The sequence below is a fragment of the Alicyclobacillus suci genome (assembly GCF_017329615.1).
Classification (GTDB): domain Bacteria; phylum Bacillota; class Bacilli; order Alicyclobacillales; family Alicyclobacillaceae; genus Alicyclobacillus; species Alicyclobacillus suci.
Genome location: NZ_JAFMTW010000028.1, coordinates 1 through 43,312 on the forward strand (window position 1 = coordinate 1; position 43,312 = coordinate 43,312).

Genomic DNA, 43,312 nt, shown 5'->3' on the forward strand with positions numbered 1-43,312 from the left:
AGCAAAGGGATACCGCAACGTCGAGAACTATATCTCTATGATTTACCTCTTACTGGGGAAGTTGTCTTTTGACTTACCCACCTAAAACAGCGAGGAGGCTGAATTCGTGGATACGGTTCAAGTAGATGAAGTGTCGGACGTGTTTCGCAAGTCAGGTATACATCGACCTGTAGATGATTATCATCGGCTTTTTAACATGATACATCATGCCAATTTGATCGCGACTGCGAGGCTAAGTGGGAGACTTATCGGGATTGCCAGAGGATTTACAGATTACGCATGGTGTTGCTACTTATCTGATTTGGCAGTGGACAAGGAATTTCAAAAAATGGGTGTTGGAACGAATTTAATCAGAAACATACAAACCCGGTTGGGCGAAGGTGTTAAATTGATATTGGTTGCCGCTCCCACAGCTGTGGAATATTATCCTCGGATTGGCTTTGAAAAAGTAGAGCAGGCGTTTCACGTTCCTAGAAAATATTAATTTCTATATTGCTTGAATTGGACCGACGCTTGGGATGAGACTCGCGGTCACGGTATCTGACGGCGCTGTGGAAATCTTCTAACACAAGACCAGTTGTCACACCCGCCGTCCACAATCCCACGAAAAACCTAGCGGGTAGTTTGTGCGTAATTCACCGACTGTCTCTTTACGTGTCTTATTGAAACGGAACCGACCGGTGTTCGAAAATAGGGCATAAATCTGTCTAATGGGGTATGACATCAGGACGTGTAACGTGTAGGCCGTGTGTCAATCACGCATATGGTAGGCATGATTTTGTGACAAATAGATACGTGGGCATCGGTGCAAGGCGGGAGTTTGCTGGATAGCCCACCTGGTACGGTAGCATCGCGATTCGATTGGCCATCTGGCAATTTGTACATTAAATTGTTGACGATATTGTAGATAATAAGTATGATAATCGTATCTTGCTGAAGTTGTGTGTTGTCAGATTATATTGTAAGCGCAATCATTTTGTGAGGGGGGATATGTGAGTGAATCAGCAGGAAGAAGACAAACCTTCATTTTTCCGCTATGAAAACGGTGTCGTATTGATGATGTTCTTTACGTTTGGGTTCGTTTTTATGGAACGGCTCAGTGTTTCCTACCTGTTCCCGTTTTTTGGCCCCGAATTAAAGATGAGCAATGCAGATCTTGGATTGCTGACATCAATATTGGCGATATGCTGGTCGCTGTCTGGTTTTGTGTTCGGGTCGCTATCTGATTTAATCGGGTCACGGAAGAAAGTGTTGTTACCGATAACGCTGGCCTTCTCTATTTTCTCTTTCATCACGGGCATTGCGAGAAGCGTTGGCTCGATGTTGCTGATTCGCGGCTTGATGGGCGTGTCGGAAGGTCCTGTACTTCCGATTGCTCAGGCCTCTGTCGTTGCGGACTCACAGCCGAAACGTCGCGGATTCAACATGGGCTTTGTGCAGAGTTCGCTGGGACTGATAGGCTCCGCGGTGGGACCACTGCTTTTGACGTACGTGGCCACAAAATACTCGTGGCATGCAGGTTTTTATCTGGCGGGTGTACCCGGGCTGGTCATGTTTTTTGTGCTTCTGTTCTGGATGCAAGACCCCAATCGGAGGATGTCGAAAGAACAATTGGCCGCGCACGAACATCGGCTTCGTCGGGAGGATTATCCGGTTGTCTTTCGGACCAGAAATGTCTGGGTAACTATGTTGATAGCTGTGTTTATGATGACTTGGCTGTTTGCGTTTACGACCTTTGCGCCGACTTTTTTAGTTGAGTACGACAAGTTCTCCGGTACCCAGATGGGCGTTATCACGGCATTCATGGGTCTTGGCACCTTTTTCTGGGGATTTGTTGGCCCTGCGATTTCCGACAAATGGGGACGCAAGCCCACACTCATTTTGTTTTCCTGTATTGCAGTCTTATCTCCGGTCTGTTTTGCCATCGTCCATGGGTCCGTCGTCACGATGTGTATCATCGGATTTTTGACTTGCGCGGGGCAGGCTTGCTTTCCTTTGTTTATGGTTGTTGTTCCGAGTGAATCTCTGTCTCCGAAATATGTAGGTACTGCAGTTGGATTGGTGCAATTGGTTGGTGAATTTATTGGGGGGACGGCAGTGCCAACTATCGGTGGAATGGCAGCTGACCACTATGGGTTGACTGCGCCGTTGTGGATTGCTGCGGGCGGATCATTGCTCAGTGCGTTCATCGCATTTGCGATTAAGGAAACTGCGCCTGCAAAAGTTGCAAAGCGATTGCAGGTTAGCGGCGTGAATACACCGCAGTTTTAGTTGCGAATGGTGTACTGATGATGGGGTCGCTAGTTATGATTTCTACGATGCAAGGGGATGATGATGTGGCAAAGGAATTGGTGTTTGATGTCGCACATTTGGGACACGTGGAACTGCTGACGCCAAAGCCTGAAGAGAGTTTACATTTCTTCACGGAAGTTTTAGGGATGGAAGAGGTGAAACGTGAAGGAGACTCGGTTTTTCTGCGGTGTTGGGGAGAATGGCAACCATATTCCATGAAACTGACAGCATCCGCACAGGCGGGTGTTGGCCATACCGCATTGCGTGCGATGAGTCCAGAGGCGCTGGAGCGGCGTGCAGCAGCGATTGCGGATCGTGGTTTGGCAGTTGGCTGGACGGATGGTGACTTCGGTCATGGCAAGACGTTTCAGTTTCATGGGCCTGATGGGCACTTGTTTGAACTGTATTATGAACAGGAGAAGTATCAAGCACCAGAACACCTAAAACCCACTCTGAAAAATCAACCTCAGAAGTTCACCGGAAAAGGGGTATCCGTGAAACATTTGGATCACATCAATTTTCTCTCCTCCAACACCGTGGCTGATGGCACGTTTATGGAAGAGCAACTAGGGTTGCGCTTGACAGAGCAAATCGTTTTGGACAATGGTTATCGTCCGGGTGTCTGGTATCGAGCGACGAATAAGTCGTATGATATCGTTTACACGCATGATGCAACCGGATCACGCGGTCGACTTCACCATCTTGCCTTCGGCGTGGATACCAACGAAGGGATCTGGCGGGCGGCGGATCTCTTTGTTGATCACAACGTGTTTATCGAGTTTGCTCCAAGTAAACACGCCATTAATCAAACCTATTTTGTCTATGTTTACGAACCGGGTGGAAATCGTATCGAGATTTGCTCAGGTGGATATTTGGTAGTTGATCCCGATTGGGAACCCATCTCCTGGTCGGAAAAGGAACGCGCTCGCGGACAGTTCTGGGGGAATAAAACCGTGGAGAGCTTCCACACCTATGGGACCCCTGTGGTCTGATGTTGTGAATGTTCCCAATCGTTCGATGGACGTTCATGAACGTCCATCGTTCAGGGAGATTAAAGCGAAGGAGAGATAGTTGTGGCAAAGCGTGAGGTTCTGCATGTAAGGGGATCGAATCATCAGAATCCGATTCCGACTGCAATTAAGATTGGAAATATGGTTTATACGTCGGCGATTATCGGCTCGGACCCGGAAACTGGGGAGATGCCGGAAACGGTGGAGGAAGAGGTCGCAAATCTCTTTCGTTATATGCGAGAGATTATGGAACTCGCCGGGGGTTCAGTCGATGACATCGCGCATTTAACGGTTCTGGTCACGGACAGAGCGTATAAAAAAATTGTCAATGTAGAGTGGCTGAAGATGTTTCCGGATGAGAATAATCGCCCTACGCGACATACGACCGTTGATGATTTAAGGGAAGGTTTGAGAGTTCAGATTGAAATGACCGCTGTGTTGTAATGAGAAAACCACGGTGCAACCATTCGCACCGTGGTTTTGTTGCGTCTAAATGCGGTTGTGCGGTACTGGAATTGTTTGGCGTGTGCGTTTTTTTCTTGATAATATGTAACCTTATTAGATTGGCGGTGTCTATATTTGGTGTAGGGGGTGAAACAGTTTGGGTAATGACCAGGAGACATTGCTGTGAAATTAAAGGATGATGTTCTGGATTGGGCATGGAACGGAAAAGGAGCGCGTGTTGAAATGAAAGCAGGCTATGCGATAATCCGTACAATGTTGGTAGCCCGAGATTGTGGTAGAGCTTACCGCTCTGACGCGCATCTGCCGGGTAGCGCGGTAGGAAATCGAACATGCATAATCGACGCGAGCAGGGCATACAAATTTCCCTGTGACGTGGGACAGTATTGAATATGTTCCACGAATTTCACGTCGATAAATTGTTTAATGAATGAACTAAAAATGGACCAACAAGATTCTCATTTCTACTCAGAAATTGAATCATCTGTGCTATCTCATGGTGAAGCTACGTATACTAGTATAAGGAGGTGCAGATTGCTTTGTTGCGCTTTTTGAAAGCGCAATCATTTTGTCTGACAATGGTTGATTGATGGGGTTTGGTGCTGCGCAATCAAGATTCGGATATGGGGGGAACGTCATGAATGGATTCAAAATGAAAGTTGCTTCTGTCGCTGTACTCGGGTTAGCGACCACCCTTACCCTGTCGGGATGCGGTACGAGTGGAAAGAGTTCAGGTGCAAACAACGCTTCAGAGTCGGGACAAGAGAATATCACCTTCTCTTGGTGGACTAGTCCACAAAGGACCGCAGAAACAAAGAAAGCGATTGCGTTGTTCGAGAAGAAATATCCTAATATTCATGTAACTATGGAGTACACTGGCTGGAGTGGGTATTGGTCTAAATTGGCCACGGAGAGCGCGGGTGGCAGTGAACCGGACGTGATGCAAATGGATGCTTCGCGATTGGCGGAGTATATCACGAAAGGGCAACTGGCCGATTTGTCGTCCAATCAGACAATTGATACATCATCCATTCCCAAAAACATTCTCCAACTCGGCGATATGAACGGGAAGCTCTACGCGATTCCAGCCGGCGTCAATGCGACGACCTGGATTTATAATCCGGCTATCCTCAAGCAGGCGGGGATTCAATTTGATCCTTCTAAAAATTACACATGGGATGACTTCGCTAAGATATGTGAAGAAATCCATCAGAAACTGCCGAACGTGTATGGTGTGGACGATGAGATCGACCAAGGGGCAGTTCTCGCTTATTACGCACAGACTCGCGGTGAGCACATGTACACGCCGGACGGAAAATTGGCCATTTCTAAACAAACGTTGACCGATTGGTTTACCTACTGGCTCGACTTGCAAAATAAAGGCGGTTGTCCACCTGCGCAGGTCAATGCGTCGTATGATCACAGTAATACGCAGGAAAGCCCCTTTATTAAGGGGGAGACGGCATTTCAATACATGTTTATCGGGGAGGAGTTGGAGTACCAGCAGGACCTAGGAAAACCGATTGAACATGCGTTGTTTCCGGACTGGGCAGATAGTGACAAACCGTATACCGTTCATCCAGCCATGTATTGGGCGATATCTTCTCATACAAAGTACCCAGACGCTGCAGCAAAATTGGTGAACTTTTTGGAAAATGACCCGCAAGTCTCCAAGATCTTTTTGAACGAACGTGGTGTAACTGTCAATCAGGACAACTTAAAAGCGGATGCGAAAGTCGGAGACGCGATGTTAAAGGAACAGGACAGCGTCATGTCGCAAGTGGAGAAGGTCGCGAGTCCCAGTTATTTAGATCCGCCGGCCGCAGGTCAAATTGGCGATTTGTTGACACAAATTGCGCAGCAGGTGACATTTAAAAAACTCACCCCAAGTCAGGCAGCAGACCAGTTCTATACTCAGGCTACGAACATGTTGGCCCAAGGCTGATTCACAGTATGATGATGGGCTATGCTGGGGCATCGTCAGTTTCTTTGCCCATCGCGGGAGGAAGCAAATATGGGGTTACCAACAGATGCTGTTGTTGCGTCCCGCCATTCGAAACGGCGTGCATCGTGGTCATCTCGTAGCGGCCTTGCTGCTTACGGTTTTTTGACGCCGTGGATGTTAGGCATGCTTTTGATGACACTAGGCGCAATGCTGTTTACGATTTATCTGGCGTTCACAAACTACGATTTGCTCAGTCAACCACGGTGGATTGGGGCACTCAACTTTCATCAGATATTGCAGGATCCAAACTTTTGGACGTCGATTCGAGTCACCTTTATTTATGTGGTCATCTCGGTGCCTGCGCGGTTGATTGCATCTTTGTTGGTCGCCACGTTGTTAAATAAAGAGGTTCGCGGAATCGGAATCTACCGCGCGCTTATTTATCTCCCATCGTTAATTGGCGGGAGTATCGGAATTTCAATTGGGTGGAAGAAACTGTTTGATGTGGCAGGACCTATCAATTCCGTTTTGAAAGCTGTCGGCTTGCATGGGCCGGTATGGCTAGGCAATCCAAGAACCGCGATTCTCGTCATCGTGTTATTGAGTGTGTGGCAATTTGGTTCTGAAATGGTGATCTTCCTGGCTGGCTTTAAACAGATTCCTGGTTATTTGTACGAGTCGGCAACGATTGACGGAGCGTCGGCCGTCCGGCAGTATTTTCACATCACGTTGCCCATGTTATCTCCGATTATCTTTTTTAACTTAGTGATGGGAACCATTTCGTCCTTTATGACCTTCACGCAGGTGTATGTTCTCACCGATGGTGGCCCCATGAACTCGACCTTATTCTATGTACTCTATCTCTACGAACAAGCTTTTCAGTATTATCACATGGGGTACGCAGCTGCATTGTCCATTATCTTGCTCATCATGATTGCCGTCTGTACAGGGTTTCTATTTTTAACAGCTAAATTTTGGGTGAAATATGACGTGTAGGATGGTGCTTTTATGGTCAAATCCAGGCCGGTTACACGGAGCGTAATCCGCCATGTCGTCTTGATTGTACTGACGTTTCTCATGATTTACCCGATTTTATGGATGTTTTTCTCATCTTTGAAACCGGACAGCGAGATCTTTTCAACGACGCAGTTGTTGCCCTCGACCTGGACATTTCAACACTACTTGGACGGTTTTAGCGGTGCTGCTGGGATGAACTTTGGACCTATGTTTTTACATTCGTTCGAAATCGCCGCAGTGGTCGTCATCGGCTCATTATTTAGTGCTTCGTTGAGTGGGTTCGCCTTTGCGAGGCTCAACTTTGCACCCAGAAAGTTTCTCTTTGGGTTCATGCTTGGCACGATGATGTTGCCCGCGCAAGTGGTGATGATTCCGCAGTACATCATGTTTCACAGAGTGGGGTTAGTGAACACGTTCGTTCCCCTGATGCTGCCGAGTTTTCTCGGAACCACGCCGTTTTTTATTTACTTGATGGTTCAGTTTATACGCGGTATCCCGAAAGATCTCGACGAGGCCGCCGTGATGGATGGATGCAGTACTTTTCGCTTATTTCGGTCGATTATTTTGCCGTTAACCAAACCTGCGTTAATCACCATCTCGATTTTCTCGTTTTATTGGACCTGGGACGATTTCTTTGGACAGTTGATATATCTGAATAACCCGCAATTGAACACGGTATCCATTGGGCTGAGTATGTTCCTTGCCAACATGGGGCAGACGCAATGGGGCGATTTGTTCGCGATGTCGATTGTCTCGGTGATTCCAGTGCTTGTCATATTTATTATCTGCCAGCGGTACTTGGTGGAAGGTATCGCGACGCAAGGATTGAAGGGTTGACCACGTGGGAAAGGGGTTTTGTTGGTGAAAAAGGTAGCTGTCATTGGAGCGGGCGCTATTTCAACCAGACACATCGAGGGGTATCTTGCATTTCCGGAGGCGTGTAAAATTGCTACTATTGTTGACATATACCTAGATAAAGCCGAGGAACGCGTTCGCGGGTATCAACTGGACGCTGTTGCATCGAATGATTACAAGTCAATCTTGGCTGATTCGTCTATTGACGTCGTATCGATTTGTACGCCCCCGTCGACGCATGCGCAACTTGCCATAGACTGCTTGATGGCTGGGAAGCACGTACTGGTCGAAAAACCGATGGCCGCATCTTTAGAAGAATGTGACGCGATGATTTTGGCTGCAGAGAAAAGCGGGAAGGTACTGTCGGTGGTGGCGCAAAACCGATTTCAGACATCCTGGATGCGGCTGAAAAAGCTTTTGCAGAAAAAAGTTGCCGGTGAGGTTTTGCATGCGCAGGTAGATTCGTTCTGGTGGCGTGGTCATCGTTATTATGATCTCTGGTGGCGCGGAACCTGGGAAAAAGAAGGTGGTGGCTGCACATTAAATCACGCGGTGCACCATATTGACGCACTGCAATGGATGATGGGGTTGCCCACTGAAGTGTCTGCGGTCATGTCGAATGTCGCACACGACAATGCAGAGGTGGAGGATATCTCGATGGCGCTCCTCCGCTTTGAGTCCGGCGCCGTTGGTCAGATTACCAGTTCGGTCGTACATCACGGACAGCAGCAGCAGTTGGCGTTTCAATGTGAGAAAGCCAAATTAGCGACGCCGTGGGATGTGTACGCGTCCGCCTCTAAAGAAAACGGTTTCCCGGAACGGGATACGCAGATGGAAGCCAAGATTCAGTTGGAATACGACAACTTGCCGGAGACGGTGTACGAGGGGCATGCTGGTCAGATTGAGAATGTGTTGTCCGCTATCGAGGGGAAGGAAGCATTATTGGTGGATGGCGAAGAAGGGCGTAAGACCCTCGAGTTGATTGTCGCTATTTATAAATCTGCCTCCACCGGGCAGACCGTGAGGCTGCCGATTGCAAATACTGATGCGTTCTACAGAAAGGAAGGTCTCATTGCTTCGGTACCACGTTTTTATCAGAAGACCAACTCCGTTGAGCGATTTGAGGATAATGAAATTACCACGCGAGGGAACGACCAGGCGTGAGCGTGCGAAGACATGGGACGAAGGCGGTAGATGGATTGGCTGATTAACTGATGAGGAGGTCGTGACACCATGCAGAAGGCGGACGGGATGAACTATGCACCCCAAGGCAAGCCGCAGCCGGTATGTCAACGGGGTGAGTTTGTCGTCGCGGCGGTTGGATTAGATCATGGACATATTTATGGCATGTGTAACGGGTTGGTCGAGGCTGGGGCGGTGATTCAATGGGTATACGATCCCGACCCCACCAAAGTCGCCCAATTCGTAAGGCAATACCCTGAGGCACGCGTTGCGACTTCGGAAGCGCAGGTGCTCGAAGATCCGGCTGTTCATCTGGTGGCAAGCGCCAAGATTCCAGCTCAGCGCGCCGATTTAGGCATTCGCGTCATGCGTCATGATAAGGATTATTTCGTCGATAAGGCCCCTTTGACGACACTGGAGCAACTGCAGCGCGTGAAAGAGACAATTGCGCGGACGGATCGAAAATACAATGTATACTATAGCGAACGCCTGCATGTGGAAAGCGCCGTGTTTGCCGGCGAGCTGATTGCCGATGGGGCCATCGGCCGCGTCGTGCAAGTATTGGGGACTGGGCCACATCGCATGAACGCGCCGAGTCGGCCCGCATGGTTTTTTGACAGGGAGCAATATGGCGGGATTCTTTGTGACATTGGAAGTCATCAAATTGAGCAATTTTTGTATTTTACGGGTGCCAAGGACGCAAGCGTGGTGGCGAGTAAAATCGCGAACTACGCGCACAAGGCGTATCCCCGGTTTGAAGATTTTGGGGATGCCACACTCGTGGCGGACAACGGTGCGACGAATTACTTTCGAGTTGATTGGTTTACGCCCGATGGCCTTCGAACTTGGGGGGATGGGCGTACCTTTATTCTTGGTACACAAGGGTATATCGAATTGCGTAAATACATTGACGTCGGGCGGGATGAGCAGGGTGATCAGGTATATCTCGTGAACCAAGAAGGCGAATACCATATCCCTGTGCACGGGAGAGTAGGGTACCCCTTCTTTGGTGCACTGATTTTAGATTGCCTGAATCGAACCGAGCAGGCAATGACTCAGGCGCATGCCCTCAAGGCCGCCGAGCTGAGCGTTCAGGCTCAAGCGCAGGCCGAAGTCATCGAACAGTAGTTTTGTTTTTCTATCACGTATCGCGATGGTGGCATGTCATGTGCCCAGCTAGTGAGGGTAACTATTTTTGGGAATTAAAGATATGCAATATGGCGGGCAAGTCCGATGGGGCTTGCCTTTGTCCGCGACGCCATTGGCAACTGGATTGGCCCATATGATTTGTCCTCATCTGCCTGAAAGTCCACGTCCTTTGGGCGTTCGGCGCAGAGGGGGCCGTGATGTTTGATATCCATTGCGCATGGCCAGGGTGTGTGCGGGACGCGATAATCCATGTTTCTGACCGCGTGGACGTTTCTTTTGCCTGAAGTTTTGGACCAGTTTCAGCATCGATTGAACTTTTTCGTCTTGCATCATTTCGAATGCCATAAAGCCCATTTTGACCAATTTGTCGACGTTCATCGCGATTCCTCCAAGGTAACTTCTGCATTGTCATGGTATGTCTAAACGTCTTCGGACGGCAGGGCTTTTACTCGATGATTGAGTTCCGGACGTTGCAGGTGGAAGCAGAGGCAACAGCTGACGGGGTTCGTTTGGGCGGAGTGAGAGGGGGTCCGGATTTTGCCATGGTGAATCGACCCGAAGTTAGGGTGAGACCCGGATGCGTGATGGCGCGATGAGACGTTGAACACTGCATGCTGAGCTCGAGGCACGTGAGATTTCTTAACGCAGGTTATTGGCGATTTTGTGTAAAATCCGTCGCAATAGTTTCATTTCCTCGGCGGAAATTCCCTGGCAGACGAGTTGGTTGAATTTTTCCATAATCGGCATGACCTCACAGCGAAGTGCTTTCCCCATCGGTGTCAAATACACTCGCAGCGCCCGTCTGTCCTCGCTAATCACCCTGTAGATAAACCCTTTTCGCTCAAGGTTGCAAATCATGCGGGTGATGTTGGTTTTATCTTTCTGAAGTTTTTCGGCGATTTCGTTTTGGTGCAAACCGTCCTTGTCCCAGAGAAGCATCATGATTAAGTTTTGCTCAGGGGCAAGGCGAAAAGGCAGCAATTTTTCCTTCACAAAGCCCGTCAGCGTTAAATCCGTGTGATGGATCAGGATACTGATGTAGTCGTCAAAGTTAATTTGCAAAAGACATCCCCTCATGGATTGGGATAACAATCTATCTGGCTACATGATAGTAAGTACTCAGGTGGGAAAATTCCGCTCTGGCGCTAGCCATTAGCGCCTTATGTCCGCATCGTGTTGGTGTACAGTATAACCCATTCACCCTGCAAATTGGAACCGGTCTACATGAACTGATGTATCGCGTCCGTCGTGTCGGGGAAATCTGTAAGCAGGAGGTTGATGTGGCGCATTAACGAAAACACTTCGTCATTGTGATCACCGTCAACGTGCCTACAGAACAGACGACTTCGGTCGTCTGTTCTTCTTTGTTTCGAGCGCACTGTGTGATGTTGATCCCGGTGACTCACTCATTTGGAATATTGCGGTAAACCACCAAAAGCAGTGAAATCTCCAGCGCGGCGTTTGACCATCGCGAGGAAATAGCAGATGGCTACGATTTAAGCCTGGATCGGGCTTTCAATTGGCCTATGTTGTGGCGGAATTGAGATTGAATCCTCCTCGATAATCTGTGACTACTTCATTTGTGACGCCGAGGCCATAAGCTTCGACCGTTGCCCGAATCGCGCGCAGTGGCCCCGCTCCGATGTCATCCGGATGTGATTCAGTAACTGGGGGAAATTACACAGGGAATGGGGTGCATTGGAGGGAGTTTTGATGGCGCGACAAGATGTGGGGCGGTCTCAAACGAAGCGTTGGTGGCATTACGTCGCAAAGACTGCGGATGTGTGGAAAACGACACTGGGTTCGGTCGTGGTGTGGGAGGTGGCTCGTCTGACGGGATCGCGCCATCCATACCTCGCCCCACTCACATTCATCCTTTGTTTGCAGGCGACGGTTGGGCAGTCGGTGCGTTATGCACTTTATCGATCCGCCGGCACCGTCATTGGCGTGTTTCTGATTGGCGCGTTTGCGAAGTGGATTCCCATTACGGCTTGGGCTTTAGGCATCGCCTTGCTGTTGACCACCGTATTGATGAAATGTTTTCGAGCGAACGCGATGCTGACGCATCAGGTCGCGCTTAGCGTTTTGTTTGTGATGTACTTTGAACAGCATTCTTCCGGCTATGCTTGGGATAGGGCGAAAGACACGTTGATTGGCGCGATTGTCGGCGTGGCGTTCGTCGTGCTGCTATTTCCACCGAGCCCGCTAAATCAAATTAGACAGGCCATGGACGCGTTGGGGCAACATTTCGTTGACGCCCTCCACCACGTTGCGGAGTATCCGGTGGATGAGCTTCGGGAAGGCGAGTTGAACCAAGTCGTGATGGCCTTACTGGATGGGATGCAGTCCGTTGCCGAATCGCTTCACACCGCGAAACAGGATGCGCCTTGGTTACTATACACGAAAAAGGTACATATTCAGCGTCTCGACGAGACGTTTTCGTTATTTCGCGAGGTCTGCGTGCATTTTGTGGTTTTTTCCGAAAGGTTTGCGGGTCCGATGTCTCCAGAACAGCGTGAGCGGTGGCGTGGGCAGCTTCGACGACTGGCGAAGCAGTTGTCCATCACACTGGGCGACAAAGCGCATGTACCTTCTTTTAACTTTGCGTCGAACTTGCCTCAACCCGATGCTCTGCATCAGGCGCTTGAGCGGCTGGTGCGGGCGTTTAGGTGCGCAAACGATGCGTGACAGGTGTTCACGTGGACGGGGAATTGGGTTTGCTATTGTCAGGTAAGTTCGCGTTCATCGTACTCATGGCCATGCGGATGGCGGATGCGATTTCTTCGTAACTCGTGCAACGGCAGATGTTTGACTCGAGCCATTCTTGGATAGTGGGTTCATCGATTGACGTATCGTGCAAAAGCATCGCGTGAGCGTTCATAATGAATCCTGGCGTGCAGTATCCACATTGAAAGGCGTAGCACTTGGCAAATGCGCGTTGAATAGGACTATGCTTAAGGCCTTCGATGGTCATGATGGTGTGGCCGGTCGCTTCTATCGCAAGCATGATGCACGATTTGTAGGGCAATTGATTGACAATCACGGTACAGGCGCCGCAGTCGCCATTTTCACAGCCTGGTTTCGCGCCGGTTAGACCGCACTGCAGGCGCAGGACGTCGAGCAGCGTGTCCGCATGGCGAATGACGAGTGTTCTGTCTTCGCCGTTGATGTGAAGCGTAACTTCGTGTTTTGTCACGTTATGCACTCCCTAATTGGTGCAAGGTTTCCTCCAATACGGTTCGTAGGACAAAACGTCGGTACTCGCGGGATGCCTCATAGTCATTGAGAATGAGCTCAGGAGGAATGATTTGAATAGCTTCTTCGATTCGCTGATGAACCGGTAAGTGCTTTTGATTTAACCAGTCTTCCATGGTGCGCGAGCGAAACGGAAACGAGCAGACACCGCTCAAGGCGATGTGGATGTTGTCCTGTAGACGGATGGCGGCGGCACTGACAATCGGGTAACCTACTTTGCCCATCTTTCGGCGCTTGACGTGAAAGAAGGGCGCACATCGATAGATTTTATCCGTCGCTATCTGCACGATGAACTCGCCTGGTTTTAATTGCATCGTTCGACGGAAAATACGGTGGATTGACTCTTCTTTGGCGCCGTTGGGGCCGGCGATGCGCACCATGCTGTCGCATACGAGCAGTGGAAGCACGGCTTCACGGTAGATGATATCTCCGCAGAGATTGCCGCCAAGCGTAATCTTGTTGCGCGCAGTTCGGTCGGCAATTTCGTTGACGGCAACTTGTAACAACGGGAAAGCGCGCGACATCATCGGGTGACTAGTGATTTGTGATAGGGTCAGGGCAGCGCCGAGAAATAGTTTTTCTTCTACGATACTGCACACTTGTGCTGCTGGAATGGGTTTGATGTCGATGACGGCATCCATTGTCAACTGATGAAGTCGGGCCAGCGTGATAATCTCCGTGCCACCGCTGTAATAGCGCGTGGACATATCACTTGTTGAGAACTGATGGTACTGGCGGATTGCCTCTGCCACGCTTTGGGCCGCTACATATTGAAAATCAATCGGAATCATGGACCATCACCTTTGTTCGTTTGCAGGCGCCAGAGCAACTCCGGGGTCATGGGCATCTGGTTCACTTCCATGCCGGTTGCATTGGACAATGCATTGGCGAGTGCGGCGGGCATGCCAATTAATCCGTGTTCGCCGATACCGCGAAGTCCCCATGGGGCCTCCAAGTCTGGCGTCTCCAAAAAGGCGACGTCATATGTTGGGTGGTCTCCGTAGCGATGAATAGGGTACACCCGAAACTGCGGATTTGTGACCGCACCGCTGTCGTCATAGACGTACCCTTCGCGGCTGGCCAGGCTCAGCCCCATGTTCATGCCACCTTTGATTTGACCAAGCGCGAGGTCGGGGTGCAGCACTTTTCCACAATCCACTACGGAGACGGCACGCCGCACGCGATACGAGTAGGTGTCTTTTTGGTATTCAATTTCCACGCCTTGTGCCGCGACAGTCCACTCTGGCCCAGGAACGCCTTTTCCCGTTGTGGGATCAAGTTTCGTCACGTGTTCAATCGTGTAGCTGCCATGACCGATGGCCATCTCACCGACTGTGTGTCCGTCTTGAAATGTAAACCCTTTGGCTAGTGCGCCAATGGGGATTTTCGCTCGGGTGTCGTGAGCATCCGCGCAATAGGCATAGCCACCAGCGATATGAATATCATCAGCTTCACACTGGAGTACGAACGACGCTGTCTTCTTGAGTTGGCGAATCGCATCTTGAGCCGCCCGAACCACGGCATTGCCCGCCAATAAGGTGCTGCGGCTGGCGACGGTTTTCCAATGTTCCGGATGCGTTTTTGTGTCGACCTCCAGAACGACGTTCACGTGGCGGATATCGATGCGAAACAGCTCTGCGACCATTTGTGCGAGCACGGTTTTCGTGCCTTGACCAATTTCCACGACACCAGATAAAACCGTGATGGTACTGTCGTCATTGACGCGAACAATCGCGCCCGAGCTGGCGTCCTGTGGTGTGCTTGATGTCTTCCAAACGCAAGCGATGCCTTTGGCAATCACCGTCTTTCCTTCTTTCACAGTGGCAGTTCCGTTCCAGTCGAGCATCTGCTTGAGGCGCACAAGACAACCTTGCACGTCACCGATGGAACTGCGCGTCAACCGCGCCTGTGTGGGTGTGGTATCCCCCGGGCCGATGGCGTTCAAGCGGCGGAGTTCGAGTGGATTGATAGATAATTTGTCCGCCAACTTCTCGATGGCCCGCTCGATGACTAACGTTTGTTCGGGATGCCCGAACCCCCGATAGGCGGTGGTTGGTGGATGGTTGGTGTACATGCAAAACCCGTCGCAGTGGACGTGATGGATGCGGTATGGTCCGGTACAATCCTGCGTGGCCGCGCGCGTCACGATGACACCTCTATCCGCATAGGCGCCACCGTCAAACCAATATGTAATATGGGCAGCCACAAACTGTCCGTCGCGCGTGGCACCCAGCCGAACCTTGGCCTCTAGTCCAATGTGACCGGGTAAACAAGTCATGACTTGCTCTCGTGTGCATCGCAATTTCACCTTCCGTCCTGACACCTTCAATGCGGCGGCCACGGCGAGTGGCTCAATATATGGACTCGATTTCCCACCGAATCCTCCGCCGACATATGGCGTATGGACGCGAACTTTTGCGGGGTGGATACCAAACGTCGCTTGCATCAGAGATGGGATGCTATACGGCGATTGGGAGGAGGTCGTGATGTCAATGTCCCCGTTTGGCGCGACTTCCGCAATGACGACGTGGGTTTCCATAGCAGCGTGGTGGGCTTGTGGAAAGGAAACCTCACATTCCACGATCTCGTCGCAGACCGCCCACATGGCTTGTGGATTTCCTTTTCGAATGGGCACGTGTGTCGCGATGTTTGTTCCAGGAATCGGATTGACCTCAGCAGAGTCGCCTACATAGGGGTTGAGATTGGGATGTAGTAGCGGTGTGTTGGAGTAGTAGGACAGCTTTGGTGATTGGATAGTGGGCAGCGGTTGGTATTGGATGTCGATGAGTTTAGTCGCCGCTTCTGCTTGTGCGAGCGAATCTGCGACGACAATGGCCACAGGTTCTCCAGCGTAGCGAACCCGGTCTATCGCGAGTACGTGCCTATCCGCAAGTGGTGAACCGGTTTTATTCGGGTAGTCCTTACCCGTTATGACCGCGCGGACCCCCTCTGCGGCGAAGGCGCGCGCCGTATCCTGAGAGAGAATGCGCGCGTGCGCGTGGGGGCTCGTCAGTAGTGCCGCATGGAGCATGGTGTTATCCGAAAAGTCGTCAGTGTATTTTGCATGTCCAGTGACTTTATCTTGCGTATCTTTGCGTCCCACGCTGTGGCCGATGACGTGTGTCGCCCGGTGGCCGCAAGCCTCCATATGGTCAGTCGCAAAAGAACAATTCTCTGTCACGGACTTCACCACCTACGGAAATGTCGAACGGTATGTGGATTCACGACAAGGAACGACTGGCTATACAACTTATGTCAGCCTTTCATTGGTCTATACCTGTTTCGGTCATACACTTGACCTTTTAGACGAATAATTCCACATCGCTGTCAAATAAATAGACGGAATGGACTAAGAAACATAGTCCATCCGGGCGGAGAAAAATATTGGTTTAGGCGATACAGTGGACTAGAAAATGATTTCAAATCGGCCGTTTACAATAGGCTGCCATTGAAGATGCATAGGGAGATGGTTTGATGAACGTGTTGGACATCCAGGCTCGCGAGATTTTGGATTCGCGCGGGTTTCCGACGTTAGAGGTGGATTTATATTTAGCTGATGGTGGGAGTGGCCGCGCATCTGTACCTTCGGGAAAGTCTACGGGTAGTAGGGAAGCGGTGGAGTGGAGAGATAAAGACTCTGAACGTTACTTTGGAAGAGGAATTCAAGGTGCCATTCGACATATTGAAGAGATGATTCTTCCTTCGGTACGGAACAAACCGTTTGAAGATCAAGCCGCTTTTGACCAGCATTTAATTCAGCTTGATGGCAGCTCGGATAAGCATCGTTTGGGAGCAAATGCGATTTTAGGATGCTCTATTGCATTCGCTCGCGCAGCGGCAGATGCCAAACATGTCACTTTGGTTGAGTCTTTATCGAGTGCGTTTGGCGCTGCCAGTTTGCGATTCCCGATTCCAATGATGAACGTGATTAATGGCGGAAAACATGCCGACTCGGGTATTTCGACGCAGGAATTTATGTTAGTGCCCCACGGTTGTTCTGATGTGTCCGAGGCAATTCGAATGGGTGCGCAGACGTATCAAACGCTGCGGGACATATTGGAACTTAAAGGATATCGTGTGGCTGTAGGGGATGAGGGTGGGTTCGCACCGCAACTGCGCTCTACAGTGGAAGCGTTAGAGCTTTTAACCATGGCAATTGAACGTGCAGGATTTGTTCCAGGTACGCATGTTTCTCTGGCGGTGGATTTTGCGGCGAATGATTTTTATCATAATGGCAGGTATGAATTTGAGGGGAATTCTTGGACTTCCAGTGAGATGACAGAGTATTGTCTTGAGATTGTTCGGCGATTCCCAATTGTATCTATTGAGGATGGGTTAGCAGAGGACGATTGGGAAGGATGGGGAGCGCATACTTCACGCTTGACTGGGAGTGGGGTTCAATGTGTTGGTGATGATATTTTTGTGACGAATTCCGAAATTTTTCGCAAAGGCATTGACCAAGGGATTGCCAATGCCATTCTGATTAAGCCGAATCAGATTGGCACAGTTACCGAAACATTTGACACCATGCACTTAGCGGCTCAAGCTCACTATGGTACCATTGTGTCTCATCGCTCCGGTGAAACAGATGATTCGTTTATTGCTGATTTTGCCTTGGCGACAGCTTCTGGTCAAATGAAAGCGGGCTCCCCGGCTCGGGGTGAACGGGTAGCGAAATATAATCAATTGCTGCGCTTACTAGAAAAATTTCCTCACGTACCTTTGGCGAGTGATATTTACCGTAGGTGATAACAGTTTGAGTGTAGATAGGTTTGGATACGATTCGTGCGGGGAGGGAAAGTGGATGTCACAGGGGGTATTATTAACCATTCGTTTATACGAGAGTGATCGGAAAAAGTGGTATTCCCGTATTGCATACGAAGAAATTGTGCGCCACTTGTGGGCTGCTGGCGCACCTGGAGTTACCGTCTTTCGCGATGTGGAAGGTCTAGATGCACGCGGTCATATAGAGACGGTATATAACGATTACGTCACAACTATTCCAATCACGATGGAAGTTTACGGCACGCCGGAAGAAATTGATGGCGTATGTAAGCTGGTCTCGTCTGAGTTGTTTCAATCATCGCGATTGTTTGTGAATCGTGATGTTAGAGATTTGAAACAGAAGGAATCGATGGAGGAATTGCGAATGACAAGCGGGTACGTTTTGAAGGTGTACATGAAGGAAGAGGATCACTATCACCACACGCCGCTTTATCATGCTCTTCTTGAAACGTTAAAAAAACAAAACGTGATGTGGGTGGATGTCCAACATGCTTTGGAAGGATTTGGGGCAGACCATGTGATTCGCAAAACGTCATTACTGTCCTTTTCAGAACATGCTCCAATCGTACTGGAAGCTGCTTTGAACGGTGATGTTGCTGGCGATGTGTTAGAACAGATTAAACCGTTGTTGGCCTATGCTTCAGGTCCGGCGATTTTGCTAAATGGAGAAATTCTGTCTCCTGATGTGCAGTCGTGCGTGGATGATTCGGATAAATAAAACGAACGCGTAGCTGAAAACTGAAATTACGGGATTGCATTTACGGGCCTATTCGCTTATGATTCAAAAATGTAAACAATAGGCGATGGAGCTCGCCATAACCGCCCTACGGGGATAATGGCTCCTGCGGATAATTTTCTTATTCGCAGGAGCCATTTTTGTTTGGAGGTGTTTCTAGTTGGGGTTGCAGAGGACTGGCACCTACGCGAATGCCCATGATGTGGTTTTTGACTATTTGTCTCGGATTGGGGAAGTTGACTTATTGCGTGCTGAGGATGAAATTCGGTTGTCGCGTTTGGCTCAATCCGGCGAGCGAAGCGCGATGAATCAATTAATTGAGTCCAATTTGCGGCTGGTGGTCTCGATTGCCAAGCGGTACCAAGGACGTGGTTTGGAATTAGAAGATTTGATTCAGGAAGGGAATTTGGGACTCATGAAAGCGGCGGAGAAGTTTAATCCGGACGCTGGTTATCGATTTAGCACTTATGCGACATGGTGGATTCGACAAGCCATCATTCGAGCGATTGCCGATAAGTCTCGGACTGTCCGTCTCCCAGTTCATAGTTTTGAAGATTTACTGAGAATAGGAAATATCTGGTCTTCAAAATTTGCTGAAACCGGGCAGTCTCCAACGATTGAGTACTTAGCTGCTTCATTACAGAAAAGTGCTGAGTACGTAGAATTGCTCTTGCAATGGATTTCCGAGCCAATGTCCTTGGAGATGACCATTGGGGAGGATGGGAACACGCAACTAAAGGCAACGATTCCGGATGATACATCCACAGATATCCACCATCATATCGTCTTTGAGGATTTGAAGAATGAACTAAATGTGCTATTGAAACACCTGACAGATAGGGAAGCCAAAGTCTTGCGTCTTCGATACGGATTAGATGGTTTGGAGCCGATGACCCTTGAGGAGATTGGAAAGGGCATGGGTGTGACGAGAGAGCGGATTCGTCAAATCCAACTGGAAGCCCTAGAGAAATTGCGTGAGCTAGACCATACTGCACTGAAGGAGATTGTATTGGCCCAGTAGTTGTACTTTACAATAGTGTTTGTGCGATGATGAGAGCATTGTGCTATTTCAGTGACTAGGTGGTGTGGAATGTGAGTGTAGTTAGTATTGTTTTACTAGTGGTAATATTGCTGATTTTTGTTGGCGTTCCATTGGGTGGCCTCGTTTATCTATTTATTTTGTCGAGAAAACCGCAGCATTCGGTTGTGCGGGCACATCCCTATTTAGGATGGGCTCGTTATGTACTTGAAAAGCTTGGTCCAGAGTTCCGTCAGTATTGGTTTGATAGTGACACAGAAAGTAGGCCATTTTCGAGAAGTGATTTTCTATCTGTCGTCTTTGCAAGCAAATATCGGACAGATTTAATTAGCTTTGGTGGCAAACGAAATTACGACGAATCAGGTTTTTATTTGTCCAACAGTTTATTTCCCAAGCTGACCGACGAGTTGACCGCAGACAATACGGAGCGCGCCAAGGGACGGAAGTATCAAATTGTTCACGAAGGACTTTTTACACGGCATGAAAAAGTGATTGAAGATGAAGTTAAACGGTGGCTGTATCAGAAAGAGGATGCTATCGTCATTGGCGAGCATCTTGAGCATCCTTGGGTATTACGAGGAATGTTCGGGATATCCGCAACGTCGTATGGCGCCGTTGGCGAACATTATATCCAGTCAACTGGTTCTGGCGCCTATATGGCGGGCGGATCTTGGATGAATACTGGCGAAGGCGGTGTTGCGCCCGAACATTTGATGACGGGTGTCGATGTGGTGGCACAGATTGGGCCCGGATTGTTCGGATTTCGCGATGAGGATGGGAATTTTTCGATTGAGGAATTCAAGCGCAAAGCCGCTGAAAAAAATATTAAGGCATTTGAACTGAAATTTCATCAAGGTGCGAAGATCCGCGGAGGTCATCTTGAGGGTACGAAAGTCAATGAGAAAATTGCAAGTATCCGCAAGGTGCCGATTGGAAAGACTGTCAATTCTCCCAATCGGTTTTCATTTTTAAAAAATGAAGAGGATGCGCTCAGATTTGTGAATCAACTGCAGGTCATCGGGCAGAAGCCCGTCGGTATCAAGTTGGTCGTCGGCGACGGAAAGCAGTTGGAGGCATTTTTTGAAACGATGCTTCGCCTGGATATGTATCCAGATTTTCTAACAGTGGATGGGAGCGAAGGGGGATCTGGCGCAACGTTTAAAGCCATGGCGGATGGCATGGGGCTGCCTCTCTTTAGTGCGTTGTTAATTTTGGATGACACGGCCCGTCGGTTTGGTGTTCGTGATCGGATAAAGATTTTTGCTTCTGGCAAGTTAATCACTCCGGATAAGGTGGCCATTGCACTTGCGTTGGGGGCGGATTGTGTCAATTCGGCACGTGGTTTCATGATGGCAAATGGATGCATTATGGCGATGCAGTGCCATACGGGAAAGTGTCCAACGGGTGTGACGACAACAGACCCCAAGTATCAATCCGCATTAGTGCCCGACGAAAAGAAATGGCGCGTGATGAACTATCTTGTACAAGTGCGGGAGGGCGTTTTTGCCTTGGCTGCGGCATGCGGACTAAGCAGTCCACGTGCGTTTTCGCGTGAACACGTCGTCTTTAAAAATGAATTCGGGCGCGCGGTTCGGGTTTCAGAATTGTTCCCTTATCCAAAAGTTGAGTATCCGCATGGTAAAAGCCACACAGACGGAGAGGGAGCAATCTTATGACACACAAACATTGGGAATTTGATTCAATCTGTCCGAAGTGTGGCCATAGTACACGGGTTTCAGCCCCGCTTGGGGAATTGGTGGTACGCGTGCATTGTGATCACTGTGCGCATGGATATGAGTACACGCATGTGATTCGGGAACACGAAGAGGTAGAAGACACGGATGATGAGGTGTAAAGTATGTCGCTTTGCGTACGTGCACCACATTTACTGGGTGGATATTGATTGAATTCCGACAGCGAGGGAGATGGGAACATAGAGCGGTGGGTGGACATGAATTTTTGGTGTCCACCCCTGTCGGACAAAATTCTGACGCGTTTAACGCACAAGCTGATTTACGCCGACGCCGATGAGGATGCCTCCTGCAATCAACGCAGAATATTTGCCTAGAAATTTTGATAGTACACCTAATCCGACCATGTGCCCTATCCAAAGCATGATGTATCCCCAGACTGTAATACTAACGGCGACAGCCCAGAACGCAGGCGTGTTTGAAATGGATGACCCGAACCCAATCACAATATTGTCTAGGGACATGGCAAGGCCGAGTAAAAACGCCTGGCGCAGCCCTAGTGAAGCCACTTTGATTTTCGCCTTATTTTTCGAAATATGTGGGTGAAGATAGGCTGCGTACCAAAAGAACAAACCGATTCCCGACAGCGCAATACAGGTAATCCAATTGGCTTCGGATGCGGATAAAAACTGGGCAATTGTATTTCCTGCGTACGCTCCGACGAGTGCGATGAGGCCGCCTATCAAATTGATGAGACCGTTGACCCAGTGAGGCATTCGAACCTTATCCGCTCCATAGGCCATTCCAATCCCAGTGTTGTCAAAATTGGATCCGACCCCAACCAAGTTTAGCGCGATAAATGTGTTCCAAGTCATTCGTTTCATCCCCCTATGGAAGGCTGAATGACAATCGTCCGCTACGACATTATTTTGTATTTCCGTCAATCCATATGGTACGACGGAACTGGACAGTTGGAACTGGACAAAGGGACCGCCTCATAGTCCAACAATCATGCTTCATTTATGGGTGAATTTATTTTGTCTTCAGACCGGAACGCTTGGTGTTCCGGATATATATACCGAGTGAAATACCTACAAATAAAATTGCGGCGGCAAAAGACGCGTGTGTGAGATAGGATGAACTCAAGGGGAAGTGCGGTTGAATCAAGGGGTCTTTCAATAGGACCTGAATAGCCGTCTGGACCATCACGCCAGCGGCGATAATTTGTACCCATGGCATTTCGCTAAATACTTTCGTAATGGTGGGTAGTAGGAGCAATAAGGGGACAATACTGAAGAATACGCCAATGGCTACGCAGAACACGTTGTTGGTTACAGCAAAGATGGATATCAGGTTGTCAAAACTTGCGGCGAAGTCAGTGAGAACGATGAGACAAAGTAGTTTGAGTAAATTTGTATCGAACTTCCCTGACGCAAAATTTTTCGTACCATGGTGCCTTTGTTTGTTGACTTTGGCAGTGCGCAGAGCGAGCAAAAACAGAATACTTCCTAACACGAGTTGAATTCCAGAAAGACGCGAGATTGGTCGAATAGCAAGCACAAGCAGGGCTCGAGTTATAGTCAATAATATCGCAGAACATATGGTGAGCGTCCAATACCGGGTTTTATGATTTTTGAAAATTCCTGCGAGTACAATTGCGTTGTCGAGTGCTGTTACAAAGTTGAGAATGAAAACCTGAATAATGGAATGAACCAAGTGTGCTCCTCCTCTTTTACACGCAAAAAGACTCCTGCCGCTTGCACTTGCAAGGACAGGAGTCATTGGCCTTTCGGCGGTTTGGGCAAAATCCCTAGCGGACTCCACCGCTATTGTTGCTAGATTGTCCATACGATATATACAGGGATTTCTCAATTTTTATGCCTGAATATCGGTGGTTTCTGTATGCAAATGGCCACTTTGCAATCATTCAGTCGATAACGAGTGGCGCGAATCTGCATCATGAAGGCATCATTTGTTTGAGCATCGTCCGCCTTGAGTCGCCTAAATCAATGCGATTTCAAAAAACTAGGCGGCTGACATTCAATTGGACACCTCACTTGACGTACTGTGTAGTGAGTTTTAACAAGAGGAGGAGATATGAATGTACGGTGTATTTGGTGGTTATACTCGCTGGGCAGTCGTGTTTCTGATCATCTTTGTGCTGTTCTTCCTGTTGGTTCCTGCCTATGGTGCAACGACCACATGCTAAAACACTATCCCTGTCATTTGGAGAGGGTATTTGAGGATACCCTCTCCAAATGCAGACGGACAAGCATTGGGCAGTTTGCGTACACGTCTCGATGCTCTGGGTGAACACTAGGGCCGGATTGGCGTGGACTCACACGAAACGAGTGTGTTCGCATACGATGGAAAATGATCGGAATACGGGTTTTCTAAAATACCGGAAAGGGGAAGCGTATGGAGTCGAAGGCGCTAAAAACATTTCGTCGAAAAATGGCCAATCCGCTTCACTGGCGTAAAGCGAACCAGATCTTCCTCAAGTACAGCCGCGATGACTTGAAAAATGTCACTCGCACGATGGGATTCATTGATGTGCTTGCGTCCGAGTTAGGCGTCACATTGAATGACTCCGAGCGAAAACAAGCCGCACAGTGGCTTGTAGATCAGGATATTGACCCAAAGAGTAAACGCGATAGAATGATGATTTGGCGCAAGGCCAAGTAGCACGGTCGTCCGTTTCCGTGTGACGTGCGTCAAATGTCGAAGGTGGACACATGGATGTGTTCACTTTTTTAATGTAGGGACGTTTGGTTGAATCCACAGGTTTACATATGCCATCAAGATTCGCAGGTGGTACCACAACGAGGGTGCCACCTGTTTAAAATTTTTTGCTACGTTTATTTTGTGTAGCTGCCTATGTTCATCAAGATGCGGCGCGACATTTTGCACAATACCCGTACACTTCAAAGCGATGGTTGATGACCTGAAAATCTTTTACGAGCCCATTTAAATTGTTCATGGGGCATTCATCAATTGCAAATGTTGCGCCACAATTCACGCACACTAAATGGTGATGGTGCTCCTCGTGACACATCAGACGGTATTTCGCCGCGTCATCGCTGAATTCCATATGCTCAATGACATTATGTTCGAGCAGTGTAGCTAGCGTGCGATATATGGTGTCGTAACTGATATTCGGATAGGTCTTGCGAACGTGTTCGTATACTTCTTTGGCAGATAAGTATTTATCTTTATTTATTACGAAAAAATCGACTGTTTCTTGTCGTTTTCCGGTGAATTTGAGACCCGCCCGCTTGAGTCTGCGTAAAATGGCGTCGGTGGTGGTTTCCATCCCATTGTCTCCCTTCAGGAAAAACTTCATCAAAGAACCTCATTGAACTTCATTGCCGTAACCTGACGTATCTCATATCATTATCTCGCACAGGCGAGAGATTGACAAACGCAAAAAATGGGGAGATGCGGTTATTTCGTTGGTTGAATGCTATACCATTCGCTGTTTCATGCCTTGAATGTAGAGGATACCTTTATAGCGAAAGACGTCGGTGCCCTTTTCACTGAGCCAATGAAACACCCAGTCATCCACTTTATCTAGAGCGAGTGGCCGTGTTTCTCGCAATACGATAGAGCTGACCGAATCATCGTGTTCATGTGCTTCTTCTTTTAGAAACTCCGGATCAATTTCCAACTTTTTCTCAATATCAAATGCGCGGACATCGAGAATTTTTTCTACGTCAATCTTAGACTTTTGAGTGGAATAAATTTTTGCATGAGGATTCATAGCGCGCAATCGACGCTTGAGTATACCTATTTCCTGTGGACTGACCAAGTCTACTTTGTTCAGCAACAGAAGATCAGCGAAAGCTACCTGTTCCTGCGCCTCGTGTGTTTCATCCAGATGCTGTCGAGCGTGTTTGGCGTCGACGACCGTGACGACGGCATCTAAATCAAATGATTGGTAAATGGTTGGTTCTGCGAAAAATGTTTGGATGACAGGCATCGCGCCATAGTCGTTCAGCATCAATACCATATGTTGCGTGCAATGTGCGGATGAGTTGACTCTTTCTCATGACGGACATTCCTCATCGCGTTGAGTTGTTACCTCAACAAAGTGTCGTAACATGAACAAGTGACTGAGTTGCGAAGGTGGCATGTTCCCCGTCAGGTAGGTGCGGACAAGTTCTCTTCCCAGTTCGGGTGTCACGTTGCGATACCAATGTCCGTCGGGATAGACAATGGTGACACATGCATCGTCGCAGCGTCCGTTGCAGCGCGTTCTGGTTGTGTGAATTTGATCCCCGGCATCGTGTCTGGTGATTTCATCTCGGATTGCTCGCGTCACCTCCTCACCCTGGTTGCGCATACAGGTTCCACCATTACAGATGAAAAAGTGATATTCCACTGTGCTTAAATCTCGAGTGGACATATGTAACCTCCATCTCTGCTTTATTGAACCCATGCTTCTTCCGAATCCATTTCCCAATCCTCGTAAAGGGGAAGCGAATCCGTGAATGGAGACCAATCCTCTGCCATTTCGTCGTCGGTCAGCAGACATTCGTCCAGCGATTCGATTAAGCCGGGCCAGTTGACATCGATGCCAATCAACACGATCTCATTGATTCTATCGCCCCAGACAGGATGGAACGTAGTCGCCCACTCAGGTTCTTGCGCAAACACATCCGCTTGTTCCTCTTCTGGTAATGCTGCTACCCAGTAACCAGAGATGCCAATTTGAATGGAGGGCCCTGCTTGGCTAAATGTTATGGCCACGTCGTTGCGAGAGGCCAACCACATCATGTCTTTGGCGCGAACCACTTCGGGTGGCCAATTTTCCAACCATTGCGCTATTCGCTGTGGGTGAAACGGCTTTTGCCTACGATAGACAAACGATGTGATTCCGTATTCTTCGGTCTCCGGTGTGTGCGACGCTTTCTGTAGCTCATGAATCCATCCTGCAGCCATACTTGATTTTTCAAAATCAAATCGGTGCGTGTTGAGTAATTCACGTGGATTGACACGGCCGTGGGTGGTCCGGATGATCTTTGCGTCAGGCTGCAGCTTGCGCAACATTTGCTCTAGTTTTTGTAAATGCTCTTCGTCAACGAGATCGCATTTGTTCAGCAACAAGACATCACAGAACTCGATTTGGTCAATTAACAAATCCACAACTTCGCGAACGTCGGTATCGTCAATGCCCTGTTTACGGTCTAACAGGCTCTCTCCAGATGAGAAGTCGTGCCAAAAACGATTTGCATCGACGACGGTGACCATGCAATCCAGGTGACAGAATTCACTGAGATTGACGCCTTGTTCTTCATCGACATAGGTGAATGTTTGCGCGACGGGAATGGGTTCACTGATGCCGGACGATTCGATGAGGATGTAATCAAAGCGCCCCTTTTCCGCCAATGCCCGCACTTCTTCAACAAGGTCCTGACGAAGCGTGCAACAGATGCAGCCATTCGTCATCTCTACGAGTTGTTCTTTAGTACGGGACAGGTTCGTGTTTTGTTTGATGAGATTCGCATCCACGTTAATTTCACTCATGTCGTTGACAATGACGGCTATGCGCATCCCGTGCTGGTGATGGAGGAGATGGTTTAGAACAGTCGTTTTACCAGACCCGAGATAGCCACTCAAAACGGTGACTGGAATCGTGTGATTTTGCATCGTATTCACTCCTAAAGGTAATGGCGAATTGCGGGTGCGGATAGGTAAACGTCTTGATTCGTAAAGATTACGATTTAAGGTGTTTACCATTATATAGGCAAGTCTCGGGTTTGTAAATAGTAATAATTACGATTTTCGTGAATGTGAGACAGCTTTCTGCATAAGCATTACAGACAAGCCAGCTTGTGAGGAGGGGACATTGTGCAACTGCTGTATGCAATTCCAACTGCGATGGGTTTAGGGGCACTGCATTCATTGGAGCCTGGGCATGGAAAGGGAATTCTATCCGCTTATTTGATTTCCAATCGCGGAAAGACGAAGGACGCACTACGATTGGGGGTGATTTCGGCTGCGTCTCACACGTTGTCGATTCTATTATTAGCGTTTGTGACAACGTTGTCCGTGAACAAGTTGGTGCCTGAGCAATTGCTGTTTCTTATAGAATTATGTTCTGGCGCTGTGGTCACTGCAATGGGGGTGAGAATGCTCTATTCTCAGTTTCGCCCGCAGGTGGTCGTGATCCGGAAACTTGGTGCGATAGAGGAACATGGTGACCACCACCATCATCATCATCACCATTTTCATCAATTGGAACACATGGAATCAGAGACCCCCAACTCTCTTCGCCGCCTTTGTATCGTTGGCTTTTTTACAGGTCTAATTCCCTGCCCGAGCGCATTGGCCATTCTTCTGGCTTCTATTGGTATCCATCAGTTTCAGGTAGGTGTCGGTTTGGTTGTGGCATTTTCAGCGGGGATGGCACTTACCATGTGTACCATTGGCATCCTCGTGGTGCATACAGGAGAAGCTGTCAGCCGCCTTGACCATTGGCGCATCGCCGATCGATTTACGCGCATCTCTGCGATACTCGTATGTTTGCTGGGGTGTTTCGTCGTATATGGTGCAGTGCGCCACATTCTATGAACGATTTCGTGTGAAGGGGACGATGATGACCTCAAATCGTAATCTACCCTATTTACAAATCGTAATCATTCTGATATTCTCCATAGACGTTGACGCAATTTGGGTACATAAAGGAGAGAATTGAAAGAATGAAGAGGACAGTTGGCAGTGGTATGGCCATGGGTGGTGCGCTTGCACTTCTCGCGACATTAGCCGGATGTGGAACAACCGAAAACAATACTTCGTCGACAGCGGCCAACGGGACGTCGAATGCGAAGGTCATTCAAGCCGTTGGTGCAGAAAACGAGTATGCAAACGTGATCCAACAGATTGGCGGGAAGTACGTCTCGGCGACCGGGATTATGAGTGACCCGAGCACAGATCCGCATGATTACGAAGCGAGCACAAAGGATGCAGCGCTCGTTGGAAATGCGACGCTGGTCGTTCAAAATGGCGTCGGGTATGACGATTTCATGAGCAAACTCGAATCCTCATCGCCGAATTCGAAGCGTGTGGTGATTGACGTCGCGAGTGCATTGGGATATGGCAAGGACACCAAGAATCCACATCTGTGGTATCAACCGGATACGATGCCGAAAGTCGCCCAGTTGATTGCAGATCAGTTGGCGAAACAAGACCCTTCAGAGAAATCCTATTTTGACGCGAACGTGAAGAAATTTGATGCTTCCCTATCCACTTGGAAACAAGAGATGGACACTATCAAGTCGAAGTACCCAAATACAGGGGTGGCGGTTACAGAACCTGTCGCGGATTACTGGCTTCAGGCGGCTGGCATGGATATCAAAACGCCGTGGTCCTTCCAGGCAGCCATCATGAACGGGACAGATCCGTCGCCACAAGACGTGAAAACGCAAGAAGCATTATTTAATCATCACCAAATCAAGGTGTTTCTTTACAATCAACAGGCTATCACAGACGTCACGAAGAAATTCTTAGCGCTAGCGAAACAAGATCACATTCCAGTGGTCGGTGTATATGAAACGATGCCGCCAAACCATACCTACCAAAGTTGGATGGAAGCAGAGACCAAAGCATTGACGGCCGCACTGGCAAACGGTACGTCGACGGAGACGATTTCCTAATGCAAGTAGAGCATGTGTTGGAACTGAACGATATCGTGGTGCAGTTTGGCCAGCGAACGGTTTTAGATCATATTGATGTGGCCATTGAAGCGGGAGAATTCGTGGGTTTGATTGGTCCTAATGGCGCAGGAAAGACGACTTTGTTGCGTGTGATTTTAGGGCTTTTGTCACCCAATCACGGCGAAGTTCGGGTTGATGGCAAATCCGTGCGCAAGCGCAACCGGGCGATTGGTTATGTGCCACAGAAAATCCATCTCGATCCCGACACGCCGCTTCGCGGCCGCGACTTGGTGGGGCTCGGTCTTGACGGTCACCGGTTTGGTGTGCCGTTGCCGAGCCGGAAACGGCGCGCACGCATCGACGAAGTGCTGGAGGCGGTGGACGCACTTCGCTTTGCGGATGCCCCAGTAGGCCGTCTCTCAGGTGGTGAGCAGCAGCGATTGCTCATTGCGCAGGCGCTGTTGACGGATCCAAAAATTTTATTGCTGGACGAACCTTTGTCGAATCTCGATATTCGCAGCGCGCACGAGGTCGTTCGGTTGGTTGGCAGACTGGGTAAAGAGCGTGGGATTGCTGTCATTCTCGTCGCGCACGACATGAATCCACTGCTCGGCCATATGGACAAAGTCCTGTATTTGGCTGAAGGACATGCGGCCATGGGTGAGGTGGATGCGGTCATTCAAAGCGAAGTGCTATCCAGGCTTTATGGCTACGAGGTGGAAGTGCTTCGCGTTCGCGGGCGCGTACTTGTCGTCGGCGGTAGAGACGAGGAAGCGGACGTTGTCGATTTGCTGGGCGGTTTTCACTGTGGAGATCACGAGGATGTGATGAACTCGTGACGACAGTTTTGCACTATGTTTTTGCGCCGGGCTTGTTACAGAGTGAAGAAGTGCTGCATGCGTTTCTGGTTGGCATCCTCGTCGCCGTGATTTCTGGTGTGGTCGGTGTGTTTGTGGTGCTTCGCGGGCAGTCATTTGTTGGCCACGTGCTGACAGACATCGGGGCGGCGGGCGCGTCTGGTTCGTTTCTGGTCGGTGTGAACGCGTGGTATGGGTTTATCTCGTTTGGCATCCTGGCGGGTGCCGGCGTGGAATGGCTGGGCGACAGGGCGCGCAATCGGGATGTGGCGACTGGAATCATTTTATCTTTCGCGATGGGATTAGGATCACTGTTTCTCTATTTTGACACCCGGTTTACGAGTAATGCGAGTGCGCCGATGATGGTGTTATTTGGCTCGATGTTCGTGCTCAACCCGGGCGTGATACCGATTGTGACATTCACGGGACTTGCAGCACTGGTCGTGCTACTCCTCATTTATCGTCCGTTGTTAGTCTGTTCGGTTAATCCGGAGATTGCAAAGACGCGCGGGATTCCCGTTCGATTGGTCGGCATCTTGTTTATGATTTTACTTGCGATAGCGATTGAGGATGGATCACTGGTTGTGGGCTCGCTGCTCAGTACGGCGCTGATCATTGGACCGCCTGCGACAGCCATTCGCCTGACATCGAGAATTGGCTTGGCTTCTGTGTTGTCGGCTGGGATAGGCGTGGTAGCAACTGGGCTTGGCATTCTACTGGCGTACGACAGCTATCTGTGGCCGCCAGTTCATCGGGGATGGCCTGTCAGTTTCTTTATTGCGGTTCTTGTTCTTGTCTTCTATTTATTATCGCGGCTGTGGCCAGAGCGACGGTACGCGCAGGGCGCGGGTTCAGCGCGCCGCGAGGAGGTGGCGTAATGGGACAGTTTTTGCAGATGGTCTTTCCACTAGACTTGATTACCTTGCCATTTATGTTCCACGCCCTCCTCAGTGGCACCGTGGTCGCCATCTTATCTGGTTTGGTCGGATTCTTTGTGATTTTACGAGGCTCGTCGTTCGTCGCGCACGTACTGCCTAAGGCCGGATTCGCAGGTGCTGCGGGTGCCGTGTTGTTGGATATCAACCCTTTAGTAGGGCTTGTTGTGTTTGCGCTGGGGGGGGCGCTCAGCATCGGGATGCTCGGCAAGCGTGGCCGCCATGACGTCGTCACCGCGTTGACATTGGTTGTGGCGCTCGGAACAGGTGCACTGTTTCTCACGTTAAATGAGCATTATGCGACGGGCGCCTATGCATTGTTGTTCGGCCAGTTGGTGGGCGTCAGCCTCAGTCAGGTGTTGGACACGGTTGTGCTTGGGCTTGTCTGTGTTCTCATTTTAGGCGTACTTTACCGACCGCTTTTGTTTGCGTCTATCATGCGAGACAGCGCCGAAGCGCGCGGCATTTCATCCCGCAAACTGGAGATGGCGTTTCTCATCGTCGTCGGATTGGCCACAGCCGTGACGGTGCCCGTGGTGGGGGCTTTGTTGTCATTCAGCTTGATGATTGGTCCAGCGGCGACAGCACGCTATCTTACACGCCGACCGGGTACATCGCTTGTGTGTTCGGTGGCGATAGCCATCTTGACCATTTGGGCAGCACTGGTGCTTGGCTATGACACGAGTTGGCCAATCGGTTTTTTTGTCTCGTCTATTTCAGCGCTGTTGTATGGTGTGGTGCGTGTCGGAGCGTCACTACAACAACGCCGAGTGGCTGGAAAAACGGATGCGCACGTACACCCGCTCGATGGCGTGGTCGGTCAGAAGTAAGCATCGACCTGTCCTTGTTTGTCAAGAGAGACCCGAGGCAGCTGTACCTCCCTGGTCTCTCTGACTCCGGTAAGGAATATACAGTTGTCATTATATCGTTTATAACGATATAATCGCTTTGTGTGGAGGTGTTGTCTATGACGCAACCGTTGCAAGCCTTAGCCGAGCGGATTTCTTCGGCGTTCTCCTCGGTGTATTATCACTGCCATCCGACGTTTGAGGTGGAATTGTCTCACCAGGCCGTGCGCGCGCTTCAATTCATTCAAATGATGGGGCCTGTTACGATTCAGCAAATCGCTGATCATTTAGGATGCGCGTCGAACACAGCATCGGAAATCGTTCGGCGGTTGGCTCAAAAAGGTCTGATTGAAAAAATGCGAAGTCATGTGGATGAACGAATTGTGCAAGTGAGCTTGACTGCGAAGGGACAACAGACGGTGATGCAACACACTGGCCTCGATGTGCAACGCCTTGCGGAAGCGTTGTCAGGACTGTCATCAGCACAATGCCAACAGGTTGAGCAGGGGATTATGACGTTGCTTCGAGCGTTGAGAGGGGTGCGAGAATGATGATGGCGTTGCTGCCCATCATTAGTTTACTATCTGCGCTTTGGCTCGTATTTGGACATCAGTCGTCTGAAGATATTGCCCGTTTCTTCACCGGCGTATTGCGTGGTCTTCTGCCTACGGCCATTTTACTTGTGGTCGTTGTTATATGTTTGCGGAGAGGTACGAACTTTACAGGGGCACTTGGTATCGCAATCGTCGCTTGGGGTGCGAGTTCGTACATATTATTCAAGGTGGGATTGTAATGTCCGAACGGGACAGAAAATTGAAGTTGGATTCGGAACAGGAAGCGTGGGAAGAGAAATATCGACGTCGGGAAGAGACGCTGTTTGCCTCGGATGCCTTTTTGGTGGCGCGCCGCCATCAACTTCAGGAGGGCACTGTCCTTGACATGGCCTGTGGGGATGGCAGAAACGCGCTGTACCTCGCACGTCACGGATTTACGGTGACAGGCGTTGACTTTTCGCGCGAGGCGCTTCGGCGATTGGCGCATTTCTCAGAGGCAGAGGGATTTGACTCCTACGGTGAGTACTTATCACTATTCAACCGGCGGAGATAAAGAGGTCTCATATACTGGCCCCAGAGTCAACCCAGACAGATGACGTGAGGTAAAATAGACGTAGTGAGGTGTTTGACTCATGCCAGGACGTAAGTGGACTGTGGACGAGAAAATGAACATTGTGTTGGAAGGGATGGTTCCTGGGGCGAATATCAGCGAGGTTTGCCGACAGCATGGTGTGGCCCAAAGTCTGTATTACAAGTGGCGTGACGCATTTCTGGCTGGTGGATGAGCAGGGCTTCAGTCAGGTCCTTCTACCCGGGAGCAGGAGTTGGAGAAGCAGTTGCAGGAAGCCATGAGCAAAATTGGCGAGCAAGCTATGGAAATCGATGTGTTGCGAAAAAAATCGAACTGGGGCCGGAAGTAAGCAGCCGTTCCTTGGTGGCTCAGCTCGTCAAGGAAGGGTTTCGGGTCCCAGTGATTGCGAAAGCATTGGAGCTGAATCGAACTTATTGTGATAGCTTGTTAAAGGAGCCTGTGAAGAAGGCGAAAAAAGCAGTTATCGAGAAAGACGCCCTATTGAAACAGCGGATTCGCCATCTATGTGAGAGATTCCCACGATATGGATACCGTAGAATCAAGGTCATGTTGCGTCGTCAATACAGCATGCAGGTAAACCACAAACGAGTACACCGGCTCATGCGGGAAATGGGATTGTTGGTCAAATCCCCACAGCGAGAAGCTTCCCGAAAGAAGCGGTCTGGAAAGATTCCGGTGAGTCAGTCAAACGAACACTTCCAGTGCGATATGACAAAGATTTGGTGTGGTAAGGATGGCTGGGGATATCTGTTCGCGGTCATCGATGCGTACGACCGTGAAATTGTGGGGTATTCGTTTTCACGCTATTGCCGGACAGAGGAATTGCTGCATGCCGTGGATAACGCATTCAACTACTGATTCCCGAGCGGGGTACGAGGCGCAAACTTAACGCTCAGAACTGACAACGGATGCCAAATGACAAGTCGACGATTCGTACAAGCCATGAAGGACTGCCAGGTGAAACATGAACGGACAGGTTATAACAACCCGGACGCAGATGGCTATATCGAACGTTTCTTCCGTTCGTTGAAGGAGGAAGAAGTTTGGATGCAGGAATACGACAACTTCGCGGAAGCCAAGAGCGCCATCAAAACGTATATTGAGTTCTACAACAAAGAGCGCCCGCACTCAGCGTTGGGCTATCGTACACCGCAGGAATTCAGAAAATGGAAGGAATCAAAAGAGGCAGCGTAGACCTGATAATTATCAGAATAGAATGGCGTTATCTCAAAAAATTATGCACATCTGTCTTGACCGGACGGGGTTCAATACGTTATTCTATCTGAATATAGCATAAATATTTTCGGATGAACTTTACCACAAACTTCTGTATTCAACAAGAGCACAAGATCCTATTTACTTTTTATACTTAAGGGAAGAGAATGACAATGAGTATTCACGGATCAGTGTTGCTGAAGTTTTTTGGGGGGTTGTCTGTTGCGGAACTGAGAAATATCTATCCGCTAATATTAATGGGGGTATTTGGTGAAAAGTCGTGTTTACATTGGACCTACAATTTCAATGGAGACTGCTGTCGCACTGGGTCCTTTAAATGATTATTACCCTCCAATTAAACGTGGTGACTTGGATTTCGCAATCCAGGACAATGTCGAACGTGTTATCATAATTGATGGGGTCTTTTATCAAGATTTATCAGTTTCATTAGACGAGATTAGAGACGCAATACACGCAGGAATAGAAATCTGGGGCGCCTCAAGTATGGGGGCTTTAAGAGCTGTTGAAGCAGGACCACTCGGTATGTACGGGTGGGGTAAAGTCTATCAAATGTACAAGAGTGGTCAGATTGACTCTGATGATGCTGTCGCATTAGTGTTTGATGAACGATATAAGCCTTTGTCAGAACCGCTGGTAAATATCATTTCAGCGTTAGATTTTTTGAGCGCTTGCGATGTGATTTCTTCTGAAGAAGCGCATGAAATTAAAAGTTATGTTGAGCACTTGTATTACCCTGAGCGAACATTTTTTGATTGCTTTGATCATATTGATTGGAGATGCTCCAAAATTGATAAGATTTTATCGATATTAAATACCACTCGCTATCTTTGGGACATAAAGCTACAAGATGCAATAACTCTTCTGTCACGACTCACCTTAGAATAGGGGGATGTTTAAATGAACAAGGAAATCATGTATTTGCCTATTGTTGACGAGGAAAGTCAATTAATCGCTTATAATCCACGAACTGCGCAGTACCGACGTATAAATGCTAATCAGGATCTAGAAGCACAAATCAACCCCGAACTATATCCAGAATTATATGATGATCCGAACGAAACACCCAATATCGTCACAAGTATATACCAATTAAACATAGCAAACACCCGGAGATGTAATTTAGGCTGCAGTTATTGCTATGATCATCAGGGGGAGAAGGGTGCAAATTATCTTAATACTCCTTTAATGACTGAATCAGTTGCAAGGAAGTCAATCGACCAATTAATTCAATCAAGTGGTGATCAAGAAAAGCTATTTGTTTGCTTAATTGGTGGTGAAGCTCTTGTTCATGGGCGAATCATTAAATACATGATCGATTACGCCGAGGAAAGCACCCAAAATATTAATAAAACGTTCTTCTTCACAGTTTATACAAATGGAACCTTGCTCAATAAACAATGGGTGGAATGGGCAAATGAGCACTTTGTAACTTTAGTCCTTAGTATGGATGGCGATGAGAAGACTCATGATAAAGAACGTGTGTTCATTGATGGCCGTGGAACACATGCCAGGGTTCTAAAGGCAGCAAAGCTCATGCTGGAGGAATACATAAATCCAAGTAAAGAAGTCAGAGCAGTTGTTAGTGATCCGAATGCAGACCCAGTTCAAGTATTCGATTACTTGGTTGGATTAGGTTTTAACAAAATTCACATTACACCAGCTTATGATCCGGAAACTCTTGGATTTCGTACTCATATAGAAAAGTGGAAGGCATTGACCGATAGATATCGGCAACTACTAAGTGACAATATCATAGTTTCTCTTACCCCATATACGGAACACATAAATAAATTCCTTAATGGTAAAAAGATGCTCACTTCATTTTATCCGTGTAATGTAGGCAGTGGTGCACTTGGTATTAGTCCAGATGGATCTGTTTATCCATGTCATCACTTTTTAGACGAACCCGATTGGAAATTAGGAAGTATTGAAGATGGTTTCCCTGAATTGCCTAATAGAGATAATCTCTATTTTTCGGTAGATGATCGAACAAATTGTAGTAAGTGTTGGGTGCGTCATATTTGTGGCGGGGAGTGTTACCATCGTGCAGTTACAGTAGATGTTGGATACTCAGGTACCCAACGATCCGCATGTGATGAGAAACGTGAGCTTATACAGTATTCGATGGGTGTAGCTGCTCATCTAGCAGAGCATTACCCGATGGTAATAGAACGGCTATTGAGTGATAACTTATCGACGGTTGAGGAGTGCCGAGAATACTATGCAAGCAAGAATCAATAGCCTTGGAATAGAACTCGAGAATGAACTACATAGGCATAGTAAAATTTTTGAACAGCTTCAAAACCACCCAAGGAAAAAAGTTAATCCGAACGTCTCGTCTAGGGTTGTGAAAATGGACGAAACGTTTGAGAGAATAAATTCTATCCGAGATTTAATCGGAATTTCTCGGATTGCCAATATTTCTGGTATGGATCGATTGGGTGTTCCTAATTACTCCAGCTACGTACCAGATAATCAAAGCGGTCAAATTACTGTGTTCGGAGGAAAAGGAACTTCTGCTCTTGAGGCTAAGATAGGGGCCATCATGGAAAGTGTGGAACGCGTATGTGCCACACACGATTTTAACCGTGTATTTTTTAACAAATTAAAAAACATTCATAAAGGAATCCGAGTACTTGATCCTAGAGATCTTATCATTCACGACGAAGCGCAGTTTCTACTGGATAAATTGCTCGATTGGGTACTAGCTTGGGAACTGCAATCTGGTGAGGCTGTACTGATACCAGCATGTGCTGCATATCACCTTTACCGTGGGGAATTTAAATTGTTCGAGGACACTAGTGTCGGGTTAGCTTCTGGTAACACTTATTTAGAAGCGATATTGCACGGATTGTTAGAAGTACTAGAACGGGATAGCTTATCTATCGCACAAATAAGTGGAAATGCACCGTTGGTGAATCTGAATTCTCTCCCTAAGGAACTAATGGACTTTGTAGAGAATGTTACTAACCGGAATATTGAGCTACAAATAAGATATCTTCCTAATGAGTACAGGGTACCTGCATTTTATGCAATCGGTATTGACAAAGAAGTATCGAATGTTCGCTATATCAATGCTGGAATTGCTGCCCACCCTAATCCTACAATTGCAATAAGACAAGCTGTTTTGGAGGTATGTCACAGTAGAGGTGTTATAACAACTGGAGCGAGAGAAGACTTAGACCAGATTGATATATCAGTCCCATACGAAGAATATCTTAGGTCTGTTTTATACATGTTCATTGACGATAGGATAGATTTTGATTCGATTGGTGATTTCCCGGTTTTTGACGATTTGTGGGATGAATTTAACGAAACCAAAAGGCGCCTTTTAACAGCTGGGTTTTTTGATCTTGTTTTTTATGACTTGACAAATCCTCAATATGGAGTACCGGTAGTTCGTGTGATTATCCCCGGTATGGAAAATTGGTGCTATGATAGGGAACGCATCGGAACGAGGGTTATTAATCATTTTGATACAAGGCACCTTGAAGGGAGGTGAATCGAATGACAGTAGGTCAAAAGAAGGACGCTATTAAGAAACTGGCTAAACAGTTTCACACTGCGAATGCATGCAACCAAGACGCTCCACTGAAGAAGTAATGAAAGCTCGATATCCTCACCTCAACCACTAAGTTGGGTGAGGATATCGAGCTTTCATGTAACAATAACATTTGGAGGAAGAGTAAATGAGTATTAAGGTCTCTATACCTGTAAATGTAAATTACGGTTCAAGTCTTAATGAGATAAATGTAAGCGCCACTTCTATCTCCTCTGTGATCGAACACGTGGTTAATAAGTATCCTGAATTAAAGCCAAAGTTCTTAACCCCATTCAATGAAATGGTGAACTCATTAATCATTTTTGTAAACGGCGAAAGGGTTAGTTCTTCCTCAGTAAAAAGCGTCATTTTAAATAACGGTGACGAGGTTGATTTTATTTTCGCCATAGCGGGTGGGGAAAGTGTACCACATGAAAGATACGCGCGTCAGATGATTCTTGAGAAAATCGGCGTCCAAGGACAAAACAAATTACTTTTAAGCAGAATTCTAATAATTGGTGCCGGGGGATTAGGGGTACCTCTAGCAATGTATCTAACCGGTGCGGGTGTTGGGACAATAGGATTAGTCGATGCCGATTATGTTGATGTTACAAACTTAACTAGACAACTGCTCTATATAGAATCGGACATCGGCCGTAGTAAGGTAGAATGTGCAATAGATCGTCTCAGGCCTATGAATCCAGATGTTATTCATATTCCGCATAACATGAAGATCGATGAAAGTACTGCAGAAGGAATTATTAATGATTATGATTTGGTGATAAATTCTGCTGACAACTTTGAAACAAGATACATTGTTAATGACGCATGTATGTTTTTGAATAAGCCATTAATTGATGTTGCTGCAGTAGAATTATCAGGGCAAATTGCACTTTTTACACGTGAATCCGGATGTTACCGGTGCTTATTTCCGGAGCCTAGTGACCTTTCCGTTAACTGTAGCTCAGTAGGTGTTTTAGGTACTGTATGTGGTTATATGGGGACAAGAGCGGCCACGGAGGCAATAAAATTAATTTTGGGTATGTCTCGTTTTAATTGGCTTGAAACATATAATGCCTTAACAGGTCAGCATAAGCGGTTTTCCTGGTCTAAAAATAAAGAATGCCCTATTTGCTCTTCACACACTTTTTCTTCTCTAATTCAGGAGCGAATAAGTAGTGAAGGCAGGTACACTATCAACCCTCAAGAATTCTTAGCGGTGTTGGGAAATAGCGATACTTTAATCGTTGATGTTAGAGACAAACGAATCCGTTCGAAAGACCCATTTAAAGATGCAATTCCATTTGAGCACGTTATGAAAATGGGTCGAACATTTGTACAAAATGTTCCGAATGATGTTAATCGTATAATTTGTGTATGTCAGGTAGGAATCCAGAGTAAGCATGCAGCGAGGTTTATTCAAGAATTAGGATATACTAACACTTACAATTTGAACGGTGGATTGAACTCTTTGGCCACCCGAGTGAACTTATGAGTGCAAAAATAGTAATCCATGCATTCATACACGATGAGTTGAAAATTCAAGCGAGGAAAACTTACCCTTATGAGTGCTGTGGTATTCTCGGTGGTACGAACGGTCTAATAAATACGGTTTATTGGATTAACAATATCCATTATAATCCTTATATAAATTTTTTGATGGAACCATATGAATTATTGTCGGCCCTAAAAGAGTTTTCAAAAAAACAGCTCGTTTGGAGAGGCGTGGTTCATTCGCATCCACTGTCAGCGGCTATACCATCCCAAGAGGATCTTGAATTTATACCGAACCTGAGCCCTGGTATGACATATCTAATTTACTCGTTATCGGAGCGTGTGACCAATGGATACTTAACGACAAACACCAGCCTTCAGCCAGTAAAAGTTACATATCTGAGGTGATAAGATGATACTCGGTAAAAACAAACAATTCGCCCTTCTGTTTTATGGGCAAGTCACTTCGACAGTTGGAAACAATTTGTTTGATATTTCTCTGCTGTGGTACATAATCTCAATTACTCACTCCAAAACAGACTTAACAATATTAGGATTTTTTCAGACGTTACCTGGTTTTCTTGGTTTGTTCGCTGGGGTGTTAGTAGATCGTTCGTTAAAACGAAAAACCATGCTTATATCGGATGTAGTGCGAGGAGTACTAGCTTTAGGATTATATCTACTGTCAGGAACCAGGCACCCTTCTTTTATGTTAATTGTCTTTTTGGTGTTTTTGCTGAAAACAGTCGGTACGGTGTTTTCACCTGCACAATCAGCTCTTCTCCCCGAGGTTGTTTCAAAAGATGAACTTCCCAGCGCAGTAGGGTTAAACAAATCGGGCAGTGCTTTGGCTCGTTTAATTGGAATGTTCGGAGGAGGGGTATTGATCTCTTTACTGGGTGCCCCGTTATTATTTATAGTTAATGCATTTTCATTCCTTGTCTCGGTCGTAACATTGAGTTTTATGAATGTAAAGGAGAGTAACTCACAAACAATTAAACGTTCTTCAATGTCTAGGGAATGGGTAGCGGGTTTAAGAACAATCGTAACATCGACTGCTATTTTGCGTAATATGTTAATCGCGGTTATATCAAACTTTGCTTTAGCTCCATTTAATATTGTGTTAACCGCTTGGGTTAATGGGCCTCTTCATTCAACAGCATTTGTTTTTGGAGCTTTAATGGCATGTATGCTTGTAGGGGTCTTATTCGGTGGACTGTCATTAGGGTTTTCATTTAAACACCTCACATACAAGCAACTTTTAGTGTACGGTTCGATAATTCAAGGAGGATTCATTATCCTGTTGGGTTGTACTAAATCAATTACTTTAGATATGTTCTTTATGTTATTGCAAGGTCTAGCTCTTGGCATTCTTAACGGAACTCTCCCAGCCATTAATTTAAGAATTATCCCTAAAGACATGAGAGGTCGTATTTTTGGTACACTTGGAGCTGCAGATACAATTACACAACCTCTAGGTATGGTTATATTTGGATTTTTAATGACGCGTATTCATCTTTCTTTACTATTTTTGATAATCGGTGTAATCGTAATTATATCCGGAATGGTATTTATACTTCCCAGCAAACAGAAGTCATTGAACATCCATGCCGCCGAGGTGACACCAGCAGAAGGATGAAAAGGCGAAAAACGTTTTTCCAGGATTGATTAGACCTCTGTAAATCAAGTTGAAATGCGTGTGTTCATTTGAATATATTTGACCATTCTGCCCGTAATAAAGAAAATACTAGCTGATCAAAAACAACCTGATCGAACCAATAATGTTCTCTCATTCGTCCATCCAAAGTGAAACCGATATTTTGGAGTAATGCAATAGACACTGTGTTGTTAGAGGAGGTTGTGGCGTAAACCTTGTTTAAATGAATATGGTGGTTTTCAAACATCTCATATAGAAACATCTGAACCATTTTTGTGCCTAGACCTTGACCACGATTTTTGACGGGCATGTAATATCCGAATTCACAACTATGGTTCCTCATGTTATAATCAAATGCCATAATTCGGCCGATAGGTTTCGTTGTATTAGCTGTAGTCGTTAGTGCAAAAACCGTCCGTTCTCCGTTTGAAATTTTTTTTGTGATATTGTCACAATACAATTTATAACTCCCAATTTCTTTTACGGGTCGGCATGTATATCTTTCACGGTGAGCTTCATTCTTCTCCCACTCGTAGAACGTGAAAATTAAATCCTGATCTGTTGGTTTCACCTTAATCAGGTTGTATTCCATATAACAAATCCCCCCCTCTTACACATTTAAATTCGAAGTATAACTCAGACTCCGCGCCCATTGGAATTGGAAACCAAGCTGAATAGGAATGTGAAGGCTGCACGCCACACAAATGCATACTTCGACGCAAATAATAACTTCATGATGTTCGGCACCCGCTCACATACTTCAATCATTCGGTTTCGTAACCGACTTGAGTTAAGAATTCGGGAACACGTATGTACTCGACTCCCTCCTAAACATGCTTTCCTAAGTCGTTTTGGGGAGGGAAATCGCCTGTGTTGGCCGAAACAACGAAATTGGCACCAACCAATCTGACGGTGGACCAGATGGGCAAACCATCGGTGTACGTTAGTTCTGACCAGGCCTGTCGCCACGGTGGTTTTGGGTCGACACAGGCAAATGTAGCCGTCAGAAGAGCCATCATGTCTTTGTATCTGCGAGAGCACTGTTCCCGTTCCTTCAGGCCTTTATGCTTGATCCAATTCCAGGTCATTACACGATTTAATTCTGCGATAATTAAGGTGACCACACCGGTCGGTACAGATTTTCGTACGTAGCAGTGATCAAATGCTCCCGATTCGCATTCGATAGCAACACAGAAGTATCAATTACAGCAACCGGCACACTCATATACTTGTTAGTTCCCCCAAGGCAATTTACCCATACGGCGATCCGACATCTCTTGCAAATCCTCTTTTGTCACATTAAAATCCAAATCCGACATGTCATCGATTTGCTTCTTCAATCTTCGGAAGCCCTTGACGTTCTCATCCCCCGACTGAAGAAGTCGTTTGATGGAGTCCACCGAAATACGCATCCAATTGTTTGCGCCAACCTTTTGGGCATCTAACTTCCTTTCAGCAACCCATCGTTTAACGGTATTCACAGAGCTGACGCCAAGCATTTTTTGCCCGACCTGTAGTTACCCAGAGACATTCTACCTGTAAATCCACCTTTAATGCTGGTTGTCCCATGGTTTCATCACCGCCAAAATAACCTTTTCTTGTATTATCATCATGATCCATGCTGTCAAAAGTGTCAATACTGTTCATTTTATCACCTCACGAACAGGAACATACAAGACCGGGTTTTCGTCCATTGAGAACCCGAACTATTTGTTGCAGGTTCCTTGCAGTGGGCAACCCTGACAATACGACTCATCTCCCCGGAACCAAGATGTTGCTGTGTCCCTGTCGAATCCGTCCCATACCAATCGGTGCCCCTGTTCACACTCCGGTCTGCCCGAGGTATCGCAGGGTTCAGTGAGTACGGTGTTGCTTTTGAAGCCTGTTACGACTGCCATATCATGGTCATGAAATGACTTCTTCTGGTCCTTTGCATCCAGATATCCTAAGTCGGCAACAAGGTACTGGGTATGAAGCTCACTGATTTTGCGAATTTCTCCAATGAGCGGCAGCATGATGTTTACGTCGTGGATGTTATTCGGTTTCATAATCGACATCAGAGGAATCGGACCTTGGAAAGTTACGCACGTTATGCTGTGTTTCCGGTAGCCGATGAAGAATTTATTCTGGTTCACCTTACTCCTCTGTACACCATACGTCGCGTCTGGGTCGGAAAACGTCTTTTCACAGTTGCACGCCTTCTTGTGGTATTAAGTCAATAGACCGTCATGCCGCCTGAGCGGCACCAGCAGAAGGATGAAAATGGTCTCGTGTTGAATGACTTCTTGGTGGCTGGCGAAGGCAGGTCGTTCCATTCTGGTGCCGTGAGCCCGCTCAATAGACTGACTACGACGACCCGGTGCACCACAGTATGTTGCTCCCTTTAGGGAAGCACGCAGGATAGAGTGATTTTTATGGTCGTTGCGCCAGCCCTTCAATTTGTACAGCCCGTCAGAAAGGATCTACATGGAAATCCTCTACGAACGTTGCTGTGGTCTCGACGTGCATAAGAAGATGGTTGTCGC

47 protein-coding genes and 1 riboswitch are annotated in these 43,312 nt (G+C 47.6%); of the genes, 32 read left to right on the forward strand and 15 right to left on the reverse strand.

All coding sequences use genetic code 11. From position 1 onward, the window contains the following. The first annotated feature begins 106 nt into the window (after positions 1-106). From J3482_RS13245 to J3482_RS13285, 9 genes are all read left to right on the forward strand, one after another. Entirely contained in the window at positions 107-484 is a 378-nt protein-coding gene (locus tag J3482_RS13245; protein WP_328702702.1) for a GNAT family N-acetyltransferase, read from the forward strand. A gap of 512 nt (positions 485-996) precedes the next feature. Next, on the forward strand, positions 997-2,271 hold the full coding sequence (locus J3482_RS13250; RefSeq protein ID WP_328702281.1) for an MFS transporter: 1,275 nt from the start codon (positions 997-999) through the stop codon (positions 2,269-2,271). A gap of 35 nt (positions 2,272-2,306) precedes the next feature. Continuing rightward, positions 2,307-3,284, forward strand: coding sequence for a catechol 2,3-dioxygenase (locus tag J3482_RS13255; protein ID WP_236018231.1), 978 nt, complete (start codon positions 2,307-2,309; stop codon positions 3,282-3,284). 81 nt (positions 3,285-3,365) lie between these two features. Further along, positions 3,366-3,746 carry a RidA family protein gene (locus J3482_RS13260; protein WP_206918134.1) on the forward strand — a complete coding sequence of 127 codons (381 nt, stop codon included), beginning with the start codon at positions 3,366-3,368 and terminating at the stop codon, positions 3,744-3,746. A gap of 655 nt (positions 3,747-4,401) precedes the next feature. Beyond that, positions 4,402-5,709 carry an ABC transporter substrate-binding protein gene (locus tag J3482_RS13265; RefSeq protein ID WP_206918137.1) on the forward strand — a complete coding sequence of 436 codons (1,308 nt, stop codon included), beginning with the start codon at positions 4,402-4,404 and terminating at the stop codon, positions 5,707-5,709. Between the two features lie 69 nt (positions 5,710-5,778). Continuing rightward, positions 5,779-6,705, forward strand: a complete 927-nt coding sequence (locus J3482_RS13270) for a carbohydrate ABC transporter permease (RefSeq protein ID WP_206922525.1) — start codon at positions 5,779-5,781, stop codon at positions 6,703-6,705. 12 nt (positions 6,706-6,717) lie between these two features. Next, entirely contained in the window at positions 6,718-7,563 is an 846-nt protein-coding gene (locus tag J3482_RS13275) for a carbohydrate ABC transporter permease (protein WP_206918139.1), read from the forward strand. A 24-nt stretch (positions 7,564-7,587) separates the two neighbouring features. Further along, entirely contained in the window at positions 7,588-8,745 is a 1,158-nt protein-coding gene (locus tag J3482_RS13280; protein ID WP_206918140.1) for a Gfo/Idh/MocA family protein, read from the forward strand. A gap of 69 nt (positions 8,746-8,814) precedes the next feature. After that, on the forward strand, positions 8,815-9,891 hold the full coding sequence (locus J3482_RS13285; RefSeq protein ID WP_206922526.1) for a Gfo/Idh/MocA family protein: 1,077 nt from the start codon (positions 8,815-8,817) through the stop codon (positions 9,889-9,891). Between the two features lie 165 nt (positions 9,892-10,056). Here J3482_RS13285 and J3482_RS13290 read toward each other — a convergent pair whose 3' ends face one another. After that, positions 10,057-10,290: a hypothetical protein gene (locus J3482_RS13290; protein ID WP_206922527.1), complete on the reverse strand. Its 234-nt coding sequence runs from the start codon at positions 10,288-10,290 to the stop codon at positions 10,057-10,059. 261 nt (positions 10,291-10,551) lie between these two features. Beyond that, complete coding sequence (locus J3482_RS13295; protein WP_206922528.1) at positions 10,552-10,974, reverse strand: MarR family winged helix-turn-helix transcriptional regulator; 423 nt, start codon at positions 10,972-10,974, stop codon at positions 10,552-10,554. A 651-nt stretch (positions 10,975-11,625) separates the two neighbouring features. Between J3482_RS13295 and J3482_RS13300 the strand changes: the two genes are divergently transcribed. Continuing rightward, positions 11,626-12,600 carry an FUSC family protein gene (locus J3482_RS13300; RefSeq protein WP_206922529.1) on the forward strand — a complete coding sequence of 325 codons (975 nt, stop codon included), beginning with the start codon at positions 11,626-11,628 and terminating at the stop codon, positions 12,598-12,600. A 7-nt stretch (positions 12,601-12,607) separates the two neighbouring features. Here the strand turns inward: J3482_RS13300 and J3482_RS13305 are convergent, their stop codons facing one another. Genes J3482_RS13305 through J3482_RS13315 form a run of 3 tightly spaced genes read right to left on the reverse strand, consistent with a single transcriptional unit; the run spans position 12,608 to position 16,315 of the window. Continuing rightward, complete coding sequence (locus J3482_RS13305; protein ID WP_206918145.1) at positions 12,608-13,117, reverse strand: (2Fe-2S)-binding protein; 510 nt, start codon at positions 13,115-13,117, stop codon at positions 12,608-12,610. Continuing rightward, positions 13,110-13,958, reverse strand: coding sequence for an FAD binding domain-containing protein (locus tag J3482_RS13310; protein ID WP_206918146.1), 849 nt, complete (start codon positions 13,956-13,958; stop codon positions 13,110-13,112). The genes J3482_RS13305 and J3482_RS13310 overlap by 8 nt, the downstream gene beginning before the upstream one ends. Continuing rightward, complete coding sequence (locus J3482_RS13315) at positions 13,955-16,315, reverse strand: xanthine dehydrogenase family protein molybdopterin-binding subunit (RefSeq protein WP_206922555.1); 2,361 nt, start codon at positions 16,313-16,315, stop codon at positions 13,955-13,957. Before J3482_RS13315 ends, J3482_RS13310 begins: the two co-directional genes overlap by 4 nt. 326 nt (positions 16,316-16,641) lie before the next feature. On the opposite strand from J3482_RS13315, the gene eno reads away from it, so the two are divergent. The 4 genes from eno to J3482_RS13335 all read left to right on the forward strand — a co-directional run bounded on the left by eno (position 16,642) and on the right by J3482_RS13335 (position 21,403). After that, a complete protein-coding gene (gene eno / locus J3482_RS13320) occupies positions 16,642-17,916 on the forward strand; it encodes a phosphopyruvate hydratase (protein WP_236018232.1) in 1,275 nt (424 codons plus the stop codon). A gap of 55 nt (positions 17,917-17,971) precedes the next feature. Continuing rightward, positions 17,972-18,670, forward strand: a complete 699-nt coding sequence (locus tag J3482_RS13325; RefSeq protein WP_206922531.1) for a DUF190 domain-containing protein — start codon at positions 17,972-17,974, stop codon at positions 18,668-18,670. A 72-nt stretch (positions 18,671-18,742) separates the two neighbouring features. Then, positions 18,743-18,804: riboswitch (Fluoride riboswitch) on the forward strand. A gap of 44 nt (positions 18,805-18,848) precedes the next feature. Beyond that, complete coding sequence (locus J3482_RS13330) at positions 18,849-19,709, forward strand: sigma-70 family RNA polymerase sigma factor (protein WP_206918163.1); 861 nt, start codon at positions 18,849-18,851, stop codon at positions 19,707-19,709. A gap of 71 nt (positions 19,710-19,780) precedes the next feature. Further along, positions 19,781-21,403, forward strand: a complete 1,623-nt coding sequence (locus J3482_RS13335; protein WP_328702282.1) for a glutamate synthase-related protein — start codon at positions 19,781-19,783, stop codon at positions 21,401-21,403. Positions 21,404-21,723: 320 nt separating this feature from the next. On the opposite strand, the gene J3482_RS13340 is transcribed toward J3482_RS13335, so the two are convergent. Together J3482_RS13340 and J3482_RS13345 are read right to left on the reverse strand one after the other, a co-directional pair. Then, positions 21,724-22,293, reverse strand: coding sequence for a manganese efflux pump MntP (locus J3482_RS13340; protein WP_206918170.1), 570 nt, complete (start codon positions 22,291-22,293; stop codon positions 21,724-21,726). A gap of 157 nt (positions 22,294-22,450) precedes the next feature. Next, a complete protein-coding gene (locus J3482_RS13345; RefSeq protein ID WP_206922532.1) occupies positions 22,451-23,134 on the reverse strand; it encodes a TerC family protein in 684 nt (227 codons plus the stop codon). 702 nt (positions 23,135-23,836) lie between these two features. On the opposite strand from J3482_RS13345, the gene J3482_RS13350 reads away from it, so the two are divergent. Further along, positions 23,837-24,103 carry a hypothetical protein gene (locus tag J3482_RS13350; RefSeq protein WP_206918179.1) on the forward strand — a complete coding sequence of 89 codons (267 nt, stop codon included), beginning with the start codon at positions 23,837-23,839 and terminating at the stop codon, positions 24,101-24,103. Positions 24,104-24,302: 199 nt separating this feature from the next. Here the strand turns inward: J3482_RS13350 and J3482_RS13355 are convergent, their stop codons facing one another. From J3482_RS13355 to J3482_RS13370, 4 genes are all read right to left on the reverse strand, one after another. Further along, the gene (locus J3482_RS13355; protein WP_236018233.1) at positions 24,303-24,761 is read right to left on the reverse strand and encodes a Fur family transcriptional regulator; all 459 of its coding nucleotides are present in this window, start codon (positions 24,759-24,761) and stop codon (positions 24,303-24,305) included. Positions 24,762-24,881: 120 nt separating this feature from the next. After that, positions 24,882-25,418, reverse strand: coding sequence for a CobW family GTP-binding protein (locus tag J3482_RS13360; protein ID WP_236018234.1), 537 nt, complete (start codon positions 25,416-25,418; stop codon positions 24,882-24,884). Between the two features lie 45 nt (positions 25,419-25,463). Continuing rightward, positions 25,464-25,823, reverse strand: coding sequence for a (2Fe-2S) ferredoxin domain-containing protein (locus J3482_RS13365; RefSeq protein ID WP_206922534.1), 360 nt, complete (start codon positions 25,821-25,823; stop codon positions 25,464-25,466). 20 nt (positions 25,824-25,843) lie between these two features. Further along, complete coding sequence (locus J3482_RS13370) at positions 25,844-27,067, reverse strand: GTP-binding protein (protein ID WP_206922535.1); 1,224 nt, start codon at positions 27,065-27,067, stop codon at positions 25,844-25,846. Between the two features lie 201 nt (positions 27,068-27,268). Here J3482_RS13370 and J3482_RS13375 point away from each other — a divergent pair, with 201 nt between their 5' ends. The 17 genes from J3482_RS13375 to J3482_RS13455 all read left to right on the forward strand — a co-directional run bounded on the left by J3482_RS13375 (position 27,269) and on the right by J3482_RS13455 (position 40,769). After that, the gene (locus J3482_RS13375) at positions 27,269-27,991 is read left to right on the forward strand and encodes a HoxN/HupN/NixA family nickel/cobalt transporter (protein WP_206922536.1); all 723 of its coding nucleotides are present in this window, start codon (positions 27,269-27,271) and stop codon (positions 27,989-27,991) included. 128 nt (positions 27,992-28,119) lie between these two features. After that, complete coding sequence (locus tag J3482_RS13380) at positions 28,120-29,073, forward strand: metal ABC transporter solute-binding protein, Zn/Mn family (protein ID WP_206918195.1); 954 nt, start codon at positions 28,120-28,122, stop codon at positions 29,071-29,073. Continuing rightward, positions 29,073-29,912 (forward strand): metal ABC transporter ATP-binding protein, encoded by an 840-nt coding sequence (locus J3482_RS13385; RefSeq protein WP_206918197.1) that lies wholly within the window; start codon positions 29,073-29,075, stop codon positions 29,910-29,912. The genes J3482_RS13380 and J3482_RS13385 overlap by 1 nt, the downstream gene beginning before the upstream one ends. Further along, a complete protein-coding gene (locus J3482_RS13390) occupies positions 29,909-30,808 on the forward strand; it encodes a metal ABC transporter permease (RefSeq protein ID WP_206922537.1) in 900 nt (299 codons plus the stop codon). Before J3482_RS13385 ends, J3482_RS13390 begins: the two co-directional genes overlap by 4 nt. Continuing rightward, positions 30,808-31,695: a metal ABC transporter permease gene (locus J3482_RS13395; protein ID WP_206918201.1), complete on the forward strand. Its 888-nt coding sequence runs from the start codon at positions 30,808-30,810 to the stop codon at positions 31,693-31,695. The genes J3482_RS13390 and J3482_RS13395 overlap by 1 nt, the downstream gene beginning before the upstream one ends. Before the next feature lie 137 nt (positions 31,696-31,832). Continuing rightward, entirely contained in the window at positions 31,833-32,264 is a 432-nt protein-coding gene (locus J3482_RS13400; protein ID WP_206922538.1) for a MarR family winged helix-turn-helix transcriptional regulator, read from the forward strand. Then, a complete protein-coding gene (locus J3482_RS13405) occupies positions 32,261-32,506 on the forward strand; it encodes a hypothetical protein (RefSeq protein WP_206922539.1) in 246 nt (81 codons plus the stop codon). Before J3482_RS13400 ends, J3482_RS13405 begins: the two co-directional genes overlap by 4 nt. Beyond that, positions 32,506-32,820 carry a class I SAM-dependent methyltransferase gene (locus J3482_RS13410; RefSeq protein ID WP_206922540.1) on the forward strand — a complete coding sequence of 105 codons (315 nt, stop codon included), beginning with the start codon at positions 32,506-32,508 and terminating at the stop codon, positions 32,818-32,820. Before J3482_RS13405 ends, J3482_RS13410 begins: the two co-directional genes overlap by 1 nt. Before the next feature lie 79 nt (positions 32,821-32,899). Continuing rightward, positions 32,900-33,052, forward strand: coding sequence for a transposase (locus J3482_RS13415; protein ID WP_206918350.1), 153 nt, complete (start codon positions 32,900-32,902; stop codon positions 33,050-33,052). A gap of 149 nt (positions 33,053-33,201) precedes the next feature. Beyond that, the gene (locus tag J3482_RS13420; RefSeq protein ID WP_206922541.1) at positions 33,202-33,717 is read left to right on the forward strand and encodes an IS3 family transposase; all 516 of its coding nucleotides are present in this window, start codon (positions 33,202-33,204) and stop codon (positions 33,715-33,717) included. Positions 33,718-33,816: 99 nt separating this feature from the next. Next, complete coding sequence (locus J3482_RS13425; RefSeq protein ID WP_206922542.1) at positions 33,817-34,053, forward strand: integrase core domain-containing protein; 237 nt, start codon at positions 33,817-33,819, stop codon at positions 34,051-34,053. Positions 34,054-34,344: 291 nt separating this feature from the next. Continuing rightward, complete coding sequence (locus J3482_RS13430) at positions 34,345-34,980, forward strand: TfuA-like protein (protein ID WP_206922543.1); 636 nt, start codon at positions 34,345-34,347, stop codon at positions 34,978-34,980. A 12-nt stretch (positions 34,981-34,992) separates the two neighbouring features. Further along, the gene (locus J3482_RS13435) at positions 34,993-36,336 is read left to right on the forward strand and encodes a radical SAM/SPASM domain-containing protein (RefSeq protein WP_206922544.1); all 1,344 of its coding nucleotides are present in this window, start codon (positions 34,993-34,995) and stop codon (positions 36,334-36,336) included. After that, positions 36,317-37,597 (forward strand): YcaO-like family protein, encoded by a 1,281-nt coding sequence (locus J3482_RS13440; RefSeq protein WP_206922545.1) that lies wholly within the window; start codon positions 36,317-36,319, stop codon positions 37,595-37,597. The genes J3482_RS13435 and J3482_RS13440 overlap by 20 nt, the downstream gene beginning before the upstream one ends. Positions 37,598-37,784: 187 nt before the next feature. Continuing rightward, positions 37,785-39,131, forward strand: a complete 1,347-nt coding sequence (locus J3482_RS13445) for a ThiF family adenylyltransferase (protein WP_206922546.1) — start codon at positions 37,785-37,787, stop codon at positions 39,129-39,131. Further along, complete coding sequence (locus J3482_RS21860; RefSeq protein ID WP_206922547.1) at positions 39,128-39,538, forward strand: M67 family metallopeptidase; 411 nt, start codon at positions 39,128-39,130, stop codon at positions 39,536-39,538. The genes J3482_RS13445 and J3482_RS21860 overlap by 4 nt, the downstream gene beginning before the upstream one ends. Positions 39,539-39,542: 4 nt before the next feature. Beyond that, positions 39,543-40,769: an MFS transporter gene (locus J3482_RS13455; RefSeq protein WP_206922548.1), complete on the forward strand. Its 1,227-nt coding sequence runs from the start codon at positions 39,543-39,545 to the stop codon at positions 40,767-40,769. Positions 40,770-40,833: 64 nt separating this feature from the next. Here the strand turns inward: J3482_RS13455 and J3482_RS13460 are convergent, their stop codons facing one another. From J3482_RS13460 to J3482_RS13475, 4 genes are all read right to left on the reverse strand, one after another. After that, complete coding sequence (locus J3482_RS13460; protein WP_206922549.1) at positions 40,834-41,379, reverse strand: GNAT family N-acetyltransferase; 546 nt, start codon at positions 41,377-41,379, stop codon at positions 40,834-40,836. A 640-nt stretch (positions 41,380-42,019) separates the two neighbouring features. After that, the gene (locus J3482_RS13465) at positions 42,020-42,268 is read right to left on the reverse strand and encodes a hypothetical protein (RefSeq protein ID WP_206922550.1); all 249 of its coding nucleotides are present in this window, start codon (positions 42,266-42,268) and stop codon (positions 42,020-42,022) included. Then, positions 42,255-42,434, reverse strand: a complete 180-nt coding sequence (locus J3482_RS13470) for a hypothetical protein (RefSeq protein ID WP_206922551.1) — start codon at positions 42,432-42,434, stop codon at positions 42,255-42,257. The genes J3482_RS13465 and J3482_RS13470 overlap by 14 nt, the downstream gene beginning before the upstream one ends. A gap of 59 nt (positions 42,435-42,493) precedes the next feature. Beyond that, the gene (locus J3482_RS13475) at positions 42,494-42,922 is read right to left on the reverse strand and encodes a transposase (protein ID WP_206922552.1); all 429 of its coding nucleotides are present in this window, start codon (positions 42,920-42,922) and stop codon (positions 42,494-42,496) included. Positions 42,923-43,312: the final 390 nt, after the last annotated feature.

Coding starts and splice junctions, on each gene's coding strand:
- J3482_RS13255 (WP_236018231.1), top strand. CDS start 2,307: ATGATTTCTACGATGCAAGGGGATGATGATGTGGCAAAGGAATTGGTG.
- J3482_RS13265 (WP_206918137.1), top strand. CDS start 4,402: ATGAATGGATTCAAAATGAAAGTTGCTTCTGTCGCTGTACTCGGGTTA.
- J3482_RS13270 (WP_206922525.1), top strand. CDS start 5,779: ATGGGGTTACCAACAGATGCTGTTGTTGCGTCCCGCCATTCGAAACGG.
- J3482_RS13275 (WP_206918139.1), top strand. CDS start 6,718: ATGGTCAAATCCAGGCCGGTTACACGGAGCGTAATCCGCCATGTCGTC.
- J3482_RS13285 (WP_206922526.1), top strand. CDS start 8,815: ATGCAGAAGGCGGACGGGATGAACTATGCACCCCAAGGCAAGCCGCAG.
- J3482_RS13290 (WP_206922527.1), bottom strand. CDS start 10,290: ATGAACGTCGACAAATTGGTCAAAATGGGCTTTATGGCATTCGAAATG.
- J3482_RS13300 (WP_206922529.1), top strand. CDS start 11,626: ATGGCGCGACAAGATGTGGGGCGGTCTCAAACGAAGCGTTGGTGGCAT.
- J3482_RS13310 (WP_206918146.1), bottom strand. CDS start 13,958: ATGATTCCGATTGATTTTCAATATGTAGCGGCCCAAAGCGTGGCAGAG.
- J3482_RS13315 (WP_206922555.1), bottom strand. CDS start 16,315: ATGGAGGCTTGCGGCCACCGGGCGACACACGTCATCGGCCACAGCGTG.
- eno (WP_236018232.1), top strand. CDS start 16,642: ATGAACGTGTTGGACATCCAGGCTCGCGAGATTTTGGATTCGCGCGGG.
- J3482_RS13325 (WP_206922531.1), top strand. CDS start 17,972: ATGTCACAGGGGGTATTATTAACCATTCGTTTATACGAGAGTGATCGG.
- J3482_RS13340 (WP_206918170.1), bottom strand. CDS start 22,293: ATGACTTGGAACACATTTATCGCGCTAAACTTGGTTGGGGTCGGATCC.
- J3482_RS13350 (WP_206918179.1), top strand. CDS start 23,837: ATGGAGTCGAAGGCGCTAAAAACATTTCGTCGAAAAATGGCCAATCCG.
- J3482_RS13355 (WP_236018233.1), bottom strand. CDS start 24,761: ATGAAGTTTTTCCTGAAGGGAGACAATGGGATGGAAACCACCACCGAC.
- J3482_RS13360 (WP_236018234.1), bottom strand. CDS start 25,418: ATGCTGAACGACTATGGCGCGATGCCTGTCATCCAAACATTTTTCGCA.
- J3482_RS13365 (WP_206922534.1), bottom strand. CDS start 25,823: ATGTCCACTCGAGATTTAAGCACAGTGGAATATCACTTTTTCATCTGT.
- J3482_RS13370 (WP_206922535.1), bottom strand. CDS start 27,067: ATGCAAAATCACACGATTCCAGTCACCGTTTTGAGTGGCTATCTCGGG.
- J3482_RS13380 (WP_206918195.1), top strand. CDS start 28,120: ATGAAGAGGACAGTTGGCAGTGGTATGGCCATGGGTGGTGCGCTTGCA.
- J3482_RS13385 (WP_206918197.1), top strand. CDS start 29,073: ATGCAAGTAGAGCATGTGTTGGAACTGAACGATATCGTGGTGCAGTTT.
- J3482_RS13395 (WP_206918201.1), top strand. CDS start 30,808: ATGGGACAGTTTTTGCAGATGGTCTTTCCACTAGACTTGATTACCTTG.
- J3482_RS13400 (WP_206922538.1), top strand. CDS start 31,833: ATGACGCAACCGTTGCAAGCCTTAGCCGAGCGGATTTCTTCGGCGTTC.
- J3482_RS13405 (WP_206922539.1), top strand. CDS start 32,261: ATGATGATGGCGTTGCTGCCCATCATTAGTTTACTATCTGCGCTTTGG.
- J3482_RS13410 (WP_206922540.1), top strand. CDS start 32,506: ATGTCCGAACGGGACAGAAAATTGAAGTTGGATTCGGAACAGGAAGCG.
- J3482_RS13415 (WP_206918350.1), top strand. CDS start 32,900: ATGCCAGGACGTAAGTGGACTGTGGACGAGAAAATGAACATTGTGTTG.
- J3482_RS13435 (WP_206922544.1), top strand. CDS start 34,993: ATGAACAAGGAAATCATGTATTTGCCTATTGTTGACGAGGAAAGTCAA.
- J3482_RS13440 (WP_206922545.1), top strand. CDS start 36,317: ATGCAAGCAAGAATCAATAGCCTTGGAATAGAACTCGAGAATGAACTA.
- J3482_RS13445 (WP_206922546.1), top strand. CDS start 37,785: ATGAGTATTAAGGTCTCTATACCTGTAAATGTAAATTACGGTTCAAGT.
- J3482_RS21860 (WP_206922547.1), top strand. CDS start 39,128: ATGAGTGCAAAAATAGTAATCCATGCATTCATACACGATGAGTTGAAA.
- J3482_RS13455 (WP_206922548.1), top strand. CDS start 39,543: ATGATACTCGGTAAAAACAAACAATTCGCCCTTCTGTTTTATGGGCAA.
- J3482_RS13460 (WP_206922549.1), bottom strand. CDS start 41,379: ATGGAATACAACCTGATTAAGGTGAAACCAACAGATCAGGATTTAATT.
- J3482_RS13470 (WP_206922551.1), bottom strand. CDS start 42,434: ATGAACAGTATTGACACTTTTGACAGCATGGATCATGATGATAATACA.